This is a genomic window from Dyella sp. C11, assembly GCF_003121485.1.
Lineage (GTDB): Bacteria > Pseudomonadota > Gammaproteobacteria > Xanthomonadales > Rhodanobacteraceae > Dyella.
Genome location: NZ_QAVX01000011.1, coordinates 57,672 through 114,165 on the forward strand (window position 1 = coordinate 57,672; position 56,494 = coordinate 114,165).

Genomic DNA, 56,494 nt, shown 5'->3' on the forward strand with positions numbered 1-56,494 from the left:
GCCGCCACGCGTGGCGAAACAAGCCGCAGCCCGAAAGAAACAGACCCATGCCGATGCAGTAAGGCACCGTGCCGTCGTAGAACGTCGGATAGGGTTCGAACATGAAGACGGCAAACGCCACCTCCAGCAGGCCCGTGAACAGCGAGAGCCGCCAGCCCCGAAAACGCACCACCACCGCGGCACAGATGCGAAAGATGCCATCGACGAGAAACGCCACGCCAAAGGCCATCGCCAATATCACGCTGGCCGCGTGATGCGGATCGATGATCAGCAGGCCCAGGATCAGGAACCCAATGCCACGCGCCTTGCGCAACGCGGAAGGCGTGCCGGATCGAGGCGAGGACACGGCCAATGTCACCACGGCTTCGACCAATAGCAGGTAACCGAAGACGTGAACGGGGAAATAAAGCACGTCGTCCAGCGCATCGATGAAGATCGCCACGCCCAGGCCTGCCCACACGATGCCGCCCAGCGCGAGGATCGGCCATCGCCGCCGAATGAAATCACTGCCCAGCAGAAGCAAACCCAGTTGACCCACGTGACGACTCCATGCATCGATCCACGGGGGAAAACAACCCGCACTAGCGCGTCAGGTCTGGCTACGCGACTTCGCGAGGAAACCGGCAAACACGGCACAACCCAAGGCAATCACGCCCGGCAAACCAAACAACGCATTCGCGCCCATGGCAACGCCCGCCAGCGCGGGTCCGACCAGCGCACCCACGCCCCAGGCCAACCCCATGACGGCATACACGCCGACCAGGTCGTTGCCCTGGAAGCGACTGCCGACCATGGCCAGCATCACGGTGTAAATGCCCACAAACAGCCCGCCCCAGACGAACACGACGGAAAATGCCAGCCACGTCTCGCGCAGCGCGAATGGCCAGAACAGCGCGGTCACCGCCGAAATGGAAGCCAATGCCAGCACCAGCCGTCGCTTGTCCATCTTGTCCGCCAGCCAGCCGATGGGCAGCTGCAACACGATGGCGCCAAACATCAGCACGGAGATCAACTGCATCGCCCGCGCCTCGGTCCAACCCAGCTGCGTGGCATACAGCGAGATGAAGGACAGCCCCGCCGTCTCGACGCCGGCGTTGAGCACCGTGGTCGCGATGGCGATCGGCGCAAGCCGCATGTAACGCAGGGGTTGCGCCTTTTCGGGCTCCGTCCGCGCCGGAGCAACCACCCAGGGTGGAAGCACCAGGACAACGGCACCCAGTGCGATGACCGCGCCGGCAAGATAAGCGCCTGCGTTCACGCCAAGCACCGAAAGCAACGCCGGTCCAATGACCATGCCCAGCGACAGTGCAGCCGTATAGACGGCCATCGTCCGGCCACGCGCCTGCTCCGTACTCAGCACATTGGTCCAGGTCTCGGAGATCACGAACAAGGTTTCGGCCGCCATGCCAAGCACGATGCGCAGTGGAAACCACCAGGTTTCGTCCCGCACCAGGGTGAAAGCGGCCAGGATCACCGCCGTAACCACCAATGCCGCTGCCGCCAGCGAGCGCGCACCAAAACGCGCCGCGAGCGCCGGCATCACCGGTGCAATCAGCAATACGCCCAGCGCATGCATGGCCGCATTGATGCCGATGTACGTCCCGGAATGCCCGCGATCCGACAGGCTCATCGCAATGAGTGGCGCGGACAGACTGTAGCTGAGCCCGAAGATGGTCGCCGCCGCGATGACAGCCGCCGTGGACCACAGCCGTGAACGCCGCCCCAGAGTCAGCACGGCGGGCGCAGCCATGTCGCGCGGCGCGCTCATGCAGCCCCGCCGACGGACGGAATCGATCGCTGGATGTGCCCTACGTCCCGCTTGCGCATGCCGTTGGCTCTCCGGGCGAGGATGACCCGCCGGGTCGAGCTTAAGGCGGCGCCAGCCGGATTGCCAACGACGCGCCGGCGTCAGTCCAGATGACCCAGCGCCTGGGCCAGTGCCCGCACTTCGGCCTCGTCCGTGCGGATTTCGCCAGCGGCCATGTCCGGCAACGCAGGGTTCGTCCAATGCATGCCCGAAGGCAACACAGACTTCGCCGACGCGTGGAATTCCAATGCACCTGTCGCCGTAGCGAGTTGCGTCACATTTGCCGCATTTATGCCCGCGCCGGACATGACGACAATGCGGCCAGCCGCCTGGCGAAGCAGCTGCCGGATGGTGTCAGCGCCCTGCAGAACACTGGGCGCAGCGCCCGAGGTGAGCACGCGCTCCGCGCCCAGGGCGATCACATCTTCAAGCGCCTGCCCGGCATCACGCGCCATGTCGAAGGCGCGATGGAACGTCACGCCCATGCCGCCGGCTGCGTCCAGCAGCGGGCGGCAGCGCGCCACGTCGACGGCGCCCTCGGCATCCAGTACGCCGAACACCACACCATCGCAGCCCAGCGTCAGACAGGCTTCGATGTCGCGCTGCATCGTTTCCAGTTCGTCGTCGCTGTAGAGGAAATCGCCGGCGCGCGGGCGAATGAGTACATACAGCGGGATATCCAGATGCTCGCGTGCGCGGCCCACTTGCGCCATCGACGGCGTCAAACCACCCAGCTCGAGGCCCGTGCACAACTCGATGCGATCCGCACCGCCCGCCTGCGCGGCCCGTGCGGATGCCACCGAATTGGCGGCCACCTCGAGCAGGCGTCGGGTCATCCGTAGCCGCTCTTCGAGGGCACCAGGCCATCCTGCTTCTGCGCATCGCATACGGCATAAGAGAAGCCGGATTGGATGGCGAACGCGCCCACTTCACCGTGACGATTCATGGCGAGGAAGCCGACCTGCAGATCCTTCGATGCCGCGGGCCGACGCTTGACGATGCGCATCACGGCTTCCTGGCAGGCTTCCTGCGGGGAGTGTCCGTGACGCATCAACTCCACCACGAGAAAGCTGCCGACGTTGCGGATCACTTCTTCGCCCACACCCGTGGACGTGGCCGCCCCCACCTCGCCGTCGACATACAGGCCTGCACCAATGATCGGGCTGTCACCCACGCGACCGCGCATCTTCCACGCCATGCCGCTGGTGGTGCATGCGCCCGCAAGCCGGCCATTGGCATCGATGGCCAGCATGCCGATGGTGTCGTGATTGTCTTTGCCACCCGGCATGCCCGTCTTGCCGTAGTCGCGCACTTCGCTGTTGGCGGACGGCTGGTAGTGGGCGGTCTTCAACCACTCTTTCCAGGCCGCGTCGGATTCGGGGGTCAACAATTCTTCTTTCGGAAAGCCCTGCTCAAGGGCGAATTGCAGTGCACCATCACCCACCAGCAGCACGTGCGGCGTGCGCTCCATGACGCGGCGCGCCACCTGGATCGGGTGGGCGATGTGCTCCAGCGCGGCCACGGCACCGCAGCTGCCGTCGGCGTCCATGATGCTGGCATCCAGCGACACGTGACCGTCGCGATCGGGGTAACCGGCGCGGCCCACGCTGTGATTCTTGAGGTCGGCTTCGGGGATCATCACCCCGGCTTCCACCGCATCCAGCGAGCGACCACCTTGCGACAGCACGGCCCAGGCGCCCTGGTTGGCGGCCACGCCGAAGTCCCAGGTCGACACCACGCGTGGCGTGACCACCGCTTTCTTCGCGCCGGCCGCGGCGCCCGCCAAGGCATGCGAGCCACCGGCCAATGCCACCGCCGAGGCGCCCAGCAAGGACGCCTTCAAAAAATCCCTACGATCCGCCATCTTTCCCTCCCCACAAAAAAGAAACCCCGCGCCTTGCGACGCGGGGCTTCCTTATTACATCGATGACCGGCGCAAGCGCCGGTTCGCCGAAATCAACCAGCGATCTCGACGCCCGAAGCCTGGGCGCCCTTCGGCCCCGTGGTGACTTCGAACTTCACGCGCTGACCTTCCTGCAGGCTACGAAAGCCCTTAGCGTTGATCGCCGAAAAGTGGACGAACACGTCCTCCCCACCGTCCTCGGGCGCGATGAAGCCGAAACCCTTGGCATCGTTGAACCACTTGACCGTCCCGAAACGCATTGCGTGAACCTCTGAATCATGGACTGGATGCACCACGGATAGCGCTGAACCACCTTGACCCCTTGGTCCGCCGCCCCTGGCACAGCGGAAGTATCAACATGTTTTATGGCAAAGCGCAATATGGTCGTTGCTTTGACACGATCAAAACCGTACCGGCTGCTCAGCTTTTGAGCAGTGCACCAAGGATGCGAGGCACTTCCGCCGTGGCTGCCGCCAGGTGGGCGAAGATTTCTTCGATGCTGATCTCTGCCTCGTCGCCACAGCCTGCGGCAAAGTTGGCTACCAGCGCAAGGCACGCGTATTCCAGATCCAGCTCGCGGGCCAGTACGGCCTCGGGCATGCCGGTCATGCCGACCAGGTCGCAACCATCACGCTTCATGCGGGCGATCTCCGCGCGCGTCTCCAGGCGCGGGCCCTGTGTTGCACCGTAGCAACCGCCATCAATGACAGCGATGTCAGCCTTGGATGCCGCAGCGATCAGCGCACGGCGCAGCGACTCGGTGTACGGCTCGCTGAAATCGATATGGCGAACTTCGGCGCCTTCGACGTCGCAAAAACTCGTGTAACGATCGTAGGTGTAGTCGATGACCTGATCGGGCACCACGATGACGCGCGGCCCCATGTCCGCACGAATGCCACCCACCGCATTGACGCCAATCACCCGGCGCGCGCCCAGTGAGTGCAACGCCCACAGGTTGGCGCGGTAGTTCACCCGGTGCGGCGGCAAGGTGTGGCTCTCGCCGTGGCGGGCAAGGAAGGCCAGCTTGCGACCGGCGAAGTCACCCATCACCACGTCGCCCGAGGCGGGCCCGAAGGGCGTATCGACGGTGTGTCGCGAGGCGTTCTCGAGACCGGGGAAGTTGTACAAGCCGCTGCCGCCGATGACGGCCAGGTCGATGCTCACGGTGTGTTCCTGTCTGCGTTCAAAAGTCTTCCTGCGATGAAGCGCGACAGCCCGAGGCCGCGCGCAGCAGGACCTTGCTTATTTCAGTGCGTAGATGCCAGGCAGGTTGCGTCCCTGCTCGTGGTAATCCATGCCGAAGCCGAACACGTAACGGTCCGGCAGTTCCACGCCGTTGAAGTCGGCCTGGATACCTTCCACGAGGCGATCGTGCTGCTTGGTGCAAAGGCTGGCCACCAGCACGCGGCGCGCGCCACGGCGCATGCAGTCGTCGCGCACGGCCTTCAACGTGTGGCCCTCGTCGAGAATGTCATCCACCAGCAACACGGTGCGTCCGGCCAGGTCCACCGCCGGCTCGCGCAGCCAATGCAACTCACTGCCCGACGTGGCGCCGCGATAGCGCGTGGCGTGCACGTAATCGAACTCGACGTCGGTGCGAATGGCGAGCGCCAGGTGGCCGGCAAAAATCAGCGCACCATTCATGACGGTGAGGAAGACCGCACGCTCACCGTCCAGTGCGGCGTCGATGTCGCGCCCCATGGTGGCGATGACCGATTCGAGCGTCGCGCGATCGAACAGCAGATCGGCCTGGGCGAGCGCAGTGGCCAAAGAGGGAGTAGATGAAGTCATGCCGGTGTTTGTCCTTCCACGGCGTTGAGCGCCGTGACGCGCGCGATGAAACGACCGCGCTGTGGGTTGTCGTTGAGGCTGTCCCAGGTAGAGGCCACCGCGCCACGCAGGGCACTGATGCGCTCCGGTGATGTCGCCGCCCTTCCCTGCACGGCGGCAATGGCTTCGTCCACCACGTCGGGAAAACAGGCGAGCACCAGATCGCAACCCGCGTCGAGGTGTGCACCGACACGTGCCGCTGCACCACCCGCAGCGCCAGCCGCCGCCATGCTGATGTCGTCGCTGATGACAGCGCCGTTGAAGCCGAGCTCGCTGCGCAGAATGTCCTTGATCCAGCGCGAGGAGAACCCGGCGGGTTGGGCGTCGACCTCGGGATAGATCACATGCGCCACCATCACGGCTTCGGCATGTGCCGACATGCCTTCGACGAAAGGCACCAGATCATCCCGTCGAATGACATCCAGCGGACGCGGATCGATGGCCGTGGCCTTGTGCGTATCCACCGCAACCGAACCATGACCTGGAAAATGCTTGAGCACCGCCGCCATGCCGCCCAGATGCATGCCTCGCACATAGGCTTGCGCCAGCTCGGCGGCAATCGCCGGATCGGCATGGAACGCGCGCGTGCCAATGGCCGCGTTGCCGCGCGCCAGATCGACCACCGGCGCAAAACTGAAGTCCACGTCGCAGGCGCGCAGTTCGCTGGACATCACCCAGGCGTGCTCTTCCGCCAGGCGAATCGCATCTTCGGGATCGCGGTCGTACACCGCACCCACGGCCGACAGCGGCGGAAGGCGCGTGAAGCCGTCACGGAAACGCTGGACGGGGCCGCCTTCCTGATCCACCGCGATCAACATGTCGTCGCCGCCCACGTCACGGATGGCATCCACCAGCGCCATCAGCTGATCGCGCGAACTGAAGTTGCGGGCGAACAACACCACGCCCGACACGCCAGGCGCCTTGAGCCATGCGTGCTCGGACGTCGCCAATGTCGTACCCGCCAGCCCGATCATCAGCATGGCTGCGATTCTCCTGCGGCCTGTCGCTCATCCTGCGTCCACTGCGCATAGGGATGAGCAATGAGATTGACGTTGTAGTAGCGCGGCAAATGACTGACTTCGCGCCCCAGCCAGCTTGGCCTGGGGAAAGCGGCGTCCTGCGACGGCAGCTCAACCTCCGCCACGACGAGGCCGGCATTGGCGCCGAAGAATTCGTCGATTTCGAACAGTGTGCCGTCGACGATCACGTGATGGCGGATTTTTTCCACCACGCCATCGCACAGCTCGGCCAGCATCTGCTCGGCATCGGCGATGGATACGGGGTATTCGAATTCCGCGCGCTCGATGCCCAGCTGCGCCGACTTGATGTTGAGCCATGCGCGCTCACCCGTGCGACGTATGCGCACCGACGCTCGCGCCGTGCCGTCGTGCAAGGCCTGCGCACTGACCAGGTAACCCTGCGCAATGCGCTCGCTCTCGGACACGGCATCACGCCAGCCGTCGCCGCTCAAAAGGAATTTGCGTTCGATTTCGATGCCCATGCTGCGACCGATGATTGGGGGGATATGTGACGGTGCGGTGAAGGCCCAAGGGCCTGCGATGGATCAGCGCTCGAACAGTGCAATCGACTCCACGTGCGCGGTATGCGGGAACATATCCATCACGCCCGCCGCGCTCAAGCGGAACCCGTGCTTCTGCACGAGAATGCCGGCATCGCGCGCCAGCGAGCCGGGATGGCACGACACGTACACGATGCGGCTCGTTTCCTTGTGCGGCAGATATTCCAGCACCTTGTCCGCGCCGGCGCGCGGCGGATCGAGCAACAACTTGTCCCATGGCTGGCGAGCCCAATGGGCGTGACGCTGGTCCTCGAAAAGATTGGCCACTTCAAAACGCGCGTTCGTAATGCCGTTGCGCGCTGCGTTCTCGGCCGCACGCTCGACCAGGTCGTGCTCGCCTTCCACACCGACCACTTCGGCCACGCGACGCCCGATGGGCAAGGTGAAATTGCCCAGCCCGCAGAACAGGTCGAGCACGCGATCCGTCGGTTGCGGATCGAGCAACTCCATAGCGCGCGCCATCATGCGGCGATTCATGCCCGCGTTGACCTGCACGAAATCGAGCGGACGAAATTCCAGCTCCACATCCTCGATTGCCGCGTTGTCGCTGGGAATGCGGAACGCCAGCCGCGGCGCTTCCGGCCACAGCGGATGCACGCTGGTCACGCCGCCCGGCTGCAGATAGATGGCAAAACCGTGCTGCTTGCCGAACTCGACCAGCAGCGCCTGATCGCGCCCGGTGAGCGGCACCATGTGGCGAAACACCAGCGCGACCACATCATCGCCGGCAGCAAATTCAATCTGCGGAATGTCGGACGCGGCATCCATGCTGCTCACAAGCTCGGCGAGCAAGCCGATCTTGGGACCCAGGGCCGGATGCACCACTTCACATTGGGTGATGTCGGCGACAAAACGCGGGTTGCTCTCTTCACGGAAGCCCACGAGGACGCGCCCCTTCTTCGCCACCGAGCGCACCGACAGGCGACCCTTGCGTCGATAGCCCCACGGCTCATCGGTAAGCGGCGGCAGCCAGATGTCCGGCGCCACCTTGCCGATGCGCTCGAAGTTGTCCTTGAGCACGCGCTGCTTCACCTCGATCTGCGAGGCCGCATCCAAGTGCTGCAGGGAACAACCACCGCACTGGCCGAAATGACGGCAACGCGGCTCGACGCGGTGCGGCGAGCGCGTCAGCAACTCCACCACTTCGGCCTCGTCGTAATGACGGTGGCGCTTGCGAAGGCGCAGCTTGACGTCTTCGCCCAGCAACGCGCCGCTGACAAACACGGCCTTGCCGTCGATGCGGGTGACGCCTTTGCCTTCGTGGCTAAGGTCGGTAATGGTGGCTTCGAATTCGTTCATCGTGAAAAGCTTCTTCCAGAAACGCGCGCGCCCGGATCAGGGACCCGGGCGCAGAGATCGGGCTGAAGCCGATCTCCAGGCCCGCATGATGGCGGGACAAGAGACGGGCGGCAGGCGGGCGAGTGGGTACTTCTGCTTCCAGGCGCCCGAGGAGTCCTGATAATACCAGCCCTGTCGCGCCCGCTCGATCCAGCCCTTGGCGAACGTGGAGCGGATCTGCGCCTCCCACTCCGGATGGTTGTTGGCATTGGCCACCTCGCGGTACAGCGCGTTGCGGTCCCGATTTTCATCGGCGACGGCAGCGTTCACGCCGGCGCGCTGATCCAGCGGAACCTTGCCGGCGTCACGCACCGCCACCAGGCCATCCTGGGTGAAACCCACCACGCCGCTGTCGAACAGCGGCGTGAGCGTGTCGCGGAAACGGGCCTGCATGCGGCCATGAATGGCCTCGGTGGTCGCCGTCTGGATACGCAGGTTCGGCGTGTCGGCGGCATAGGCAGCCGGAATCAGCAGATCGAGCAGCATGGCGGACGGCTGGCTGCTTTTCTTCACTGGCTGCGCCGGCTGGTCGTCTTTCGGCGTGGTCGCTGGCGTGGTGTTGTCCAGCACGGTACCAATGAACTGATCGGCAGCCTTCTGTGCCGCCGCCTCGGGGAAGTACACGTTGATGGTGACGCACCCCACCATCGCCACCAACAGCGTGGTCAGCAATCCATAGACAAGCTTGCGCATGATCGACTCCTTCGGGGATGGGGATGGTGCCGAGCGTCCGCACGATCAGGCGGGATCGCTCTAGTGGACTTCCGGTCCGTTGCCTTCAATGGCGGACTTCAGGCGGCGAACGAGCGTCGGCCAGTCGACCTGTGCCTGGTGACCGATGACTTGCAGGCGAGGCAACCCGCTGCCTTCGACAATAGTGTAGCCGTCGGCATCGCTGTCGAGCCCGCCCATATGGCATACCGACGCCTGCAACGTGCAATTGAGACCAATACGCTTGTAACCAAACGTCTTGAAAAGCTTGAGCACGGCACCCTGCAAACCCGCCGCCATACCGCCACCACCCACCGCAGTGAGATTGTTCACGGCGCGCTGGCTGATACGACCGCCGCTGCCGGCCAACAGGCTGGCCTTGAATGCCACCGGGTTCCAGTTGACCAGGCGCAATTCATTGACGGAGCCGTCCATACGGCCAGTGATGTTGCCGAAGTCGAACACGCTGGTGATCGCCGCCAGATCGAGCTGCCGCAGCTGCACATCGCCGGTCAGCACGGGGCTGGGGCCAAACGGACCTTGCAGGCTCAGCCGCGTGATGTCGACGAAACCATCGAACACATTGACGGACAGGCCACCTTCGAGCTCGAAGCGGTCATCCACCCAGCGCAGCGCCGGAATGGCGCCGCCGAGTGTTCCCGGGAATTCGGGCCAGCCCATGGCACGCGAGAACGCCGCCATGTCGATGCCCGCGAATGCCAGCGACGTTTCCAGTCGACGCCCCTTGGCCGCGGCCGGACGCCATTCCAGGTCACCGACATGCACGCGGCCATTGAGCAAGGGCACATCCACGGCGTGTTGCAGGCTCAGCGCACCGCCGCGGCTCTGCCACCGCATCTGCGTGGCGCCGTTGGGCATGCGGTAGACCTGCAAGGCCTGCCAGCTCAGCGCGGTCGCGGGTCGATCGGCGCTGGCATTCCAATCCAGGCCGCCACGCAGGCCCTTTACAGCAAGGCGGCCCTCGGCGTCGGCAAAGTCCAGGCCGTCCGTGTCGAAGGCAAAGCTGCGAAGGCCATCCGCGCCCAGGTCGAGATTCCCGCTGAGCTGCCCATCCACGCGGACATCACGCAAGCCGAGCGTGGCCAGCCACGCCTGTCCATAGCGCTGGTAGGCCGCCGGGAAACGCGACTGCAGGCGGTCAAGTTTCAGTTGCTGCAATTCACCCTTGGCATTGAATGCCATGGCGCCATCGAGCTGCAGCGCATCGGCATCCGCCACGCGCAGGCGGCTGAAGTCGACCGCACCGTTGCGCGTGGCCGCCGACAGGCTCAGCTGGACGGAATGATCGGGCAGGTGCGCGAAGATCGGCCCCAGCAGCAATTCCCCGCCACGCAAGCTGGCGTCCAGATCGATGCGCGACGGGCCACTGGTGGTGTCGAGATTGAGCCGGCCATTGCCGTTCACCGCCTGCCCGGCCAGCGCGCCACCGGGCGTATCGAACCCGCCACCACTCAGCGCAAACTGCCCCGATGCCTGGAGCCCCTTGTCCTGCAGGTCGAGCGCCATGTCGGCATCGAGCTTGCCGCCCGTAACGCGCCCGGACCACACGGTGCTCAACAGACCCTGCAGCCATGCCAGCGGCACGCTCTTCAGGCTGATCTGCGCATGAGTGGGCTGATCCAGCGGCAAGGCCGTGCTGCCTTGAATAGCGCCCTGGGTGATATCGATTTCCAGCGTGTTGGCTGCCTCGTCGATCACCATGGATACCTTGGCGTTGCCGAGCGCACCACCCGGCGCGCCCGCCAACTGCGCCGTGCCATCAAACAGCCATCGCAAGTGCGTGTCCCGCTGCAGGACACCGTCCAGCTGCACGCCGATGCGCTTCCAGCCCATCGCCGGAACGTCCGCCTTGGCCGCCTTCAGGCTGAGCTTCAGGCCGCCCTGGCCGTCCTCGCCGATCTGCGACTGCACACCCTGCATTTTCAGCCCGGGCACGCTCCCCGCCTTCGCAGCCAATGCCACATCGGCGCGCGCCGACGAGGACAGGCCCGCCCAAAGCAGGAGGCAAAAACCGAGCAGCAGGTGGCTTGATGTGACACGCATGACGCGCCATTCTGCCAAATTCAGATGAACGACACGGACAAGTCATGCAACACACGCTTTCCAGCGACGTTTCGCAGGCTCGGGGAGCGCCCACCGCCATTCGCGCCCTGGTGGCGGATGACGACCCGAGCAGCCGCTTTTTTCTCGTGGAGGCGTTGCGCAGCCTCGGCCTGGAAGCCGACGCCTGCCATGACGGCCCTTCCGCCATCACCATGGCGCCCCAGCAAGCGTTTGACCTGCTGCTGCTGGACTGTCGCATGCCTGGCGCCGGTGCCGTCGAGGTGCTGGCCAGACTCCGCGGTGACGCCACGGCGCATTCCACGGATTGCACCGCCGTAGCCACGAGCGCCGAAATGGACGTCGCCGAACGAGAGCGCTTGCTGGCCGCCGAATTCAGCGAGGTACTGCAGAAACCCTGCAACGTGGCGGACCTGCGGCGCATCCTCTCGCTGGTTCAGGCGGGTGTGTCTGCGCTGCCTTGGCTTGATGATGCACAGGCCCTCGCCACCATGGGCGATGCCGACGTGGTGAAGGCCATGCGCACGCTTTTGCGCGTGGAGCTGGCCTGCTTCTACCAGGACCTGGATGCGCTGCGGAGTGACACGGCGGCGTTCGCCGACCGCCTGCATCGACTTCGCTCTTCGTGTGGCTTCTGCGGCGCCGCCGCGCTTGGCGTACAGGCCACCCTTCTGCAACGTCATCTCAAACTCGGCCACGCCGGCTCACTGGCACCGCTGTCGCGCTTTCGTCGCTCGCTGCTGGCCACCATCGACGCCCTCGGTGCCGAAGGCAACGACTGACGCCATCGCATGCTCAGCGACGTGACATCGCCGCACCGAGCACATGCCACGCTCGCAACTCACCGCCGCCAAGATGAAAGCGAATCACCTCGCGCATCATCACGCGCAAGGCGGACAGTCCGGCTGTGTCGGGCATGGTGTCATCCATCAAGGCCAGCAGATCCGAACCCCGCAACGCGTGCGGCGTACCCGGCCGACACGGTGACGGCCCCTGCTCCACCACGTAGCGATAGCCCTGGTCGGGATCGACCGGCTCGCCCGACTCGGCCTCGAAAGCCAGCTGCAAACCGTAGCCTGCCGCCTCCAGCAGATCGCGCTCGAAGCGCCGCAGGCTCCATGCCAAGGGCTCGCCGCCTGCAAGTCGGGGCAGCGTGCGTGCATAGGCATCGAAAAGATCCGGAAGCGGATCTTGCCTGGCGGTGAGCCGCACGATCAGCTCGTTGAGATAGAGCCCGGCAAGACCGGCGTCGCCAATGAGGCGCAACGGCATGCCCGCCCCCTCGGCCGATTGCAGCGTGGCCAGTTCGCCACGTTGCAACAGGTTCAACGACAGCAACTTAAACGGCTCCAGCTGCGCACGCTGCAGGCGCGCCCGCTCGCGCCTGACACCTCGGGCGACCACGCCGAGACGCCCGTGATCCCTGGTCAGGCATTCGAGCAACAGCGATGTTTCGCGATAAGGTCGCGAATGGAGTACGTAAGCCGGTTGCTGCTCGATGCGCATGACGGAAGCTTCGAGCTAAGCCATGCGGGCTGGCAAGAGAGCCACTGGCGCGTCATTCCGCGGGCGGGCCATGCGCAAGTGTCCCGCGCCAGGCACGACAAGGCTCAATCGGTGTAGCCGAACTTCTTCAGCATGGTTTCGTCGTCCACCCAGCCTTCGCGCACCTTCACCCACAGGCGCAGGAACACCTTGCGCTCGAAAGCGCGTTCCATATGGCGGCGTGCCGACGTGCCGATGGCCTTGAGCTGGGCGCCGCCGTTGCCGATCACGATGGCCTTCTGCCCGTCGCGTTCCACCCAGATCACCGCGTGGATTTCGGCCACGCCGTCTTCGCGATCCTTGAACTGCTCGATCTCCACCGTGGTGGCGTAGGGCAGCTCCTGATCCAGGCGCAGCATCAGCTGTTCGCGCACCATTTCGGCAGCAAGGAAACGCTCGCTGCGATCGGTGATTTCGTCTTCGCCGAACACTGGCGGCTGTACCGGAAGGCGCTTGAGAATGCCCGCCTCCAGATCCTTCAGGCCCTTTTCCTTGAGCGCGCTGACGTAATAGACATCGTCAAAGCTGTGTCGCGTCATCAGCTCCGCCACGAAGGGGAGCATGGTCGACTTTTCCTTGGTCAGGTCGACCTTGTTGATCACCAGCAGGCGCGGCACCTTCTGCTCGACCAGCGCGTCGTACAACGCCTCGTCTTCATCGGTCCAGCGCCCGGCTTCGATCACCTGCACCACCAGGTCCACTTCGCTGATGGCCGAGCGCGCCGCGCGGTTCAGGCTGCGGTTCATGGCGCGCTTGGCGCCGCGATGCAGGCCTGGCGTGTCGACGTACATGATCTGTCCGGCTTCACTGGTGGCGATGCCCAGAATGCGGTGACGCGTCGTCTGCGGGCGCGGGCTCACGATGGACAGGCGGAACCCGATCAGCGCATTCAGCAGCGTGGACTTGCCCACATTGGGACGTCCGGCCAGCGCCACCGTGCCGCAGCGGAAGTCGGCGTGGGGAAGCTCGGCGGGCGCACCGAGGTCGAGTTCGAATTCGTCGTTGTCGTTCATGAGTTCAGTTCCTGCAATCGACGCAGCACGGTTTCGGCGGCGTCCTGTTCGGCGGCGCGGCGGCTGGAGCCCCGACCTTCGGCGCGAATCGGCGCCGGCTCGTTGATTTCGCACGAGACGTCGAAGGTCTTGGCGTGGTCTTCGCCGTGGCTGTCGATCAGATCGTTCTGCGGCAAGGACCAGCCGCGCGCCTGCAGAAGCTCCTGCAGGCGGGTCTTGGCGTCCTTGGACGACCGCGGGATGGCCGCGATCAGGGGTTCAAAAATCGCCCGGACCACACCACGACAGGCCTCGAAGCCCGCGTCCAGGTACACGGCCGCCACCAGTGCCTCGAAAGCATCGGCGAGGATGGATTCGCGGCGAAAACCGCCGCTCTTGAGTTCGCCCGATCCCAGCTTGAGCTCGTCGCCCAGTTCCAGGTCACGCGCAAGCACCGCCAGGGCCTGTCCGTTGACCAGTTGCGCGCGCAGCCTGGAAAGCTCGCCCTCACTGGCATTGGGATGAGCCTCGTACAGCAGTTCGGCCACCATGACGCCCAGCAGGGCGTCGCCGAGGAACTCCATCCGCTCATTGTTGGGCTTGCCGGCGCTGCGATGAGTCAGCGCCAGCTGAGCGAATGAGGGATCACGAAAACGGTAGTCGAGCTTGGTCAAATCATGGGCCTGCGATCAACCACTGGCGCCTTGCATGGTCACGCTCTTTTCGAAGTGCACCAGGAAGTCGATGTTGTACAAGAAGGGAATGCGCTTGTCGTAACTCACATTGACCAGGGTGGCGTTGCCGCTGCGCGAAATGTTGATGTCCTGCGGCGTGATGGTGTCATCGCTCACGTACTGGAAATCGAACTTCTTCATGAGATCGTTGCGGATCTCCTGCGGGCTCTTGCTTCCGCTTTCGGAGGTGAGCTGGTTCATGGCCTTGGTGACACCCATGTACTCGGTGTAGGCCGGGAACAGCTTCATCACCATGAAGGCGAAAAAACCCAACACGAGCAGCATGATGAGAAAGCCGATCAGTGTGACGCCCGTCTGTCTTGTTTTCATAGTCCCCTCGCTATGTCGCCTTGCGGCGTAATGCCGGCCTGATGGCCAAGCGCCACCGGCGCGCCCGGTTGGCGGCGTCGGCGCGCTCATTGTCGCCGCAAGCCGCCAGGGACGTCACCCGGTCACACGACCATGCCCGTCACGCTTTTAGTGAATGATCGTGCCCATGCGATGGAACGCGATGCCAGACCCCGTCCAGCTCAGCCAGATCAGGAATGCCTTGCCGGCCAGGTTCTGCTCCGGCAGGCAGCCCCACCAGCGGCTGTCCGTACTGTTGTAGCGGTTGTCGCCCATGGCCAGGTAGCAGCCCTGCGGCACCACCAGCGGCACGTGCGGATTGGGCAGCGGCGGCGGGACCGTGTAATTGGGCATGCGGGCCGTGAGATGGTTCACCACGCCACCCTCGCCGTTCGGCAGGTGCTCGTTCCACACCGTGGCGCCCATTTCCAGCATCAGGCGCGACTCGGCGCGCTTGGGGTCGCCTTCATAGGGACCGACCAGGTCGGCCGCCACCGGCTCGCCGTTCACGATCAGCTGGTCGCCGTGCATCTCGACGCGGTCGCCCGGCATGCCGATGACACGCTTGATCCAGTTCTGGTTGGGCACCGGTGCATGCGGGTCGGAGCAGCTCTGGTCGCCGCTGCGCACCAGCTTGCCGCCGTCTTCGCAGAGGTAGCCCGGGAAGCGGAATACCACCACGTCGCCGCGCTTGGGCTCGCCCAGGCTCACGAACTTGTTGTTGAAGGCCGGCAGGCGCAGGCCGTAGGAGAACTTGTTGACCAGGATGAAATCGCCCACATCCAACGTCGGCATCATCGAGCCCGACGGAATGCGGAACGGCTCGGCCACGAAAGAGCGGAGCACCAGCACGACCAGCACCACCGGAAACAGCGAACGCGACCAGTCGACCAGCACCGGCTCGCGCACTTCCTGCCCGGCCGAGTCGGCCTTGGCCTTGCGTGCCTTGTAGAAGAACAGGCGGTCCAATGCCCACACCACGCCGAACAGCACAGTCAGGCCAAGCAGAATCGCCGAAAAATCAAAATCCATTGACAGCTCCTCAGGAGCGGGGGACGGGGGTGTTACGCGGAAAACTCAGGGACCAGGACGTCACCGGACAACCTGGCACCCTTTCCTTCCACTCCAGCTTTACTTATCCACCTTCAGTACGGCAAGGAACGCTTCCTGCGGGATCTCCACACGACCGACCTGCTTCATGCGCTTCTTGCCTTCCTTCTGCTTCTCCAGAAGCTTCTTCTTTCGGCTCACGTCGCCGCCGTAGCACTTCGCCAGCACGTTCTTGCGCAGGGCTTTCACAGTGGAGCGGGCAACGATCTGCGCGCCAATGGCTGCCTGAATGGCCACGTCGAACTGCTGGCGCGGGATCAGGTCCTTCATGCGTTCCACCAGGTCGCGACCGCGGCGCTCGGCGTGGATACGGTGCACGATCAGGCTCAGCGCATCCACGCGGTCGCCATTGATCAGCACGTCCACGCGCACGAACGGGCCCACTTCGAAACGATCGAAGTGGTAGTCCATCGAGGCATAACCACGCGACACGGACTTCAGGCGGTCGAAGAAATCGAGCACCACTTCAGCCAGCGGCATTTCGTACGTGATCTGGACCTGCGTGGCCAGGTACTGGATGGAACGCTGCACACCGCGCTTTTCTTCGCACAGCGTGATGATGTTGCCGATGTAATCCGGCGGCGTGAGGATATTCGCGACAATGATCGGCTCGCGAATTTCCTCCATCAGATGCGCAGGCGGCAGCTTGGCCGGGTTGTCCAGCATTAGGATGGAGCCGTCGCTCTTCAACACTTCATAGACCACGGTCGGCGCGGTCGTGATGAGGTCGAGGTCGTACTCGCGCTCCAGGCGCTCCTGCACGATTTCCATGTGCAGCATGCCGAGGAAGCCGCAGCGGAAGCCGAAGCCCATCGCTTCCGAACTCTCCGGCTCGAAGAACAGCGCGGCATCGTTCAGGCGCAGCTTGTCGAGTGCTTCGCGCAGCGCCGGGTAGTCGTCGGCGGACACCGGGAACAGGCCGGCGAACACGCGCGGCTGCATGGTCTGGAAGCCGGACAGCGGCTTGTCGGCAGGCTTGGCAGCGAGCGTCAGCGTGTCGCCGACCGGCGCGCCGTGCACGTCCTTGATGGACGCCGTGATCCAGCCCACTTCGCCCGGCGACAGCTTGTCGAGCTTCTTGCGCTTGGGCGTGAACACGCCCACTTCGCTCACTTCGTGCGCACGACCGGTGGACATCACCAGCAGCTTGTCGCCCGGCTTGATCTCGCCCTGCACCACGCGCACCAGCGACACCACGCCAAGGTAGTTGTCGAACCACGAGTCGATGATCAGCGCCTGCAGGCGATCGGTGTCACCCACCTTCGGCGGCGGAATGCGAGCCACGATGGCTTCGAGCACTTCCACCACGTTCTGGCCGGTCTTGGCGCTGACCGCCACGGCGTCGTCGGCATCGATGCCGATCACCGCCTCGATTTCACCCTTCACCTTTTCAGGGTCTGCGGTGGGCAGGTCGATCTTGTTGAGCACGGGGACCACTTCCAGCCCCATTTCCACCGCCGTGTAGCAGTTGGCGACGGACTGGGCTTCCACGCCCTGCGCAGCATCGACGACGAGCAGCGCGCCCTCGCACGCCGCAAGCGAACGGCTGACTTCGTAGGAGAAGTCGACGTGACCCGGCGTGTCGATGAAGTTGAGCTGATAGGTCTTGCCGTCGCGCGCCTTGTACGGCAGCGACACGGACTGCGCCTTGATGGTGATGCCGCGCTCGCGCTCGATGGGATTGTTGTCGAGCACTTGCGCTTCCATCTCGCGCTCGGTCAGTCCACCGCAGATCTGGATGATGCGGTCAGCCAGCGTGGATTTGCCGTGATCGATATGGGCGATGATGGAGAAGTTTCGGATCAGTTCCATGGAGCACGCTAGCGGCGTTACTGCTTTGCGCGGCGCGCAGGCAGCGCATGACCGGGCTGGTCATACGAACCCGGCATTATCGCACGGAATGAGAGGGCTTCGGGCATCCAGCGCAGGGGCTGGCGAGATCGGAACGCCCCGTTGCGAGGCGTCACGCGATCCCTCCTGCCCCGGAGAGCGGTGGCCCAAGCGCCCACCCTCCGGTCAACCTGGCTGTCTGACAGCCGGGTTACAACGAAACCAGGCGACGCGGCTCTGCCATTCGCCGCGCAGCCTGGCCTCAGTCGTCCTTGCCGCCGGGCACGGTCAGCCCGACAAAACCGCTTTGGTCGCCATGTCTGACCAGCAAAAGCACGGTATCGCCAGGCTTGGCATCCTTGGTGGCGTCGTGGAAGGCAGCGACACTGCCCACCTTCTTCTGGTTGACCATCAGGATCACGTCACCAGGTTGCAAGCCGGCACGTGCGGCAACCGATCCGGTGACATTGTTGATGCCCACGCCCTCGCCCGTCTTCAGGCCCAGTTGCTCGCGATCACTGCCGTCCAGATCCTGAACGGACAGGCCGAGTGCGCTGGCGCCCGTCTTCACTGCGGGCTGGTCGTTGCCGGCGGAAGCCAGTGCTGCGTTCTTGTCGCGCGGCATTTCAGAAACCGTGACGGGCACGCTCTCCTTCTTGCCGTCACGAAGGATCTCGATCGTGGCCTTCGTGCCGGGCGCCGTCTGACCTACCAGTGGCGGCAGATCCGCACTCTGATTAATGGCCTGCCCGTTGTAAGAAAGGATGACATCACCAGGGCGAATGCCCGCCTTGTCGGCCGCACTGCCCTTGCTCACCTGAGTCACGGCGGCGCCATTGGCGGTGTCGAGCTTCAAGGCCTTCACCATGTCATCGGTGACCTGCTGGACCATCACGCCAAGCTGCCCACGCGACACGTAACCCTTTTCCTTGATCTGCTTGACCACGTTCATGGCCACGTCGATCGGAATGGAGAACGCCACGCCCTGGTAGCCACCGGTGTTGGAATAGATCTGCGAATTCACGCCCACCACGCGGCCCTGCAGGTCGAACAGGGGGCCGCCCGAGTTGCCGCGATTGATCGGCACGTCGGTCTGGATGAACGAGGTATAGGGCTGGTCCTGGCTGCCCAGGTTTCGGCCTACGGCACTCACGATGCCTTGCGTCACCGTGTAGTCGAAACCGAACGGTGAGCCGATGGCCAGCACCCACTGGCCTGCCTTCAGGGCGCGCGAATCACCGATGGTGACGGCGGGCAGACCGCCCTTGGCGTCCACCTTGAGCAAGGCGATGTCGTATTGCGGATCGCTTCCGACCACCTTGGCAGTCAGCACGCGGCGATCCTGCAGGCGAACCGTGACCGTGTCCGCGCCATCAACCACATGGTTGTTGGTCAGCACGTAGCCGTCGGCAGAGATGATGAAACCCGAACCCAGCGAGGTGCGCGCCTGATCTTCCGGCGACGGCATGGCCGGCATGCCGAAGAAGCGGCGGAACATGTCTGCCGACGGATCATCGTCGTCGTCCGGCGGCATGCCGGGCATGCCACGCGAACCCTGCCGCGAAGCCGACTGCTTCTTGCTCTTGCCGCTGTACTTGGCCTCGACGTGCACGACCGCAGGCGCGTTCTTCTGCACGATGCCCGTGAAATCGGGCAAGCCCGACATCGCAGGAGCCGCGTTTTGGGCCTGCACACCGCCCACCAACGCCAAACTCATGACGACGGCACACGACAGCGTACGTAGAGCAAGTCGATTCATGCACTTCTCCTTCGGGTTTCAGGCACACCACACCGATCCGCCTTTCGGGCGGGTATGGCAAGTAAGCGGGGAATGCGAGCCGCGCGCGACTGGCGCGGCCCTGGGTTATTGCGGACCGGCAGCCTGGCTGGCTTGCTGCTGGTCGGGATGAATCAGCAGCAGGTAGCTGCCTTCACCATTCCGGACCGCGGGATAACGCGCCACGCGGTAAGGATTGAGGCTGTTCGAGTACAGCGGCGTGCCCGTATCACCATCCAGCGTGGCCGAAGCCTGCTGGCTCATTTTGTACGGTGCATCGGAGTACACGTTCAACCAGGGAGGCGCCACGGCCGGCGCATCCGAACGTGTTGCCTGTGCCGTGGTGTTTTCCATCGCAGCGGAAGGAGCAGAAGCCACCTGCGGCGAAAGGCGATCACCGCCCTGTCCGGCAGGCTGGGCCACCATCAGCGCGGCGACTGCCACGCCCGCGGCAATGGCGCCACCAGCGGACCAGTGCAGCCAGTGACGGCGCTTGCCCTGTTGGGAGGCACCGTCGCGCTCGACGACCAGCATGACGCGGGAGGCGAAGTCTTCCGAGGCGAGCGGGGAAAGCTCGCGACGCAAACCGTCGCGGGCCACGTGGTAACGCGACCAGGCCTGCTGGAGCGACGCATCATGGTCGAGCCGACGCAGGAGGAAGCGCAGCTCCTCCTTCGACAGCTCGCCGTCCATGCCGGCAGAAAGGTTTTCGCGTTGATTGTCAGTCATGGGTTTTTGCCCTCGCGGTCTGACAGCAGTGGCCGCAATTTTTCATCGATAGCTTCACGTGCCCGAAAAATTCGTGAACGCACCGTGCCAATCGGACAGCCCATCGCCTCGGCGATTTCTTCGTAGCTCAGGCCATCCACTTCACGCAGGGTAATTGCCGTCCGCAATTCCTCAGGCAAGGCTTGGACAGTGGAAAACACGGTTTGTTCAATTTCTTGCCGCATGAGTTCGCGCTCGGGCGTGGCGCTCTCGTGCATGCGGTCCGCGCCGGGCACGAAAGCGGCGTCATCGATGGCGATATCGTCGGCTGGCGGACGGCGCCCCATAGCCACCAGATGGTTCTTGGCGGTATTCACGGCAATCTTGTACAGCCAAGTATAGAAAGCACTGTCGCCGCGGAATGAGCCGATGGCGCGCCAGGCGCGAATGAACGCTTCCTGCGCCACGTCTTCACATTCGGCGTGGTTCTTCACATAACGGGAAATCAGGCCGACGACCTTGTGCTGGTACTTGCGCACCAGGAGATCGAAGGCCCGTTTGTCCCCCTGTTGGACGCGCTCGACCAGCGCACTGTCCAGTTCATTTTCGCCCATCCGGGCCCTCTCCTTCGTCGATGCTGCCACGCGCCCTTGGGGTGTCTTGAGGATGGAAGCGGACTGATCAGACAAGAACTCGGCGTTCTAGTTCAGACAACCACCACCTCGAAACGACAGGTACGCCATCGGCGTCCCTGGCATGGAAACGCATGGCGGCGCCAGCGGCGCACTGCCACGACCAACAATCCACCCTCGCCCCAGGTGCGCGGCCCATGGGCATATCCCGGGCCTGCATGAGAAGTATGGGGGCCTTTGCGGCCCGCGCAAGTCAGGCGGCGGTTTCGCCCACGCCCTCAAGGAGGCGCTGGCGCTCCAGGAGCAGCTTTTCGAAGGCCGGCTGCGGCAACGGGCGGCAGAACAGGAAGCCCTGCAGCTCGTCGCAATGATTGGCGCGCAGGAACTCCATGTGCTGCTCGGTTTCCACGCCCTCGGCCACCACGCCGCGCTTGAGGCGGTGCGCCATCTCGATGGTGGCTCGCACGATGGCCTCGTCGTCCGGATCGACGCCGATGTTCCTGACGAAACTCTGGTCGACCTTGATGCGGTCGGCCGGCAGCTTGCGCAGGTAATCCAGCGACGCGGCGCCCGTGCCGAAATCGTCGATGGCGATGCGCACGCCCAGCCGATGCAGGCCCTGAAGGTTCTCCACCAGGTTGGGGGCCGCCTTGATGCTGATGCTTTCGGTGATCTCCATTTCCAGCAGGTTCGCCTCCAGGCCGCTTTCGTCGAGCGCCGCGGCAACCACTTCCAGCAGGTTGGGCTGCATCAACTGCACGGCCGAAAGATTCACGCCCAGGCGCAACCCCAGTCCGAAGCGACGCTCCCATTCCTGAGCATGCCGGCAGGCGGTGCGCAGCACCCACTCACCGATGGAAACGATCAGCCCGGTTTCTTCCGCCAACGGGATGAAGAAGCCGGGTCCGATGAAGCCCAGTTCGGGATGCTCCCAGCGCACCAGCGCTTCCATGCCGACAATGTCTTCGGTGACGGCATCGACTTGCGGCTGATAGAACACGCGCAACTCGCCCTTGTGTTCGGCGTGGCGCAAGCCCGATTTCAGGGCGAGATTCTGCTGCTGCGACTGCTCGGCGCTGCCTTCGAAAATCTGATAGTTGTTGCGGCCCAGGCTCTTGGCTGCATACATCGCCTCGTCGGCGTGCTTGAGCAGGATGTCCGCGTCCGGCGCATCGTCCGGAAAGAAGCTTACGCCGATGGAGGCCGTGACCTGCAGCTCGGTGCCGTCATCGATGCGCAGCGGCGCACCCATCACCTGCACGATTTTCTCGGCAATGCGCAACACGTCTTCGTTCTTGACGATGTGGCGCAGGATCACCACGAATTCATCACCGGCGTAACGCGCCACGGTATCGGATGCGCGTACGCTGCCGCGCAACCGCTGCGTGGTGGTGAGCAGTACCTGGTCACCGACCGCGTGGCCAAGCGTGTCGTTGATGGTCTTGAAACGATCGAGGTCGACGAACAGCAACGCGAAGCACTCGCCGGTGCGGTTGGCTTCGCGAATGACGGTGTCGAGACGATCGTTGAACAGCAGCCGGTTCGGCAGCCCTGTCAGTGCATCGAGCAGACCTTCGGCGCGACCCTGCTCACGCGTGTGACGCAGCTCGAGTGCGTGCGCAAAACGCGATGCCGCGCAGCGCAGCACCGGCTGCACGATCGCCAGTGAAGGGAGCGGTTGCCGCGTGCCGATAAGCAGGGCGCCCAGCACCGTGCGCCGCTCGTCCTGCAAGGGCCACCCGGCAAATCCGGCCAGACCCAGCTGGGCCAGCAGCGGGTCCATGGGCGCCAGTCGCGCAGCGTCGGCCTGGTGCAGCATGGCCTGGCCGGACAACACGAGACGCAACGAGCTTTGCAAATGCGGCCCTGGCCACAGCTGCTCGTCGCCACGCCAGTACTGCACGAGCTGCACGGGCGCACCGCCTTCATCAGGGCGGGCCGACCACACCGCGACGTAATCCAGTCCCATGTCCTCGAACAGCAGCCGCGCCGCCTCGGCGATACCCTCGTCACCGCTGCCCGATGCAAACATGCGCGTCAGCAAGGCCAACGCTATTTCCGCGCGCACACTTGCGCGGTCACTGCGAAACAGCAAGGCCACGGCATCACGACCACCATGCCGAACCGCCCGGGCACTCACCTCGCCCGTGTCGGCTCCACGCGACGAACGGCGTCGTCCTGCGTGCCATTGACGGGAGCCTTCGGCGATCACCTGCTCGACGGTCGTTTCCTTGCAGACGAGCACGTCCTTGATCGGGCGCCCGCGCAATTCGTGATCACCCAGGCCACTGTGACGTACCAGCGCCGGGCTGTAGTCGATCAAATGCCCGCGCGCCGGGTCGACCACCAGCCACTCGTCGTCGACCTCGTCGAAGGCAAAGCGGTAATCGCCATCGCCACCGGTGGCTACAGCGCTTCCATTGACGTCCTGGCGGGCACCCATGCGGTGCAGGCGCTGCCAGCGCGACAGCAGCTCGTGCTCGATCTGGGACGCGTAGAGCCAATCGGCAATGCCTGCCGGCAAGACATTCGGCTTGAGTACGGCGTTGTCGTCCAGCACCGCCAGGATGGGCGCACCCGCGCAGGCAGGCACGCCGCTCAACACTTCGATACCCGCCATGCCCTCGCGGCCGTCGCCCTCGAACACGATGACAATCAACGCAAGGGGCGCACGCCCTTCCAGCAGGATGCCCGCGTGCGTGGCATCACGCGCGGAATGCACGATGAAGTGGCCGTCACCATCAAAGGTGTCGAACAGGGCCCGACGGAGTTCGCGTTGCGCCGCAACGACCAGAATGCCTGTTGAACTCGTCATGTCAGAGCATCCACCGGCCATCGCGCAGGCGCGGCCGCTGCGCAGGCTTGGCCTGGCAGCTCAGGCGCACCATGACGTCACTGAAGCTCGACGCCAGCGATTCGGGTGGATCGAGAATGACCACGCGCCGCACGTGTCCGGTCGTGGCGCGCGCCAGCTGGCGCAGCAGCGTGGCATCGGCCATGGGCAGCGGCAGCGGCAGGCGCTGAAGCAGGTAGATGCCGAAGTGATTGCTCTGAAGCATGTAACGCAAGGCAATGTTGAGGCGCTGCGAGCCCGGCAACCCCACATGTTCCTCGCGCAGGTTGCCCAGCCCGAGCTCGGGATTCCACAGGTACACCGCCTGGCCGCTACGCCGCACCAGCGGCCGCAGCTGCGATACCACGCCCACCTCCTCGCCGCCATCGAGCGCGATCAGGTTGCCCCGAGCCGCCAGGATGCGCTCGAGAATCTCTGCGCCGGCCTGGGCGGTGTTACTGGCAGGGGTGGCAATGGACGTATTCATTCCGACCTAAATTACGTGTTCCGGGGCGCTTCGCCTAGGGAGGAGGCAAGCCTCGCCGGAAACGATGGCGCGTTTCATGCGGCAGCGCACAGCTCGCGTTTTTACAGGATGTTCATCCCGCCCGGAACGGCCTGGGGCCGTCTCGCAATCCTCGCTACGGGAGGGTATGGTGCAAGGCTTCGTGGCCACCCTGCATACCCCCATGTTCGAAGGATTGCGCTTCAATCATTGGAAGACGAGCCTGGATGACAGCGGCATTGTCACCCTGTCGCTTGACCGCGCTGGCAGCAACGTCAACGCCATCTCCCGCGAGGTGCTGGACGAACTGGGCCAGATCGTCGAGCGACTGGCGATCGAAAAGCCCACGGGTGTGCTCATCCATTCCGCCAAGCCGTTCGGTTTTGCCGTCGGCGCAGACATCAAGGAATTCGTCACCTATGCCCAACAGGGCACGGTGCTGGAGAACATCGAGAACGGCCAGCGTGTTTACGAGTCGCTGGCACGCCTGCCCTGCCCCACGGTCGCGGCCATCCACGGTGCCTGCATGGGCGGCGGCACGGAGCTGATCCTCGCCTGCCGCCAGCGCATTGCCGCGGACGACGAAAAGACCCGCATCGGCCTCCCTGAAGTCATGCTCGGCATTCACCCGGGCTGGGGCGGCACGGCACGCCTGCCACGGTTGATCGGTGCCCCGGAAGCACTGCCCGTCATGCTCACCGGCAAGGCGTTGTCGGCCAAGCGCGCCCTGTCGCTTGGCGTGGTGGATCGACTGGCGCCGCCGGCTGAACTGCTCGCCGAGGCCCGCGCCCTGCTGCGCCGCCCGCATGCGCGCCCGTTCGCGCAACGCGCCAAGGCATGGGCCACCAACACGTGGCTGGCGCGGCAGGTCATCGCGCCCATGGTCATCAAGCAGACCGCAGCCAAGGTACGCAAGGAACACTACCCGGCGCCGTTTGCCCTGATCGATGTGTGGAAGCGCGGCGGCCCCAGCATCCAGCAGCGGCTGAAGCTCGAGGCGCGCTCGGTAGCCAAGCTGGCAGAGACGTCGACCGCGCAAAACCTTATTCGCATCTTCTTCCTGCAGGAACGCCTGAAGAGCCAGGGCAGCGGCATCGATCACGGCATCAAGCACGTGCATGTCGTGGGTGCCGGCGTCATGGGTGGCGACATTGCCGCCTGGGCCGCGTTCAAGGGCTTCGAGGTCACGCTGCAGGATCGCGAGTTGAAGTTCATCCAGCCGGCGCTGGATCGCGCGCGTCAGCTCTACGAAAAGAAGCTCAAGAGCGCGGACAAGGTGGAAGCCACCGTTCGCCGCCTGCGCGCCGACGTCGAGGGCAAGGGCGTCGCCACGGCAGATCTCGCCATCGAGGCGATCTTCGAAAACGCCGAAGCCAAGAAGGCGCTGTACGCGACCATCGAGCCGCAGTTCCAGTCCAACGAATTGCTGGCCACCAACACGTCGAGCATTCCGCTGGACGAATTGCGCGTTGGCCTGAAGGCACCGCAGCGATTCCTTGGCCTGCACTTCTTCAATCCGGTGGCGCAGATGCCGCTGGTGGAAGTGGTTCGCCACGACCAGCTCGATGCGGACGCCGAAAAGCGTGCGCTCGCCTTCTGCAAGGCCATCGGCAAGCTGCCGGTGGCGGTGAAGGGAACGCCGGGCTTCCTGGTCAATCGCATTCTGATGCCGTACCTGCTCGAGGCCATGCGCCTGTACAGCGAAGGCGTGCCCGGCCCCGTGCTCGACAAGGAGGCGAAGAAATTCGGCATGCCGATGGGGCCGATCGAACTGGCCGATACCGTGGGCCTGGACGTGTGCGCCTCGGTTGGCAAGGAACTCGCGCCTTTCCTTGGCCTGGAATTGCCGCCAGGGCTGGAAGACAAGCTCGCTGCCGGCAAGCGCGGCAAGAAAGACGGCCAAGGCATTTATGTGTGGCAGGACGGCAAGCCGCAGAAGCCGGAAGTGGACCCCGACTACACCGTGCCGCCGGACCTGCAGGACCGCATGATCCTTCCCATGGTCAACGAAGCCGTGGCATGTCTCGCCGATGGCGTGGTGGACGATGCGGAGCTGCTCGATGCCGGCGTGATCTTCGGCACCGGTTTTGCGCCGTTCCGTGGCGGTCCGATCCAGTACGTGCGGAGTGAAGGCGCCGCCGTGGTCAAGGGCAAGCTGGAACGCCTCGCACAACGCTACGGCGAACGCTTTGCGCCGAAAAACGGCTGGGATCTGCCCACGCTGGCGAAGACGGGTTTCGAACTGCCCACGGGTGGCGATCAGGATGCCGGTTCTGCCGAGATCTGATTCGACCCGCAACAAAAAAACGCCCGGACCAGCCGGGCGTTTTTTTGTGTCTGCACTAAACGATACTGATCACCACATCAGGTCGTCGGGCACGCCATCTTCGCCCACACTGCCCGTGCTGCCCGGCTCGACCAGCAACGCAATCTGGTGGGCATCGATGGCCTTCACCTGCTCGGCGAGCTCGCGCGTCACCACCAGATAGCGACCTTGCTGCTGCACCACGCCCAGCTCGCCTTCATTGATGGCCTTGAGCTGATCGGCATCCACGTGCACGCGTCGAATCTTGCCGCCGTACTCGAAGTGGCGAACGTGCTCGACATCGGCCTTGTTCAAGGTCTTGCCATCCAGCAGCTGCTGGATTTTCTGCTTGCGTTCGCGACGAACGCGCGCCTCTTCAGCGGCAGCCTGCTCGGCACGCTTGCGCTCGTTCGCTTCGGTCTGCGCACGAATGGCATAAGCCTTGGCCAGGTCGATTTCTTCCTGGCTCCTGCCCGCCGAAGGCTTGCCTTGCGGCTTGCCCTGAGCATGATGAGCGGGCTTGCCGCCCTTGAACGGCGCACCACCCTTCTTCTGGGGAAAGGACTTGCCACCTTGAGGCGTCGACGGACGCTTCTCTTCACGGACCTGTTTGACGATGCCGCTCTTGAGCAGCTGATCGCGCAGGGAATCGGCCATGGCTGGAACTCGCTTGCGTAATACGGTTGCGGAGGAACTGATATCAGTAGTGCGGCGGCGGTGGCTCGCTGTGCGGATCGTGCCCCTGCGAGGAACGCAACGAGGACAACTCGCTGCGCAACCCGCGGATCACGTCCTCCAGCATCGCCAGGCGCACCGACAGCTCGGCATCGGCGGAAGCCAGCGCGTTCACCGTGTCATCGACAAAGGTGAGCCGCACTTCGAGTTCCGTCAATCGCTGCTGCAGGGTTTCGTCCGACATGTTTACTGCCTCAGGCTGCGGCCGCGCCCGATGCCGTAATACGCCAGGCCCGCTTCCTCGACCGCCGCGGGATCGTACAGATTGCGGCCATCGAAAACGGCTGGCTCGGCCAACATGCTGCGGATACGCGCGAAGTCCGGGCTGCGGAACGCTTTCCATTCGGTGACGATGGCCAATACATCGGCGCCTTCCAGCGCATGGTAGGCGCCGTCGCACAGTGCCAGGTCGTCACGATCGCCATAGATGCGATGCGTTTCATGGCTTGCCTCGGGATCGAACGCGCGCACCTTGGCGCCCGCCTTCCACAAGGCTTCCATCAGATGACGGCTCGACGCCTCTCGCATGTCGTCGGTGTTGGGCTTGAACGCCAAACCCCACAGCGCAATCGTCTTGCCAGCCAGGTCGCCGCCAAAGTGACGCGAGATCAGCTCGAACAGCTTGGTCTTCTGGTCGTGGTTCACCGACTCCACGGCACCAAGCAGGCGTGCCTCGTAGCCCACGCCGCGCGCCGTGCGCTCCAGCGCCTGCACGTCCTTCGGGAAGCACGAACCACCGTAACCGGCGCCCGGATAGATGAAGTGATAGCCGATACGCGGATCGGAACCGATGCCCTGGCGCACCAACTCGACGTCGGCGCCTACGCGCTCCGCGATGTTGGCGATTTCATTCATGAAACTGATCTTGGTCGCGAGCATGGCGTTCGCGGCGTACTTGGTCAGCTCGGCCGAACGCTCGTCCATCACCACGGTGCGATCGTGGTTGCGATTGAACGGCGCGTACAGCTTGCGCAGCACGCCAATCGCACGCTCGCTGGAGCTGCCGATGATGATGCGGTCGGGACGCAGGCAGTCTTCCACTGCATCGCCTTCCTTCAGGAATTCGGGGTTGGACACCACGTCGAATTCCACCGACACGCCACGCGCAGACAATTCGCCGGCAATGGCGTCGCGGACACGGTCAGCGGTACCTACCGGCACGGTCGACTTGTTCACCACGACCGTATAGCGGTCCATGTGCTGGCCAATGGTCCGTGCCACGCCCAGCACGTACTTGAGATCGGCACTGCCATCCTCGTCGGGCGGCGTGCCGACCGCGATGAACACCACCTGCCCGTGCGCAATGCCCGGCGCCGGATCAGTGGTGAAGTCGAGCTGGCCACTGGCATGGTTGCGCTTGACGATGGGCTCCAGGCCCGGCTCGTAAATGGGGATGTCGCCGTTTTTCAGGCGCTCGACCTTGCCCGCGTCGATATCGACGCAGACCACGGTGTTGCCCATTTCAGCCAGGCAGGCGCCGGTGACAAGACCTACATAACCGGTGCCGAAAATGGTGACCTTCATTGTCGCGGAAACTCCTGGAAGCAGACCCGGGATTCTAGCAGGCCCGGCGCGTCACGACTCGAAGTGAGACCTGCGTCGCACTCCAAAAAGATACGGGGCGCGAATTGCTTCGCGCCCCGTGGATGCTCGAAAGAGCAGCTTCGAACGATTACTTCGCGCCGCCAGCCTGATCGCCCGCCGGCGTCGGGCCGGTCTTGACCAGGGTCACGTCGAAGATGATCGTCGCGTTCGGCGGGAAGCCGTTCTGCGGCTGGGCACCGTAAGCGATGTTCGACGGGATGAAGAGCTTGTAGTGACCGCCGACCTGCATCAGCTGCATGCCTTCGCGGAAGCCCGGGATCACGCCAGCAACCGGGATCGAGGCGGGGCCTGCCGGGTCATGCTTGGACGAATCGTCGAACACTTCGCCATTGACGAACGAACCGACGTAGTTGACCTGCACGGTGTCGTTCGGACCCGGACGAGCGCCCGTACCCTGGCTGATCACCTGGTACTGCAGGCCCGAAGCCGTGGTCTTCACGCCCGGAGCCGTCTTGTTCTTGGCAAGGAAAGCGTCGCCTTCAGCCTTGTTCTTGCCGGCAACCTGGGTGTACTCGGCCTTGGCCTTGGCCTGCAGATTGGCCACGAATGCGTCACGAACCTGCTTGGCTTCGGCTTCGCTCATGGTCGGCTTCTGGCCCGACAGCGCGGACTGCAGCGCACGAGCAACAGTGGCCGGATCCACTTCCGAGCGGACGAGCGGCGGCAGCGAGCTGGCCAGATCCCAACCAACGACGTAGCTGGCCTTGGTCTTGTCGACCGCAGCCGGAGCGGCCGTAGCCGGGGCGGCGGCGGGCTTCGCAGCCTGTGCGTGCACGCCAACGGTCATGCCCAGAGCAACAGCGAGCGCGGCCGCCGTCAGCGTGGGACGCAGAAAATGCTTCATGTAGAACTCCCTCGTATTGGATATGCCGGCGCTACCGGACTACGCCCCCCCGATGGAGGCAGGCCCCGCATTGTGCGGTGCTTGTTGAGTCTTGGCAACGATAGTGGGCGTGTGACCGTCAGTCGTGATTAAAAGTTCACAAACCGGCCTGAATCCGCGGGTTTTTACGAATCCTGCACAACACGCCCGCCAGCCCCGCCCTGCAGTGATCAGCCATGCCCGTCATCGGAGCGTCCCGGCTTGTCCAGCGTGTCGCGCAGCGCCGCCTGTGCCCGGGCATGGACCTGCACCAATCCGCGCCAAAGCAGCCACGCCAGCACCAGCAGCACGAGCACCAGAACAATGGCCACCTCGCGCGGCGGCAGGATGGTGGAGGCGAGCGCCGCCACCAGCAATCCAAGCATCCACATGGTGAAGAGCGGAATGCATCGTGCGAGCACGCTGCGGATACGCATGTTGTAGGCGCCACCAATACGTTCCGGAATGCTCAGCTCCGCCAGCAACATGCCGAGCGCCGATGCCTTGCGATAAGCCGCCACGATCATCGGCAGCGAGATCAAGGCAGCGATCGACCACGCCAGGCTGCGCTTCACTTGTGGACTGTCCGCCAGGAAGTCCCAATGGAAGAAGCCTAGGCGATACAGGTAGGACATGATCAGGAACGCCGCAACGACCAGCATCATGTTGATGATGACGTGCCACACGAGGCGCCGGATCATCTTTGCCACCATCGCACCCTGCCCGCTCAAGCTCAGGTTACCCATCCAGTCGGTGTACGCGCCCAGCAGGCCGGTCAACCCGGACGGCAATCGGCGCGACAACGTCGAGGCCAACGGATCGGAAGCACGAATGAGATACGGCGTGAGGAAGGTGGTGATGGCCGACACTGCCACCGCGACCGGATAAAGGAAGCCGCTGGTCACCTTCAAGGTGAGGCCCAGCGAGGCGATCACGAACGAGAACTCGCCGATCTGCGCCAGACCCATGCCTACACGTAGCGATGTCCTGCCATCGTTGCCCGCCACAAAGGTGCCGAAGCTGCAGGTAATGACCTTGCCCAGCACCACCACGATGGTGACCACCAGAATCGGCAGCCAGTACTGCTTCAGCATCGCCGGGTCGATCAGCATGCCGATCGCGACAAAGAAGATCGCACTGAACATGTCGCGCACAGGACCAATGATGCGCTCGATACGTACCACGCTCTCCGATTCGCCCACGATCGCACCGATCATGAAGGCGCCTAGCGCAATGCTGTAACCCATCTCCGTCACGAGCAGGCAGAAACCGAAGCACAGGCCCAGCACGGCGACGAGCAGCACATCATCCCGGCTGACGCGCGCGATGTAGTCGACGACGCGCGGCACCAGCAGCAACCCCACCACCAGCGACACCGCCATGAAGAGTGTCAGGCGCCCCACGGCCGCCATGGCTTCGCTGGCTTCGAGACCGCCGGTACTCGCGATGCCGGTGAGCAAGGCCATCAGCACGATGGCGATCACGTCTTCAATGATCAGGATGCCGAACATCAGCTGCGCGAAGCGTTCGCGCTTCAATCCCAGATCGTCCAGCGCCTTCATGATGATGGTGGTCGAGGACATGGAAAGCATGGCGCCGAGGAACAGCGCATCCATGGAACTCCAACCGAAGAAACGGCCGATCTCGTAGCCCAGCCACAACATCAGCACGATTTCGCAGACTGCCGCCACCAGCGCCGCGCCACCCACCTCACGAAGCTTTTTAAGGCTGAATTCCAGGCCCAACGCGAACAACAGCAGGATCATGCCCAGTTCGGAAAGCGTGCGGATGGTCTGCTCGTCGTGGATGAAAACCACGGGAAACGTATAAGGACCAACCAGCACGCCCGCGATGATGTATCCAAGTACGACCGGCTGACGCAGCCGCTGGAAGATCACCGTTGTCAGACCCGCGATCAACATCACCGTCGCGAGGTCTTGGATAAAGTGCAGATCGTGCATCAATGAAATCCGTAGGGACGTGTCCCAAGACTAGCAATCGTTCTTGCGATGCACAGCCCTGCACGAACACGTTGATCATTCGCTGAGCAAAAAAGTGATTTTCTGGCGCGCCCGTTCCTCGGCACGCATCACCTAACTGCTTGTTGTCATTCGTTCGTGAAAAAAAGTTGAAAAAAATTCACATCGAACGCTTGACGAAATCGCGATCCCTATCTATTCTTTCGGGCTTCCAGAGGCACTTCGGGGCCATAGCTCAGCTGGGAGAGCGCCTGCATGGCATGCAGGAGGTCGGCGGTTCGATCCCGCCTGGCTCCACCAAATTTAGATACGTCCCCATCGTCTAGAGGCCTAGGACATCACCCTTTCACGGTGGCGACCGGGGTTCGAATCCCCGTGGGGACGCCACTCTAACGGCAAAACCGGTTTCGGTGTAGCAGTAAGAGTGGTCAAGGATGAAGTCTAAATGTGTGGTTCTGGTTGCAGTAAGAATGTGGAGCGGTAGTTCAGTCGGTTAGAATGCTGGCCTGTCACGCCGGAGGTCGCGGGTTCGAGTCCCGTCCGCTCCGCCACTTACGAAGAACCCGCCAGCTGGCGGGTTTTTTGTTGCCTGAAATTCCACTCAAGCCTGAAGCTGAATCAGTCCTTCAGGCTGCCAGGCTCCTCAAAGGGCCTCGTCCGGCGAGCGATGGTCTTCCAGACGCTCCAGCGTTCCCTTCGAATGCCCCTGCTCCGCCAGGTATTCCAGCCAGCGCGACAGGAAGCCATTCATGCGCAACCGATGCTGCAGCACGGTGTGTGCCGGCGGAAACGGGCCGAGGACCTGCCAAAGATGCCGGCCCGGGTGGCAATGCAGCGCCTCGGCCACGTGGGCATCGGTATAGACCCGCAGCTGCGCCGATGGCGAAGGCTGGCCGGTGTGCGCATCGACGAAGTTGTAGGTGAGCTCCAGCTCCAGCGTGTAGGGATGCTTTTCCTGCACCTGCAGGCGCACATCCAGGCCGTCATCCACGCTGGACAGGTAGAACCCCGGCGCCAGGTCCTGCGGCGAAAACAGCCTTACCAGCCGGTGATAGTTCTCGGCATAAAGCCCCATCAGGAAGCCAAAGCGTCCCGGCAACAAGGCTTGGCGACTGTCCAGTACGGCACTCATGGGCGGTAACGACTCCGTTAGAACATGGTCCGCTCGATACCGAAGCGGTCGAAGATCTTGCTCGCAATCTCCTCGATGGAGACATGCGTGGTATTCAGATTGGGAATGTTTTCCCGGCGCATCAGCTTTTCGGCCTGCGACAGCTCCCAGCGACATTGCTCCAGCGTGGCGTAGCGACTGCCTGCGCGTCGCTGCTCGCGAATCTGCGCCAGCCGTTGCGGTTCGATGGTGAGACCGAACAGCCGATCCTTGTAGGGGCGCAGTCGCGCCGGCAGTTCCAGCTTGTCCAGGTCGTCGTCGGTCAAGGGGTAATTGGCGGCGCTCACCCCGTAATGCAAGGCCATGTAAAGGCAGGTTGGCGTCTTGCCCGAGCGGGACACACCCACCAGGATCAGGTCGGCCTGCGCGTAATCCACATCGATGCCATCGTCATGGGACAGCGCGTAGTTGGTCGCGTTGATGCGCGCTTCGTATTTGTCGAAATCCACCAGACCGTGGGATCGGTTCACCGCACCGGAACGCTTGGCACCCAACTCCTCTTCCAGCGGCCCGATGAAGGGCGCAAACACATCCAGCATCAAACCGCCGCTCTCCGCCACGATTTCGCACAGTTCGCGCGAGGCCATGGTGTTGACCACGATGGGACGCTCGCCCGTTTGCGCATATCGGGTCTTGATGCGCAGCGCCGCCGCCTCGGCCTTCTGGGCATCATCGATGAAGGGCAACCGGTGCTTGTCGAACTGCACGCCCTCAAATTGCGCGAGGATGCTGTTGCCGATTGTCTCGGCGGTAATACCAGTGGAATCGGAGATGTAGAAAACGGTTCGCTGCATGGCTGATCCAAAGTCACTGGTGGTTTCTGCCCCACACCTTAGCGCAAGGTGAAAAGCCTGTCTTTGCTTGACTCACAGCTGACTGGTATTGAGTTGGCGCTTGTTTTGGCCCGAATGGTCTTCTTGTGCTCCGCACCATCGGCAGCGGACAATACCAGTTCTTTGTAACCCGATTTCTGCAAGAACTCGGAACAAGCCCACTTCTGAAACCTAAGAGCTCTGAGGAGACTCCCTTGAACGATCTGGTGCTTTGGCTCGACACGCTGCGCATGACCGACCTGGGCAAGGTCGGCGGCAAGAATGCGTCGCTCGGCGAGATGATCGGCAATCTCGCCAAACTCGGCGTGTCCGTGCCCGGTGGTTTCGCCACCACCGCTGACGCGTTCCAGGAATACCTCGACAAGAGCGGCGTCGCCAAGCGCATCCAGGAGCGTCTCGCTTCCCTGGACGTCGATGACGTGATGGCGCTGACGGCCGCCGGCAAGGAAATCCGCGAGTGGGTCACCGAGACGCCACTGCCGGCTGATCTGGACAAGGCGATCCGCGATGCCTACGCCAAGCTCTGCAAGGACGCCGGCGCCGACAACATCGCCGTAGCCGTGCGCTCCTCCGCCACCGCGGAAGACCTGCCCGACGCATCGTTCGCCGGCCAGCAGGAAACCTTCCTCAACGTGGTGGGCATCGAGGACGTGCTGCACAAGGTGAAGGAAGTCTTCGCCTCGCTCTACAACGACCGCGCCATTGCCTACCGCGTTCACCAGGGTTTCAAGCACGAAGACGTGTTCCTCTCCGCTGGCGTGCAGCTGATGGTGCGCTCGGACGTGGGCGCCTCGGGCGTGCTGTTCACGCTGGACACCGAATCGGGCTTCCGCGACGTGGTGTTCGTCACCGGCTCGTACGGTCTCGGCGAAATGGTTGTGCAGGGTGCGGTGAACCCCGATGAGTTCTACGTGTTCAAGCCCACGCTGAAGGCGGGCAAGCCGGCCGTGCTCCGTCGCAGCCTCGGCGCCAAGCAGCAGCGCATGGTCTATTCGGACAAGCCCGGCGAGCGCGTGCGCATCGAGGAAACGCCGGCTGATCTCCGCAACAAGTTCTGCATCACCGACGAGGACGTGCAGGAACTGGCCAAGCAGGCGCTGGTCATCGAGAAGCATTACGACCGCCCGATGGACATCGAGTGGGCGAAGGACGGCAATACCGGCAAGCTCTACATCGTGCAGGCCCGCCCGGAGACGGTGAAGTCGCGTGCCCACGCCACGCAACTGGAGCGCTTCCACCTCAACGAGAAGGGCAAGGTACTCGCCGAAGGCCGCGCCATCGGCCAGAAGATCGGCTCGGGCAAGGCGCGCGTCATTCGCTCGCTCGCCGACATGAACAAGGTGCAGGCCGGCGACGTGCTGATCGCCGACATGACCGATCCCGATTGGGAACCCGTGATGAAGCGCGCGGCGGCCATCGTCACCAACCGTGGCGGCCGCACCTGTCACGCCGCCATCATCGCGCGCGAGCTGGGCGTGCCTGCCGTCGTGGGTACGGGCAATGCGCTGGACCTGATCCCGGACGGCGCGGAAGTCACCGTGTCGTGCGCCGAGGGTGACACCGGCATGATCTATGAAGGTCAACTCAAGTTCGATCGCGTGACGGCCGACCTGGGCGACATGCCCGAAGCCCCGCTCAAGATCATGATGAACGTGGCCAACCCGGAGCGTGCTTTCGACTTCGGCATGCTGCCGAACGCCGGCATCGGCCTGGCGCGCCTGGAAATGATCATCGCCAGCCACATCGGCGTGCATCCCAAGGCACTGCTGGAATACGGCAAGCAGGATGCCGAGACCAAGAAGAAGATCGACGAACGCATGGCCGGCTACGCCGATCCGGTGTCGTTCTACGTCGATCGCCTTGCCGAAGGCATCGCGACCATCGCGGCGTCGGTGTATCCGAAGCCGGTGATCGTGCGCCTGTCGGACTTCAAGTCGAACGAGTACGCCGGTCTTATCGGTGGTTCGCGCTACGAGCCGCACGAAGAGAACCCGATGATCGGCTACCGCGGCGCCAGCCGTTACGTCGACCCGGGCTTCGCCGAGTCGTTCGGCCTGGAGTGCAAGGCCGTCAAGCGCGTGCGCGAAGTGATGGGCCTGGACAATGTGTGGGTGATGATTCCGTTCGTGCGCACGCTGGGCGAAGGCCGCAAGGTCATCGAGGTGCTGGCCAAGAACGGCCTCAAGCAGCGCGAGAACGACCTCAAGGTCATCATGATGTGCGAAGTGCCGTCCAACGCGCTGCTCGCCGATGAGTTCCTGGAGATCTTCGATGGCTTCTCCATCGGCTCCAACGACCTCACGCAGCTCACGCTGGGCCTTGACCGCGATTCCAGCATCGTCGCCAACCTGTTCGACGAGCGCGACCCGGCGGTGAAGAAGCTGCTCGCCCTTGCCATCAAGACGGCACGCGAGAAGGGCAAGTACGTGGGCATCTGCGGCCAGGGTCCGTCGGACCACCCGGATCTCGCCGAATGGCTGATGGATCAGGGCATCGAATCGGTGTCGCTCAATCCGGATACCGTGGTCGATACCTGGCTGCGCCTGGCCAAGCGCAAGGCAGCCTGAGCGTTGCCGTAGCAGTAGCGAAAAGGGCGGTGGCGACACCGCCCTTTTTATTTGCGCGCGCGAAGCGTGACACCGCGTATATGAACCATCAGGGCGAACACGGTCGACCAGCCGTATCGAACGTGCTCTCGTCCAACCGGATCAAACCCTGTCGCACGATGACCCATGTGGTTATCGGCAACGCCATGGCCGAAATGCCCTGCCCGCTTCTCGCCACGAAACGAACAGTGACACGATCGTCCTGGACGACGATGTCCTCGATGTCGTCGTGAATATCGGGATAGGCCTCAAACAATGCACGGTACGTTCGGAGCACATCGGCACGCCCGGTTCGAGGACTGCAGAAATCCGAGGACAGAAGCCGCGCGTCATCCGCGTAGAGCGTTGCCATGGCCTCCGCATCATGGCGGTTGAAGGCATCGAACATGGCACGCACGACGGACTCGGCGGGAGGCTCCGCGGGTGCCACCCATCCCCACGCAAAGGCAATGACGATCACGGGACTCATGCGTGTCTCCTCGAACGGTGTGGCTCGCAGCTTCGCCTTCAGGGTCCGCTCGCGCGTTTCACGGCTTGCTGTGTTTTCGGCACGGAACCTTCAGCGACGAACCGTGGTCATCCCTTGGGACCGGGGAATGGAGAACGACCATGCGCCAACTCGCCAAGCTGGTGATCGAGAACAAAGGCTTCCTCACCTTCATGCTTTGCATGTTCATGTTCCGCAGCGCTGTCGCGGACTGGAACGTGGTGCCAACCGGCTCCATGCAACCGACCATCGAGATCGGCGACCGCATCGTGGTGGACAAGGCCGCTTACGATCTGCGCATTCCGTTCACCCATGTATCCCTGGTCCATCGCGCCGATCCGCAACGCGGCGACATCGTGGTGCTGGACTCCGATGCCGCCGGCGAGCGGCTGGTAAAACGAGTCATCGGCGTGCCGGGCGACCAGGTGGCACTCGTGCAAAACCACCTCTACGTGAACGGCAAGGCTGCCGGCTATCGGGCCACCACGGTGAGCGGCATCCGCGATGACCGGGAAGATCCCGCCCTCTACGCATTCGAAGACACCGGCTCGACCAGCCACGTCGTCCGCTGGTCCATGGCCGCGCAAGGACACACCACCGATTTCGGCCCGGTGACCGTGCCGTCAGGCCACTACCTGCTGCTCGGCGACAATCGTGACAACAGCGCCGATTCCCGCTATTTCGGCTTCTTCCCGCGAAAGGAGATCGTGGGACGGGCCACCCGCGTGGCGATGTCGCTGGACCCCGCCAACCACTACCGGCCCAGGGCAGATCGCTGGGGCGCTTCACTGCAGTGAAGCAAAGAAATTTGCACCAACCCCATTGCCAGCATCGCCATCACCACGTAAGATTACCGGCTCGCGTGGACCACACGCACCATCTTTGGAGAGGTGGCAGAGTGGTCGAATGTACCTGACTCGAAATCAGGCGTACGTGTAAGCGTACCGTGGGTTCGAATCCCACCCTCTCCGCCAGAAATGCAAAACGCCCCCTAGTGGGGCGTTTTGCATTTCTGGCTGCGACGGCTGGATAAGAACCCACCCGGGTTCGACAAAATTGCCTGGAGCAATTTTGGACAGCCGAAGGCTGGCCCCGTAGCGCGCCAGCGCGAAGGGGTCGGGTCCAAGGATGGACCCGACAATCCCACCCTGCACGCAGCGAGCTTTTTGCTTTCAAACTCCGCCCACCATTCCACAACCTTCTTTACGCATTCATCCCCTATCCGTCATGCTCGCATCGCGTCGCCACACCAGGCATCCCATGATCGAGTTCGGACACGGAACGCACGTCGGCTTGCGCCGCGCGCGAAATGAAGACACCTACTACGCCGATGCCTCGCTCGGGCTTTTTCTCGTGGCCGATGGCATGGGTGGACACCAGCATGGCGAGGTGGCTTCGGCATTGGTCCGTGATGCCATTGCCGACCTGGTGACGCGCGGCCACAGCCTGGTCGAAGCCGTTCGCGCGGCAGACGAGCGCCTGATCCAGCACAGTCGTGGATTTCGCGACGCGCGCCCCATGGGCACCACCATCGCCGCCTTGCGCCTGCATGCAGACAGCTACGAAGTGGTGTGGGTAGGCGACAGCCGCGTGTACGTGTGGCAGAAGACGTTGCGTCAGGTGAGCCACGATCACTCGCTGGTGCAGGAGCTTGTGGCCGCTGGCACGCTGGATGCCGCGCAAGCCGCGCGACACCCTCAACGGAACGTCATTACCCAGGCATTAGGCATTACGGCCGCGGAGCAATTGCATATCGGCATGGCACGCGGAAAGCTCGAGCACGGCATGTGCTTCCTGCTCTGCAGCGACGGGCTCACCGAAGAAGTGACCGATACCGTGATTGCCGGCATCGTGTCGCGCCAGGATCTTTCTGCCCAGGAAAGCACCGAACATTTGCTGCTCGCCGCGCTGGAAGGTGGCGGCAGCGACAACGTAACGGCCATACTCGCCCGCATCAACTGACGCGGGCGCACGCATCAATGGACGGCAGGCGCTTCTTCGCGGCGCCAGACCGACGTACCACCGGCACTCTTGTCCAGCGAATCAAGCCGCTTTTCGTGAGCGGCGGTTTCATCGGCACTCGCATGCAACACACGAGGACGTCGATCGAGCACGATGGGCGCCATCGTCACGGCCGCGCCTTGCTCCTGCGCTCCTTCGAAACCCAGATCCAGCACAACCTGACCTGAAGTCATGGCCAGATAGACATCCGCCAGCAGCTGCGCGTCGATCAGGCCGCCGTGCAGGTCGCGCGCGGAATTGTCCACACCCAGGCGCTTGCACAGCGCGTCCAGGCTGTTGCGCTGTCCGGGATAGCGCTCGCGCGCCATCATCAGCGTATCAAGCACGCTGCAGCGATCTTCCAGACGGCCAAACGATTCACCCAGCCGTGCAAGTTCGCCGTTGATGAAGCCGACGTCGAACGTTGCGTTATGGATGATCAGTTCGGAGTCACCGATGAAGGCAAGGAATTCCTCGACCACATCCGCGAAGCGCGGCTTGTCGAGCAGGAACTCGTCCTCGATGCCCGTGACCTGTCGTGCGCCTTCGTCGATGGCGCGATCGGGGTTCAGGTAGGTCTGATAGTAACGCCCCGTGGGACGGCGCTCGATCATCTCCACACAAGCGATTTCAATCAGGCGATGACCCTGACGGACTTCGAGACCGGTGGTCTCGGTATCCAGCACGATTTGCCTCATGCGTTGCTCCTGTAATGCTCTGCCTGCTCACGAGCGGCGACATCCACGCGCTCGTTTTCCACATGGCCGTTGTGGCCCTTCACCCATTGCCAGCGCACCTGATGGGTCTGTGTCGCCGTGGACAGGCGTTCCCACAGATCCTGGTTTTTCACAGGCTTCTTGTCCGCGGTTTTCCAGCCATTGGCGCGCCACTTGGGCACCCATTCCTCGATGCCCTGCATGACGTAGCGCGAGTCGGTGGTCAACGCCACCTTGCATGGTCGCGTCAACGCCTCAAGCGCGCCGATGGCCGCCATCAGTTCCATCCGATTATTGGTGGTGGCTGGCTCACCACCCGAGACCATGCGCTCGGTTCCCTTCGCGCGCAGCAGTGCGGCCCATCCACCCGGCCCGGGATTGCCCAGGCAGGCGCCGTCGGTAAAAGCTTCCACTTCGGTCATTGTCACCATCGATAAGGTAAGAAAAAAATCAGGGCGCCGCATTACGGCGCGCGCCAGGTGCGAGACCGACGTTCACGGTGGCAGGCAATGTCTTGGGTTTCAGTCGTATGGGTGTAGCGACGCGACGGCGCTTGCGCGCAATCAGCATGTAGCCTCCACCGAAAGGATGGGCATGGTCCATCGCAACGCGACTACCCGGCCACGCTCGCCCCACGCGCTCGATCCGTTCGATATCGAGCTCGCTGCGGCGAACCCAGCGCTCGAGCAGAATCGGCGAGTGCATGGTGGGAGCCGATCCACGCGTGCGCCACATCATCCAGGGAAGCCAGGCACTGAAGGGATGCAACCCGGTAAGCGCAAGCACGCCACCGGGTGCGAGCACGCGCGCGGATTCTTCCAGCATGTCCTGCGGCGAACCGGAAACTTCGAGCGCATGGCGCAGCAGGACCAGATCGAAAACCTCGTCCAGGAACGGCAGCGATTCGTCGACCCTGGCCTGCAGGTCGCCTTCGTAGCGTTGCGTAGCCACGCTGAGGCGCGTCCAGTTGCCCAGCAGGGGCAGCACGGGCGGCGTGTCGCCAGCCGCCGCACTGACCATCAGGGCGCGACTGCCGCTGCATCGCTGCAATCCGGGCGCCAACACCGCCGTCTCGTCCGCCAGCAGATTGCGCAACGGGGCACTGCTGTAAATGTCTTGATCACGCTGAGACATGGAGGGCCGGCCAGTCGTATCGATAGGCACAGTTTACTTGCGGCCGGCGCCAACGTGTCCTGGTTGACAGTGCAACCGCCGATGACACCGCAAGTCTGAACTTCCCCGCCGATGATTAACGTCTCACTAACGAGTGAGCGGGAGAGGGGCTTTATAGTCAGCCACTTCGCGCAAGCCATGGACGGGCCTGCGTCAGTCGATACGAAACCCTGGAGGACGACTCCTTGCACGTCGTACCGTTACCGGCGCTTGCCGATAATTACATCTGGTTGCTGCATGACGATGATGGCCGCGCCATTGTCGTGGACCCGGGCGACGCCGCTCCGGTCGAAGCCGCGCTTCAACAACGTCATCTGACGTTGTGCGCCATTCTGCTTACACACCACCATCACGATCATGTCGGCGGTGTCGAGGCACTGCTTACGCGTCACCGCGTGCCCGTCTATGCGCCGCACGACGAGCGCATCGCGCACGCAACGCATCGCGTCGACGACGGCGACCTTGTTCAACTGGACATACCCGCCTCGCGCTTCGACGTGATCGCCGTGCCGGGCCATACCACCACGCATATCGCGTATGCCGGTGAAGGCGTACTGCTTTGCGGCGACACGCTCTTCAGCATGGGCTGCGGTCGACTGTTCGAAGGCACGCCAGCGCAGATGTTGGCATCGCTCGATCGGTTGTCCTCCCTACCCGGCAATACGCTGGTGTGCTGTGCTCATGAATACACCGCGGCCAATGGACGCTTTGCACACACCGTCGAACCGGCCAACGCAGCCCTTGCCGCACGGCAGGTCGAAGTAGCGCAACTGCGCGCAAACGATCGCCCCAGTCTTCCCGTTCCATTGGCCACCGAGCAGGCGACAAATCCGTTCCTGCGCGTAGACAGCGACGCTGTCGTTGCCTGGGCGAGCGAGCGAGGCGTCACGGGTGATCGCGTCGCCCGCTTCGCCGCGCTGCGGGCCAACAAGGACGTATTCGCCGGATGAAAACGATACGACGCCTGCGTCCCCTGCCCCTCGCCACGTCAGTCTTTCTCGCTGCGTGCGCTTCGGGCCCAGCCCAAAAACCCGCACAGCCGCCAGCGTCTGCGCCCACGCCACAAGCGCAGGCGCCGCACGCCAACATCCATGCCACGACGACACCGGCCGCTGTCAGCGCAGCGGACGACGGCAACATCTGGCAGAACCTGCGCAACAGCTTTGCGATGGCCGATTGCGACGCAGACCCGGGCATCACCCTGTGGGCGCGCCGCTACACCAGCAACCCGCAGCGCTTTGAAGACCAGATCGCCGCGGCAGCCCCCAGGCTCGCCTACGTGCAGCAGATCGCCGCGCGTCACAACGTGGCGGGCGAATTCGCGCTCATACCCTGGGTGGAAAGCCAGTATCGCCCTGTCTCCGGTGGCAAGGGCATGCCGGCCGGCATGTGGCAGATCATGCCGTCGACGGCCAACGCCATGGGCATTCGCGTCGACAAGAATTTCGACGGCCGACTGGACGTCCCCGCAGCCACCGACGCCATCATGACGTTGCTGAGCCGTTACCACGACGATCTGGGTGACTGGCGCCTGGTCGACTACGCATTCAACGCCGGTGAGTTCGGCATCAAGCGCACGGTGAGCCAACACGGCACGCCGCCCGACGAACCGGTGATTCCGAAGATGCCGGTGAAACCGGTGACGCGGGAACACCTGGTCAAATTGCTTGCCATCGCGTGCGTCATCCGTGAGCCGGATCGTTTCAACGTCAGCCTGCCGACGCTGCCATCCGAGCAACGCCTGGTCGCCGTCAGCATCGACAACTCGATGCCCATGGCCAGCGCCGCCAGTCATGCCGGCATGTCGACGGATGAGCTGAAGGACAACAATGCGGGCTCTCGCAATGGTGTGATCGATGCGAGTGCATCACCGTACGTCTTGCTGCCGAGTGGCAAGGCGCAGCAGTTCCGAAGCTCGCTGCTCGCCGAAGGCAATACCGGCGCTCAGAACGTGCCAGGTACCGCCACACTGCCACCATTGAGCGCAGCGCTCAGCGCGGCAACCAGCAACGATGACGATGCAGCCGACTCGAAAGCGAGCCGTCGCACGCACACGGTGAAGTCGGGTGAGAGCCTCTGGTCCATCGCCAAGCGCTACTCAGTGGACATCAAGCAGTTGGAGCAGTGGAACCATCTGGCAGGTCCAGGCGTGAAGCCGGGTCAGGTCCTGAAAGTCAGCGCGCCGGGCTGACCCTTCGCGCGACCATCCCACTCACTGTTCTTGACGTTCAACTGATTGGCAACAAAAAAAGGCGGCCTTGCGGGCCGCCTTTTTTTCATTCTGTTCGATCGCGCTTACATGCGGTCGGCAGCAATCTTGATTTCAGTCTTGGCCTTGAGCGTATCGAGATAGCCCTGCGTGGCAAGAATGCCGTACGCCTGCGCCATCTGATCACGCAACGTGTTCCGCTGGTCCGGCGTGACCTTGCTCAGGTCGCCATCCTGCACCTTGTCGACGCCCACCAGCGCGTAGTTGCCATCCTGCAGCGACACGCGGGCAAATTCCGGCTTGCCGGCCGCCGGATGCGGCAGCAGGAAGGCCTGAGTCAGCACTTCCGGCGCCACGCCCTGCTGCATGCGAACGGCATTGGTCACCACTTGTGCGGTGCCGCCTGCGGACGCAGCCACAGCCTGCATGTCCTCGCCCTTCTGCAGGCGGGCCAACAAGGCATCGGCGCGCTTCTGTTCTTCGGCGGCGATGCGCTCGTCCAGGATCTTCTGGCGCACCTGATCGCGAACCTCGGCCAGCGGACGCACCGCCGCCGGCACGTGCTTGTCCACGCGCACCACGATGGCGTGATCCGAGCCCAGGTCGATCAGGCCGGAGTTGTTGCCCTGCACGAGTACGTCGTCCGAGAACGCAGCTTGCACCGTCTTGGGATCGGCAGTAATACCTTCACCGCCCTTGCGAGCGAACAGGGCCGTCGTCTTGATCGGCAGGTTGAGTGCCTGCGCAGCCTGGTCGAGCGTCGAGGGGTTCTGGTAGGTCTGGTCGGTCAGCTTGCCGGCCAGTTCGTTGTACTGGCGATCGCGCTCGGTCGACAGGTAATCCTTGGCGATCTGGTCGCGCACTTCAGCGAACGGCTTGGCGTCGCCGCTGCGCACGTCGCGCAGCCACAGCACGTGATAACCCTCGTCTGACAGCACGGGCTTGGAAACCTGGCCCTTCTGCAGCGAGAACAGGGCCGAGTCGAAAGCGGCGTTGGTCACGCCCTTCTCCAGCCAACCCAGGTCACCACCCGAACGCTTGGAGCCCAAGTCGTCCGAATCCTGCTCGGCGAGCTTGGCAAAATTCTCCGGGGTTGCCTCACCGGCAATTTTTTCGGCCTTGGCCAGCGCAGCCTTCTGCTGATCCGGCGTGGCGTTCTTGGGCACGTTCACCAGGATATGGGACACCAGGCGCTGTTCGGGCTGCACGAAACGCTGCTTCTGATCTTCGTAGCGCTTCTTGAGCTCGTCTTCGCTCGGCTGTGCATCGATCTTCAGATCGGCGCCATTGACTTCGATGTACTTGAGCGACACCTGCTCCGGGTTCATGAAGTCCGCCTGATGCTCCTTGTAGTAGGCATCGAGCTGCGCGTCCGTCACTTCGGTATCGGTCAGCGTCGGTCGCGGCACGGCGAACCAGCGAAGGTCGCGACGCTGGTACAGCAGGCCCAGGTAGCGGTCCATGTCGGCATCGGTAATCACCGAGCTCGCGATGATCGCGCGCGGCAGCAAGCCCGGCTCAAGCGAGGCGCGCTGGCTGCTCTCGAACGTCGCGGGCGTCATGTTCTGCGCGGCCAGGATGGCGCGGTACGTGGCCGGATCGAACTGGCCGTTGACCTGGAAAGCCTGCTGGCTCGCAATGCGGTCGCGCAGCTCGGTGCTGGAAACCTTGAGGCCAAGATCGTCGTTTGCCTGGCGCAGCAGCTGCTCGTTGACCAGCTGGTCGAGAATCTGGCGCTTGGTTTCAGGCTTTTCGAACTCGGCGGCATCGAACTGCTCGCCCATGCGCGCCATGGCGTCACGGCGTGCCTCGTTCATGCGGTCCTGAAAATCGCGCTGGCTGATTTCGTGCTTGCCAACCATCGCGACATACGTTTCGGTGTGCGAGGCGAAATACGACTCGATGCCGAAAAACGAGATAGCGAAGACGCAAATGCCCAGAATGACGATGGACGGCCATCCGTGAAGCTTGGTACGCAGTGCCTGCAGCATGGAAGTGTTCCCGGGCTCTCGTTGTTCGGTGCACCAAAGTGCGGGGTACTCAAATGGCAAGGGCGCCACACGGGCGCCCTTGCGAACTGTGGCGGAGCGGACGGGACTCGAACCCGCGACCTCCGGCGTGACAGGCCAGCATTCTAACCGACTGAACTACCGCTCCACGTATTTCTGGTGGGTGCTGTAGGGATCGAACCTACGACCCTCGCCTTGTAAGGGCGACGCTCTACCGCTGAGCTAAGCACCCGAAACCAAGCAAGTAGCCGCTTAGTTTAGGGCATCCTTCAGGGTCTTGCCAGCCTTGAATGCCGGAACCTTCGAGGCCTTGATCTTGATCGTCTCGTTGGTGCGCGGATTGCGGCCGGTGCGGGCAGCGCGCTTGCGCACGGTGAACGTACCAAAGCCGACCACCGACACGTCCTCACCCTTCTTCAGCGCCTTCTGCACGGTCTCGAAGAAAGCTTCGAGAGCACGGCCGGCGTCAGCCTTGGTGAGTTCGGCCTTCTCGGCAATGGCATTGATCAGATCGGTTTTATTCATTGAGACACTCCCTTAAACGGTTATGCAGCCCGCGTGGTCATTCTGGGACCAGGCGACGTCACCTTGTGACTAGCACGGGACATCACCAAGCAACCCCGCATCACTGCGCACCTTGCTTGGCGTCAGGCTGCGGTGTCGCCTTTATACCAGCGGCCACCAAGAGTCCGCAATGACAAGCAATACCAAGGGTTCGCGCGGTTCAGCATGCTTCGTAAACGCTTGCAAAGTGTGTGCTGAAACGCTATGCAGCCATGACATTTTTTAGTGTGATCCAGACACGAAAACGGGCGGTTGCCCGCCCGTTTTCGGTGACGCCTGTCACGGGTCAGTGAGGCCGCGTGTACGACTCCTTGGATTCGTCCTGCGACTCCTCGCGCGGGGCATCCGCCTTGGGCTTGTCTCCGTCGCCAGCCTGACGCGGCTGCAGTGCGCGCTCCAGCGCAATGTCCAGCACCTCATCGATCCAGCGCACCGGATGGATATCCAGCGACGCGGTGATGTTGTCCGGAATGTCCGCCAGGTCCTTCTTGTTTTCGTCCGGAATGATCACGGTGGTGATGCCGCCGCGATGGGCTGCCAGCAGCTTCTCCTTGAGACCACCGATGGGCAGCACGCGGCCGCGCAAGGTGATCTCACCCGTCATCGCGACCTCGGAGCGCACTGGTACCTTGGTAAGCGCAGAGACCAGCGCCGTGCACATGGCAATACCCGCGCTCGGACCATCCTTCGGCGTCGCGCCTTCCGGCACGTGGATATGGATGTCGTACTTCTCGTGGAAGTCCGCCTCGATTCCCAGGCGTTCGGCGCGAGCACGCACCACCGACAACGCCGCCTGGATCGATTCCTTCATCACGTCGCCCAGCTGGCCGGTGTGCACCAACCGTCCCTTGCCGGGGACAATGGACGCTTCGATGCTGAGCAGATCGCCGCCCACCTGGGTCCAGGCCAGGCCGGTGACCAGGCCGACTTCGTTCTGCAATTCCTTGCGACCGAAATCGAAGCGACGCACACCCAGGTAGTGCTCCAGGTTCTCCGAATTCACCTTGACGCGACCCGGAGCGGCGCTCTTCGTTTTGGACGTCTTTACGGCCGCAACCGACTTCTTCGACGCCGCCTTGGCGGCCTTCTTGACCTCGCCCAGCGCAAGCTCCTTCACCACCTTGCGGCAGATCTTGGAGATCTCACGCTCAAGGTTGCGAACGCCCGATTCGCGCGTGTAGTAACGCACGATATCCCGCACCGCCTCCTCGTCAACGCTGAGCTCCTCGGGCTTGAGGCCATTGGCCTTCAGCTGCTTGGGCAACAGGTAACGCTGGGCAATGCCAAGCTTCTCATCCTCGGTGTAACCCGGAATGCGGATGACTTCCATGCGATCCAGCAGCGGACCCGGGATATTCAGCGAGTTCGCGGTGGCGATCCACATCACCTCGGACAGGTCGAGATCGACTTCGAGGTAGTGATCGTTGAACGTGTGGTTCTGCTCGGGATCGAGCACTTCGAGCAGTGCCGATGACGGGTCGCCACGGAAGTCCATCGACATCTTGTCGATTTCGTCGAGGACGAACAGCGGGTTCTTCGTGCCCACCTTGTTGAGGTTTTGCACGATGCGACCCGGCATCGAACCGATGTAGGTACGGCGATGGCCGCGGATCTCGGCTTCGTCACGCACGCCGCCCAGGCTCATGCGGACGAACTTGCGGTTCGTCGCCTTGGCAATGGACTGGCCCAGCGAGGTCTTGCCCACGCCCGGCGGACCCACGAGGCACAGGATCGGGCCGCGCATCGTGTTCACACGCTGCTGCACGGCGAGGTATTCAAGGATGCGCTCCTTGACCTTCTCCAAGCCAAAGTGATCGGCGTCGAGTACTTCCTGTGCAAGCTGGAGGTCCTTGCGGACCTTGCTCTTCTTCTTCCAGGGCACGCCCACAAGCCAATCGAGATAGTTGCGCACCACGGTGGCTTCGGCCGACATGGGCGACATCTGCCGCAGCTTGCCGAACTCCTGGCGAGCCTTCGCCAGCACCGGCTTGGGCATGCCGGCGTTTTCGATTTTCTTCTGCAGCTCTTCGATTTCGTTCGGGCCATCCTCGCTCTCACCGAGCTCCTTCTGGATGGCCTTCATCTGTTCGTTGAGGTAGTACTCGCGCTGGCTCTTCTCCATCTGCGACTTCACGCGGCCGCGGATGCGCTTCTCCACCTGCTGCAGATCCATCTCGCCATCGACCAGGCCGATGAGCAGCTCAAGGCGCTGCCCGACGTCCGAGGTTTCAAGCACTTTCTGCTTGTCCGCCATGCGCACCGAAAGATGTGCCGCAATCGAATCCGCCACGCGAGAGGGGTCGTCGATGCCTGACAAGGTGGCCAGGACTTCCGGCGGCAGCTTGCGGCTTTGCTTCACCAGCTGCTCGAACAGCGACACAAGCGTGCGCGACACGACGTCGAGCTCACGCTCCTTGTTGCTGTACACGGGCTCGATGACGCGCGACGTGGCCGTCAGCATGCCGCCGTCTTCGTCGTAGTTCTCGATCTGTACGCGCGACTGCCCTTCCACCAGCACCTTCACGGTGCCGTCAGGCAGCTTCAACAATTGCAGCACGCCAGCAAGCGTGCCGATGTCATGAAGATCGCTGATCTTCGGATCGTCGATGTCCGGGCTTTTCTGTGCGACCAGCAGAATCTGGCGCTCGCCCTCCATGGCACGCTCCAGCGCGCGCATGGACTTGTCGCGTCCGACGAACAGCGGAATGACCATATGGGGATAAACCACCACGTCGCGCAGCGGCAACACTGGCAGTGCATCCAGCGTGGCTCCGGCGACCTGAGGGTTGGGGGCGGTCTTTGCCATCGAAGAGAATCTCTCGTGATGAAATACGTCTTTGCACCGACACTGCGCCGGGTGCATCTGTACGTCAAGTGGTGGCGAACGCCCTTGCACACAAGTGCATGAGCCGCCACGCAAACAAAATGGCCCCGGCATTTCTGCCGGGGCCATTCACGTTACGTTTCGCGCTTAAAATGATCAGGCGGCGTCGCCGCCCTCACCCGCTGCGCGCGGCTGCTTGAGGTTGCCGCGATAGATCAGGTAGGGCTCAGCCTGACCTTCGATGACGGCATCATCGACCACGACCTTGCTGACGTGCTCAAGCGACGGCAGTTCGTACATGGTATCCAACAGCACCTGTTCGAGAATGGTGCGCAGACCACGAGCACCCGTCTTGCGCTTCAGCGCCTTGCGGGCAATCGCCTGGAGGGCTTCCGGTCGGAACTCCAACTCCACGCCTTCCATTTCGAACAGTTTCTTGAACTGCTTGGTGACGGCATTCTTCGGCTCGGTGAGGATCTTCACCAGCGCGGGCTCGTCGAGTTCATCCAGCGTGGCAACCACTGGCAAACGGCCAACGAACTCGGGAATCAGGCCGTAACGCACCAGATCCGACGGTTCCACATCGGCGAGCAGCTTGCCGAGGTTTTCCTTGCGTTCCTTGCTGCGCACTTCGGCCGAGAAGCCGATGCCCACGGTTTCGGAGCGCTGCTGGATCACCTTCTCCAGGCCGGCGAATGCACCGCCACAGATGAAGAGGATGTTCTTGGTGTCCACCTGCAGGAATTCCTGCTGCGGATGCTTGCGACCGCCCTGCGGCGGCACCGAGGCCAGCGTGCCTTCGATGAGCTTCAGCAGCGCCTGCTGCACGCCTTCGCCGGACACGTCGCGCGTGATCGACGGGTTTTCGCTCTTGCGCGAAATCTTGTCGATTTCGTCGATGTAGACGATGCCCGACTGCGCCTTGTCGACGTCGTAGTCGCACTTCTGCAGCAGCTTCTGAATGATGTTTTCCACATCCTCGCCCACGTAGCCCGCTTCGGTCAGCGTGGTGGCGTCGGCGATGGTGAACGGCACGTTGAGCAGGCGCGCCAGCGTTTCGGCCAGCAGCGTCTTGCCCGAGCCGGTCGGGCCGATCAGGAGGATGTTGGACTTGCCCAGTTCGACTTCGTCGCTCTTCTGACGCGACTCCATGCGCTTGTAGTGGTTGTACACGGCCACGGCGAGCGCCTTCTTGGCGCGCGTCTGACCGACCACGTACTGGTCAAGGGTTTCCATGATTTCGCGGGGCTTGGGCAGCTGGCTGCGCCCGGAGGCGGCCTTTTCCTCAAGCTCTTCGCGGATGATGTCGTTGCACAGCTCTACGCACTCATCGCAGATGAACACGGAGGGACCCGCGATCAGCTTGCGCACTTCATGCTGGCTCTTGCCGCAGAAGGAGCAGTAGAGAATCTTGCCGCTGTCGTTTGAACGGCCCTGACGGTCGTCGCTCATGCCTGGATCCTGCTCTTGAATCGATTGCGGTTTGAGAATAGCACAGCGTTCCGCGTCTGCAGCGAGACGCGGAACAGCCTGCAAACCTGATACCAGGTGCCTGAAATCAGGCGGATTTCACCGATTCGACGGCACGACGGTCGAGCACCTGGTCGATCAGGCCGTATTCCTGGGCGGCCTCGGCGCTCATGAAGCGGTCGCGCTCCATGTCCCGCTCGATCTTGTCCAGCGGCTGACCCGTATGCTGAACGTAGATATCGTTCAGGCGGCGGCGCAGGTACAGGATTTCCTGGGCCTGGATCTCGATGTCGGTCGCCTGGCCGCGGGCACCGCCCGACGGCTGGTGAATCATCACGCGCGAGTTCGGCAGCGAGTAACGCTTGCCCTTGGCGCCGGCCATGAGCAGCAGCGACGCGGCGCTGCAGGCCTGGCCGATGCACATGGTGCTGACATCGGGCTTGATGAACTGCATGGTGTCGTAGATCGCCAACCCGGCGGTGACGGCACCGCCCGGGCTGTTGATGTAAAGATGGATGTCCTTGTCCGGGTTTTCCGACTCAAGGAAAAGCATCTGCGCGACCAGCAGGTTAGCCACCTGATCGTTCACTTCGCCGACGAGGAAGATCACGCGCTCCTTGAGGAGGCGCGAATAGATGTCGTACGAACGTTCGCCGCGAGCGGTCTGCTCGACGACCATCGGTACCAGGTTGAGGTTTTGGATCGGGTCCATAGCCATGCTTGTCGCTCTCCGGTTGATTCGCCTGAAGAATGCCTCAGGCGTTGACCGGGCGCATCACCTCGTCGAAGCCCAGGTTCTGCACGGTGGTCGCCGCGTGATCGGCAACCCACTCTGCCACCTGATCTTCCATGACGCGATTCTGCAGCCCGGACATCAATTGGGGGTCGCGGTTGTAAAGTTCAACAACCTTCTCCGGCTCCTCGTAGGTCGAGGCGATGGCAGCCAGCTGCTCGGCCACGCGGCTGCGGTCGATGACCAGCTCCTGCTTGCGGGCAATCTCACCCATCAGCAGACCGGCGATGACGCGCTTGCGGGCCACCGGCGTGGCGGCCTCGATCAGCTGCGGCGGCACCTGCTGGCCACGCGGGATGCTGTTCTGGGCCAGCGCATGGGCCTCGGACTGCACCATCACGTTCGGCACGTCGATATCCGGGTGCGCATCGGCCAGCTTCTCGGCCACTTCGGACTTCAGGCGGGCCATCAGCGTCGCCTTCAGTTCACGCTCGAGGTTGGCGCGCACTTCCTTGCGGAACTTCTCCAGGTCACCGTCGGTGATACCGAACAGCTGGGCGAAGTCGGCATCGACTTCCGGCAGCTTCGGTTCCTGCACCTTGATGATCTTGAAGTGGCACTGGGCCGTCTTGCCAGCCAGGCCTTCGTTGCGGAAATCGGCCGGGAACTCGACGTCGGCGTCGAATTCTTCGTCAGCCTTGCGGCCGGTCAGCACTTCGTCCAGCGCCTTGAACAGGGTGCCCGAACCCAGCACGCTGCCAGCGCGCTCCAGACCTTCGGTCGGGAAGCGGTAGTCGCCGGCCTGTGCCGAGTATTCGAACATCACGAAATCGCCCTCGGTCGAGGCACGCTCAACCGGGTCGAAGCTGCGACGCTGCAGGCGCAGGGTCTCGATCATCTTTTCGATGTCGGCGTCGGTGACTTCCGCAACCGGGCGGCTGACTTCGATCTTGGCAACGTCGATTTCCGGGAATTCCGGCATCACTTCGAAGGTCGCGGTGTAGGCGATCTCGCCGTTTTCCGGACGACCGGTGGTATCGATGGCCGGGTTGGCGATCGGACGAAGGTTTTCCTGGTTGACGGCTTCGCGCAGCGTGCTGCCGATGAGGTCGGACAACACTTCGCCGCGAACCTGGTCGCCGAAGCGCTGCTGGATCACCGCGGTCGGCACCTTGCCCGGACGGAAGCCCTTGAGGCGCACGGTGCGACCCATTTCGGCGATGCGGGCGCTCACCTGCGATTCGAAGCGCTCTGCGGGAAACTTCACCGTGAGCTTGCGCTCGAGCTTGCCGACGTTTTCAACCGAAACCTGCATGACGTCTCCTGGTGTACCGGTAAGGGCGCCCGTCAAAGGCGCCTGGCGGCTCGGGGCCGCCTGCAAATAAAGAAAACCCAAGGGATGGTGCGAAAGGAGGGACTCGAACCCTCACGGGGTTACCCGCTGGAACCTAAATCCAGTGCGTCTACCAATTCCGCCACTTTCGCATCAGAACAACCAAGAGGAAGTGTCCGTAAGCCACGGATTTCCAACGGAATCACTAGGTCAAAAAACCTTGAACCCCGCCCCGCAAGCTTCCGGGCACACCGCCCTAAGTCGATGATTCCCTTACACGAAAGCAGGACATTTTACGGTTCGTGACGGCCGCAGCACAAGCGGGTCACAACAGGGCAAACCGAAGCGTCTCGACATATTTGCGACCTGTCAGGAAACCACTACAGCTCGCGCAAAACGCGAAAGCCCACGCGACCACTGCGTACGCTGGCATCCACACCCTGGCGGTAGGCCGAACGTACCTGTTCCGGTGAGCTGCCCCACGAACCGCCACGGACCACCCGAGACCCGCAACCCGGGTTGACCCAGGCCGAACCATCGCGGGGCGCGCGAAGGTAGCTGTCGTGCCAGCAGTCCTGCACCCACTCCGATACGTTGCCGTCGATGTCATACAACCCGAACGCATTCGGCGCGAAATTCCCGGCCGGGGCCGGCCCCCAGTAACCGTCGCGGTAGCCCTGGAACGCATTGCTCCATCGACGACCGCTCGGCGAGCGATCTCCAGCACCGGTGAGATTCTCCACCTTGCTCGCCGGCGTGCCATCACCCCACCAGTAACGTGTCGTGGTGCCACCGCGCAGCGCGTATTCGAATTCCGCCTCGCTCGGCAGGCGATACGTCTTGCCGGTGCGCTGGCTGAGCCAGTCCACGTAAGCCTTGGCGTCGGCCCAGGACACGTTGACGACAGGGAGCCGGCCATCCGCATTCTTGCCGGCGTAGTCGTCCTGCCAGCTTGCGCTGGTGTCGTCGCGCATGGCGCCCGTGGCCTCGTCGTACACGCTGGCGCCGCCCATCTTGACCGAGTCGGGCTGATAGCCACTGGCGCGGACGAATTCGCGGAACTGCGCCACGGTGATGGCGGTGCGCGAGAGCGCGAAACCCTTGCCGATGGTTACCTCGTGCTGCGGCGTTTCGGCGTCTTCACGCCCCGCCTCGCCGTCAGGCGCGCCCATCTGGAACGTGCCCGTGGGAATGACGACCATCGAGGGTGTCTGTCCCGGAATGTCCGCGAATCGATCCGTGAAGACCTGCCCCGGCTTGTAGTTCGCATAGAGGCGCGCATTGACGAGGCGCTCACTGAAGTCATTGAGACCCGCCAGGTCCGGCGTGATCACCTTGGCCTGCTCCGCCAGCTGCTGTGCCATCGGAAGATTGCCGGCATCCAACGCCGAGCGCGCCTGCGCCAGGAGGCCGGTGGAACGCGCCTGCCGCATGCTGTCGACACGGGTGTGCACGTCGCGAAGCGCCGGCGAGTCGGGCGCCACCTGCGCGGCTTCGGCCAGGGCCTGATCGGCGGCCTTGAAGTCATTCTGCGCGACCGCGGCCAGCGCGCGATCAAGCACGGCACGTTGCACCTGCAACGTGCCCTGGGCCGCAACGGCATTGTCCGGGTCCAGCTGCTGCACCTGGCGATAAAGTTCCAGCGCGTTGTTGCCGGCCGGCTGGTCGGCGTTGCCCTGCTGCAACAGCGCCGCGGCCTTGGCGAGCAACGGGCGCACCTGGGCCAGCGTCTTCATTTTGATTTGCAGCTGATTGACGTCGTCGCCGGCGTCGGGAATGGCCTTGAGCGCGTCGAGCAACTCGCCTGCGGAATCGGCGTCACCCACGGCAACGTCCTGGTTGATTTCCGCCACCAACCGCACACGGACCTCGAACAAACCCTGTGCCGCGCGACGGCTGTCGGGCTTCAACTTCAACGCCTGCTCGTACAGCGACGCCGCGCTGTTCTGGTCGCCTGCCAGCTGCCCTGCCTTCAATGCCTTGTCGGCACGCGTGATCAGCGCCTCCACTTCAGGTGTGTCCGCGCTCAGCTGTTCGGGAAGATTGGTGTTCTTCTTGCTCAAACGGGCCACCACGACATCGGTGGGCGCAAGCGTCAAGGGCGGCCCGGCATCCACTTCCGACGGCTCGGGCAGGCGCGCGGGTGCGCCCGGCACGACGGCCTGCGCCGGCCCCAGGTTCATGGCCCGGCGTGACGACGTCGCCGATGGCTCGACATGGAACACGCGCGGAAAGAAGTGGTAGACGAGTGCCAGCGCCAACACGACGACACCCAAGGCTCCGCCGAGGGCTCGCTGTCGTCGTACGGTTTCCTTGCTCGGCATGTTGGGCGTCCCTGAGGCGGCCTGCTATGGTGGGCGATCTAAACCATAGGCACAAACCGATGTCAGGACAATGCGCAGATGCGTGTCCTGTGTCGACGGGAAGACGCATGCAAGAAGAAACCACCCTCGCGCCCCACGCTGCCTGGATCCAGCACCGTGACGACCTGCACGCCTGGCTTGCCACGCTGCCGGGCGATGCCGCGCTGGGTTTCGATACGGAATTCATGCGCCGGAACACGTTCTATCCCCAGCTTGCGCTGGTCCAGCTGGGCTGGAACGGACAGTACGCCTTGGTCGACCCCGTCGCCTTCGACATCGGCGACGCGCTGCAGCCGCTGATCGGGCAAGGCGATGCGGTCACGGTGATGCACAGCGCCAGCGAAGTCCTCGAAGCGCTCTCGCCGTTTTTGCCGCATGGCCCCCGCACGTTGTTTGATACCCAGATTGCCGCCGCTTTCGTCGGCATGGGCCTGGGCATCAGCTATCGCGCACTGGTGGCCGAATTGGCTGGCGCGGAACTCGACAAGGGCGAAACGCGATCGGATTGGCTGCAGCGCCCGTTGACCGAGTCGCAACGTGCATACGCCACGCTGGATGTGGTGTACCTCAAGACCGTGCACGAGCAACTGGCGGAGCGACTCGCGCAGCGCGACCGCGCCGCCTGGCATGCCGAAGATTGCGAACGACTCAAGCAGCGTGCGTGCTATCGCGGGGGCGATGCGCAACCGCAACGCACGTTCCGCAGTGCGTCCGATTGGCGTCCCGAACAGCGCGCCCTGCTCCGTCGCGTGCTGTTGTGGCGCGACCAGTCGGCGCGCACGCTCGATCGCCCTCGCCCGTGGCTGCTGGAAGATGCGGCCGTCATGAGTCTGGTGCAGCAGCCTCCGCGCTCTGCCGGCGAACTCGACGCCCGCACGCGTGGCCAGCGCGCGCTGCGTTCCCCGCAACGCGTTGAATTGCTCGACGTTCTGCAGCGCGCGGTGGATGCCGACGAAATCGCCGGCACCGATACCATTCCCGAAGCACCACAAGGCGAAGCAAAACGCGCCCTGGCCGCCATGAAGGATTGCGTCGACAAGCAGGCCACCGAGCTCGACCTTCCGCCCGGCCTGCTGTGCCCTCGCAAAGTGCTGGAAGAATACGTGGTGACGGCCCAGTGGCCGGAATTCCTGGAAGGCTGGCGTCGCGCCATCCTCGCGGAACCCTTGAGCAAGCTGCTGCCCTGAAGACCGGCGGGGGCTTGGCGAACGCGGGAAGTCGCTGGTAACATCGTTGGCTCGTGTGGGGCCATAGCTCAGCTGGGAGAGCGCGTCGTTCGCAATGACGAGGTCGGGAGTTCGCTCCTCCCTGGCTCCACCAAAGTTCTTGAAACAAGACAGCGCTCATGCCCCGGCATCGAGCGCTGTTTTGTTTTTGGGCTTTCGCCGATCAGTTGGCCAGTGGCGGCTCGACCACGGAAGGTCGCTGCACGCTCAAGGCCGTTCCGGCCGCCGCCACGATGATGGCCACGATGGCCAGCCATTGAAGCGTGGTCAGCTGCTCGCTCAAGAGCACCACGCCCGCCACGGCGGCAATGGCCGGCTCCAGGCTGAGCAGCGTGCTGAAGGTGCGTGCCGGCAAGCGCGTGAGCGCGATCATCTCCAGCGAATACGGCAACGCGGAACTCAGCAGCGCCACGCCCAGTGCATAGGGCAACAGAGACGTGGACAGCAATGCACTGCCTGCATGGGCGACGCCGAAAGGAATCACCAGCAAGGCGCCCATCGACGTGCCCCATGTCACGGCATCGGCGCCATGCGCATCGCCGGCCTTCTTGCCGAACACGATGTACAGCGCCCAACCCAGGCCTGCGGCAAGCGCGTACATCACACCGACCGGGTCGAGCGAATGCACTTCGCCATGCAAGGGCAGCAGCAGTGCCAGTCCGACCACGACCAGGGCGATCCACAGGAAATCCAGCAGGCGCCGTGAACCGAACAGCGCCAGCGCCAGCGGCCCGGTGAACTCGAGCGCTACGGCGATGCCCAGCGGAATGGTGCGCAACGACATGTAGAACACCAGGTTCATCGCACCCATCGACAAGCCGTAGGCCCACAGCGCGCGCCAGTTGGGTTGTTGCCCCAGTCGACGCCAGGGGCGACGCCACAGCAGCAGAATCAGCGCACTCAAACCCAGTCGGTACGCTGTTGCACCCTGCGCGCCCACGGCGGGAAACAGGTGCTTGGCGAGGGATGCGCCGCACTGGTAGGACACCATGCTGATCAGCAGCACGCCGATCGCCAGCGTGACCG

The 56,494-nt window shown here is 63.4% G+C and carries 50 protein-coding genes and 8 tRNA genes (2 of these 58 only partly in view); 13 read left to right on the plus strand and 45 right to left on the minus strand.

From position 1 onward, the window contains the following. The 12 genes from DK366_RS11990 to DK366_RS12045 form a co-directional block, all read right to left on the minus strand. Positions 1-538, minus strand: partial view of a DUF308 domain-containing protein gene (locus DK366_RS11990; RefSeq protein WP_109125787.1) — the 5' portion only. Its footprint begins 821 nt before the window's first position; 538 of the gene's 1,359 nt are visible here — the first part of the coding sequence; it begins with the start codon at positions 536-538; its stop codon lies beyond the left edge, outside the window. A 51-nt stretch (positions 539-589) separates the two neighbouring features. Further along, a complete protein-coding gene (locus DK366_RS11995) occupies positions 590-1,768 on the minus strand; it encodes an MFS transporter (RefSeq protein ID WP_198651528.1) in 1,179 nt (392 codons plus the stop codon). Between the two features lie 140 nt (positions 1,769-1,908). Continuing rightward, on the minus strand, positions 1,909-2,643 hold the full coding sequence (locus DK366_RS12000) for a copper homeostasis protein CutC (RefSeq protein ID WP_109125788.1): 735 nt from the start codon (positions 2,641-2,643) through the stop codon (positions 1,909-1,911). Then, positions 2,640-3,671, minus strand: a complete 1,032-nt coding sequence (locus DK366_RS12005; RefSeq protein ID WP_109125789.1) for a N(4)-(beta-N-acetylglucosaminyl)-L-asparaginase — start codon at positions 3,669-3,671, stop codon at positions 2,640-2,642. Before DK366_RS12005 ends, DK366_RS12000 begins: the two co-directional genes overlap by 4 nt. 92 nt (positions 3,672-3,763) lie before the next feature. Next, on the minus strand, positions 3,764-3,970 hold the full coding sequence (locus tag DK366_RS12010) for a cold-shock protein (RefSeq protein ID WP_019465945.1): 207 nt from the start codon (positions 3,968-3,970) through the stop codon (positions 3,764-3,766). A gap of 160 nt (positions 3,971-4,130) precedes the next feature. Next, entirely contained in the window at positions 4,131-4,874 is a 744-nt protein-coding gene (locus DK366_RS12015; RefSeq protein ID WP_109125790.1) for an S-methyl-5'-thioinosine phosphorylase, read from the minus strand. A gap of 78 nt (positions 4,875-4,952) precedes the next feature. Then, a complete protein-coding gene (locus DK366_RS12020; RefSeq protein WP_109125791.1) occupies positions 4,953-5,501 on the minus strand; it encodes a hypoxanthine-guanine phosphoribosyltransferase in 549 nt (182 codons plus the stop codon). Then, positions 5,498-6,520: a beta-N-acetylhexosaminidase gene (gene nagZ / locus DK366_RS12025; RefSeq protein WP_109125792.1), complete on the minus strand. Its 1,023-nt coding sequence runs from the start codon at positions 6,518-6,520 to the stop codon at positions 5,498-5,500. The genes DK366_RS12020 and nagZ overlap by 4 nt, the downstream gene beginning before the upstream one ends. Next, complete coding sequence (locus DK366_RS12030) at positions 6,514-7,041, minus strand: CYTH domain-containing protein (RefSeq protein WP_109125793.1); 528 nt, start codon at positions 7,039-7,041, stop codon at positions 6,514-6,516. Before DK366_RS12030 ends, nagZ begins: the two co-directional genes overlap by 7 nt. A 63-nt stretch (positions 7,042-7,104) precedes the next feature. Next, positions 7,105-8,418: a 23S rRNA (uracil(1939)-C(5))-methyltransferase RlmD gene (gene rlmD, locus DK366_RS12035; protein ID WP_109125794.1), complete on the minus strand. Its 1,314-nt coding sequence runs from the start codon at positions 8,416-8,418 to the stop codon at positions 7,105-7,107. A gap of 36 nt (positions 8,419-8,454) precedes the next feature. Continuing rightward, positions 8,455-9,150 (minus strand): YdbL family protein, encoded by a 696-nt coding sequence (locus DK366_RS12040; protein WP_109125795.1) that lies wholly within the window; start codon positions 9,148-9,150, stop codon positions 8,455-8,457. Between the two features lie 60 nt (positions 9,151-9,210). Further along, a complete protein-coding gene (locus tag DK366_RS12045) occupies positions 9,211-11,232 on the minus strand; it encodes a DUF748 domain-containing protein (protein ID WP_109125796.1) in 2,022 nt (673 codons plus the stop codon). A gap of 44 nt (positions 11,233-11,276) precedes the next feature. On the opposite strand from DK366_RS12045, the gene DK366_RS12050 reads away from it, so the two are divergent. Further along, on the plus strand, positions 11,277-12,032 hold the full coding sequence (locus tag DK366_RS12050; RefSeq protein ID WP_109125797.1) for a response regulator: 756 nt from the start codon (positions 11,277-11,279) through the stop codon (positions 12,030-12,032). A gap of 13 nt (positions 12,033-12,045) precedes the next feature. Here DK366_RS12050 and recO read toward each other — a convergent pair whose 3' ends face one another. The 11 genes from recO to DK366_RS12110 all read right to left on the minus strand — a co-directional run bounded on the left by recO (position 12,046) and on the right by DK366_RS12110 (position 24,246). Then, on the minus strand, positions 12,046-12,756 hold the full coding sequence (gene recO, locus DK366_RS12055; RefSeq protein WP_109125798.1) for a DNA repair protein RecO: 711 nt from the start codon (positions 12,754-12,756) through the stop codon (positions 12,046-12,048). 104 nt (positions 12,757-12,860) lie between these two features. After that, complete coding sequence (gene era / locus DK366_RS12060) at positions 12,861-13,808, minus strand: GTPase Era (protein WP_109125799.1); 948 nt, start codon at positions 13,806-13,808, stop codon at positions 12,861-12,863. Then, positions 13,805-14,461, minus strand: a complete 657-nt coding sequence (gene rnc, locus DK366_RS12065; RefSeq protein ID WP_109125800.1) for a ribonuclease III — start codon at positions 14,459-14,461, stop codon at positions 13,805-13,807. Before rnc ends, era begins: the two co-directional genes overlap by 4 nt. A gap of 15 nt (positions 14,462-14,476) precedes the next feature. After that, positions 14,477-14,851, minus strand: coding sequence for a DUF4845 domain-containing protein (locus tag DK366_RS12070; RefSeq protein ID WP_109125801.1), 375 nt, complete (start codon positions 14,849-14,851; stop codon positions 14,477-14,479). Positions 14,852-14,998: 147 nt separating this feature from the next. Beyond that, positions 14,999-15,901: a signal peptidase I gene (gene lepB / locus DK366_RS12075; RefSeq protein ID WP_109125802.1), complete on the minus strand. Its 903-nt coding sequence runs from the start codon at positions 15,899-15,901 to the stop codon at positions 14,999-15,001. A gap of 99 nt (positions 15,902-16,000) precedes the next feature. Beyond that, complete coding sequence (lepA, locus tag DK366_RS12080; protein ID WP_109125803.1) at positions 16,001-17,791, minus strand: translation elongation factor 4; 1,791 nt, start codon at positions 17,789-17,791, stop codon at positions 16,001-16,003. A 280-nt stretch (positions 17,792-18,071) separates the two neighbouring features. Further along, on the minus strand, positions 18,072-19,568 hold the full coding sequence (locus DK366_RS12090; protein ID WP_109125804.1) for a Do family serine endopeptidase: 1,497 nt from the start codon (positions 19,566-19,568) through the stop codon (positions 18,072-18,074). 105 nt (positions 19,569-19,673) lie between these two features. Next, positions 19,674-20,315: a sigma-E factor negative regulatory protein gene (locus DK366_RS12095; protein ID WP_109125805.1), complete on the minus strand. Its 642-nt coding sequence runs from the start codon at positions 20,313-20,315 to the stop codon at positions 19,674-19,676. Continuing rightward, positions 20,312-20,908: an RNA polymerase sigma factor RpoE gene (gene rpoE, locus DK366_RS12100; RefSeq protein WP_109125806.1), complete on the minus strand. Its 597-nt coding sequence runs from the start codon at positions 20,906-20,908 to the stop codon at positions 20,312-20,314. Before rpoE ends, DK366_RS12095 begins: the two co-directional genes overlap by 4 nt. Positions 20,909-21,179: 271 nt before the next feature. Then, complete coding sequence (locus DK366_RS12105; protein ID WP_109125807.1) at positions 21,180-23,741, minus strand: bifunctional diguanylate cyclase/phosphodiesterase; 2,562 nt, start codon at positions 23,739-23,741, stop codon at positions 21,180-21,182. A gap of 1 nt (position 23,742) precedes the next feature. Continuing rightward, positions 23,743-24,246 carry a hypothetical protein gene (locus DK366_RS12110; RefSeq protein ID WP_109125808.1) on the minus strand — a complete coding sequence of 168 codons (504 nt, stop codon included), beginning with the start codon at positions 24,244-24,246 and terminating at the stop codon, positions 23,743-23,745. A gap of 202 nt (positions 24,247-24,448) precedes the next feature. Here DK366_RS12110 and DK366_RS12115 point away from each other — a divergent pair, with 202 nt between their 5' ends. Next, complete coding sequence (locus DK366_RS12115) at positions 24,449-26,551, plus strand: 3-hydroxyacyl-CoA dehydrogenase NAD-binding domain-containing protein (RefSeq protein ID WP_109125864.1); 2,103 nt, start codon at positions 24,449-24,451, stop codon at positions 26,549-26,551. A 69-nt stretch (positions 26,552-26,620) separates the two neighbouring features. On the opposite strand, the gene DK366_RS12120 is transcribed toward DK366_RS12115, so the two are convergent. The 5 genes from DK366_RS12120 to DK366_RS12140 form a co-directional block, all read right to left on the minus strand. Beyond that, positions 26,621-27,226 carry a DUF2058 family protein gene (locus DK366_RS12120; protein WP_109125809.1) on the minus strand — a complete coding sequence of 202 codons (606 nt, stop codon included), beginning with the start codon at positions 27,224-27,226 and terminating at the stop codon, positions 26,621-26,623. A gap of 43 nt (positions 27,227-27,269) precedes the next feature. Next, positions 27,270-27,488, minus strand: a complete 219-nt coding sequence (locus DK366_RS12125) for a SlyX family protein (protein WP_109125810.1) — start codon at positions 27,486-27,488, stop codon at positions 27,270-27,272. Positions 27,489-27,490: 2 nt separating this feature from the next. After that, positions 27,491-28,828: a UDP-glucose/GDP-mannose dehydrogenase family protein gene (locus DK366_RS12130; RefSeq protein ID WP_109125811.1), complete on the minus strand. Its 1,338-nt coding sequence runs from the start codon at positions 28,826-28,828 to the stop codon at positions 27,491-27,493. A gap of 148 nt (positions 28,829-28,976) precedes the next feature. Next, positions 28,977-29,753, minus strand: coding sequence for an FKBP-type peptidyl-prolyl cis-trans isomerase (locus DK366_RS12135; RefSeq protein WP_109125812.1), 777 nt, complete (start codon positions 29,751-29,753; stop codon positions 28,977-28,979). A gap of 209 nt (positions 29,754-29,962) precedes the next feature. Beyond that, on the minus strand, positions 29,963-31,732 hold the full coding sequence (locus tag DK366_RS12140; RefSeq protein WP_109125813.1) for a cation:proton antiporter: 1,770 nt from the start codon (positions 31,730-31,732) through the stop codon (positions 29,963-29,965). A gap of 242 nt (positions 31,733-31,974) precedes the next feature. On the opposite strand from DK366_RS12140, the gene DK366_RS12145 reads away from it, so the two are divergent. From DK366_RS12145 to DK366_RS12155, 3 genes are all read left to right on the plus strand, one after another. After that, positions 31,975-32,050, plus strand: a tRNA-Ala gene (locus tag DK366_RS12145). Between the two features lie 11 nt (positions 32,051-32,061). Continuing rightward, positions 32,062-32,137 (plus strand) — tRNA-Glu (locus DK366_RS12150). 87 nt (positions 32,138-32,224) lie between these two features. Further along, positions 32,225-32,301: transfer RNA gene (locus tag DK366_RS12155), tRNA-Asp, on the plus strand. 92 nt (positions 32,302-32,393) lie between these two features. On the opposite strand, the gene DK366_RS12160 is transcribed toward DK366_RS12155, so the two are convergent. Both DK366_RS12160 and DK366_RS12165 read right to left on the minus strand, forming a co-directional pair. Continuing rightward, a complete protein-coding gene (locus DK366_RS12160; RefSeq protein ID WP_109125814.1) occupies positions 32,394-32,882 on the minus strand; it encodes a DUF1249 domain-containing protein in 489 nt (162 codons plus the stop codon). 17 nt (positions 32,883-32,899) lie between these two features. Continuing rightward, positions 32,900-33,715 carry a pyruvate, water dikinase regulatory protein gene (locus tag DK366_RS12165; protein ID WP_109125815.1) on the minus strand — a complete coding sequence of 272 codons (816 nt, stop codon included), beginning with the start codon at positions 33,713-33,715 and terminating at the stop codon, positions 32,900-32,902. 233 nt (positions 33,716-33,948) lie between these two features. On the opposite strand from DK366_RS12165, the gene ppsA reads away from it, so the two are divergent. Then, complete coding sequence (gene ppsA / locus DK366_RS12170; protein ID WP_109125816.1) at positions 33,949-36,321, plus strand: phosphoenolpyruvate synthase; 2,373 nt, start codon at positions 33,949-33,951, stop codon at positions 36,319-36,321. A gap of 88 nt (positions 36,322-36,409) precedes the next feature. On the opposite strand, the gene DK366_RS12175 is transcribed toward ppsA, so the two are convergent. Beyond that, on the minus strand, positions 36,410-36,829 hold the full coding sequence (locus DK366_RS12175; RefSeq protein ID WP_109125817.1) for a nuclear transport factor 2 family protein: 420 nt from the start codon (positions 36,827-36,829) through the stop codon (positions 36,410-36,412). A gap of 140 nt (positions 36,830-36,969) precedes the next feature. Between DK366_RS12175 and lepB (DK366_RS12180) the strand changes: the two genes are divergently transcribed. From lepB (DK366_RS12180) to DK366_RS12190, 3 genes are all read left to right on the plus strand, one after another. Further along, positions 36,970-37,644 carry a signal peptidase I gene (gene lepB, locus DK366_RS12180; protein ID WP_109125818.1) on the plus strand — a complete coding sequence of 225 codons (675 nt, stop codon included), beginning with the start codon at positions 36,970-36,972 and terminating at the stop codon, positions 37,642-37,644. Positions 37,645-37,731: 87 nt separating this feature from the next. Continuing rightward, positions 37,732-37,821: transfer RNA gene (locus DK366_RS12185), tRNA-Ser, on the plus strand. Positions 37,822-38,107: 286 nt separating this feature from the next. Next, positions 38,108-38,809 (plus strand): protein phosphatase 2C domain-containing protein, encoded by a 702-nt coding sequence (locus DK366_RS12190; protein WP_109125819.1) that lies wholly within the window; start codon positions 38,108-38,110, stop codon positions 38,807-38,809. 14 nt (positions 38,810-38,823) lie between these two features. Here the strand turns inward: DK366_RS12190 and dnaQ are convergent, their stop codons facing one another. From dnaQ to DK366_RS12205, 3 genes are read right to left on the minus strand one after another with little or no spacing between them, the layout of a single operon-like run. Continuing rightward, positions 38,824-39,546 carry a DNA polymerase III subunit epsilon gene (dnaQ, locus tag DK366_RS12195; RefSeq protein WP_109125820.1) on the minus strand — a complete coding sequence of 241 codons (723 nt, stop codon included), beginning with the start codon at positions 39,544-39,546 and terminating at the stop codon, positions 38,824-38,826. Further along, positions 39,543-39,986 (minus strand): ribonuclease HI, encoded by a 444-nt coding sequence (gene rnhA / locus DK366_RS12200; RefSeq protein ID WP_109125821.1) that lies wholly within the window; start codon positions 39,984-39,986, stop codon positions 39,543-39,545. Before rnhA ends, dnaQ begins: the two co-directional genes overlap by 4 nt. A gap of 28 nt (positions 39,987-40,014) precedes the next feature. Beyond that, entirely contained in the window at positions 40,015-40,698 is a 684-nt protein-coding gene (locus DK366_RS12205) for a methyltransferase domain-containing protein (protein WP_109125822.1), read from the minus strand. 224 nt (positions 40,699-40,922) lie between these two features. Here DK366_RS12205 and gloB point away from each other — a divergent pair, with 224 nt between their 5' ends. Both gloB and DK366_RS12215 read left to right on the plus strand, forming a co-directional pair. Continuing rightward, positions 40,923-41,687, plus strand: a complete 765-nt coding sequence (gene gloB, locus DK366_RS12210) for a hydroxyacylglutathione hydrolase (RefSeq protein ID WP_109125823.1) — start codon at positions 40,923-40,925, stop codon at positions 41,685-41,687. Beyond that, positions 41,684-42,928, plus strand: a complete 1,245-nt coding sequence (locus tag DK366_RS12215) for a LysM peptidoglycan-binding domain-containing protein (RefSeq protein WP_343125624.1) — start codon at positions 41,684-41,686, stop codon at positions 42,926-42,928. The genes gloB and DK366_RS12215 overlap by 4 nt, the downstream gene beginning before the upstream one ends. Before the next feature lie 104 nt (positions 42,929-43,032). Here DK366_RS12215 and DK366_RS12220 read toward each other — a convergent pair whose 3' ends face one another. The 10 genes from DK366_RS12220 to DK366_RS12265 all read right to left on the minus strand — a co-directional run bounded on the left by DK366_RS12220 (position 43,033) and on the right by DK366_RS12265 (position 54,203). Continuing rightward, positions 43,033-44,937 (minus strand): SurA N-terminal domain-containing protein, encoded by a 1,905-nt coding sequence (locus tag DK366_RS12220; protein ID WP_109125824.1) that lies wholly within the window; start codon positions 44,935-44,937, stop codon positions 43,033-43,035. 89 nt (positions 44,938-45,026) lie between these two features. Next, a tRNA-Asp gene (locus tag DK366_RS12225) sits at positions 45,027-45,103 on the minus strand. Positions 45,104-45,112: 9 nt separating this feature from the next. Continuing rightward, positions 45,113-45,187, minus strand: a tRNA-Val gene (locus DK366_RS12230). Between the two features lie 20 nt (positions 45,188-45,207). Continuing rightward, positions 45,208-45,480 carry an HU family DNA-binding protein gene (locus tag DK366_RS12235; RefSeq protein WP_102302650.1) on the minus strand — a complete coding sequence of 91 codons (273 nt, stop codon included), beginning with the start codon at positions 45,478-45,480 and terminating at the stop codon, positions 45,208-45,210. 325 nt (positions 45,481-45,805) lie between these two features. Next, positions 45,806-48,325 carry an endopeptidase La gene (gene lon, locus DK366_RS12240; RefSeq protein WP_109125825.1) on the minus strand — a complete coding sequence of 840 codons (2,520 nt, stop codon included), beginning with the start codon at positions 48,323-48,325 and terminating at the stop codon, positions 45,806-45,808. A gap of 174 nt (positions 48,326-48,499) precedes the next feature. Next, positions 48,500-49,795, minus strand: a complete 1,296-nt coding sequence (gene clpX, locus DK366_RS12245; RefSeq protein WP_109125826.1) for an ATP-dependent Clp protease ATP-binding subunit ClpX — start codon at positions 49,793-49,795, stop codon at positions 48,500-48,502. Between the two features lie 106 nt (positions 49,796-49,901). Continuing rightward, on the minus strand, positions 49,902-50,531 hold the full coding sequence (gene clpP / locus DK366_RS12250; protein ID WP_109125827.1) for an ATP-dependent Clp endopeptidase proteolytic subunit ClpP: 630 nt from the start codon (positions 50,529-50,531) through the stop codon (positions 49,902-49,904). A 37-nt stretch (positions 50,532-50,568) separates the two neighbouring features. Further along, positions 50,569-51,861: a trigger factor gene (gene tig / locus DK366_RS12255; RefSeq protein WP_109125828.1), complete on the minus strand. Its 1,293-nt coding sequence runs from the start codon at positions 51,859-51,861 to the stop codon at positions 50,569-50,571. An 85-nt stretch (positions 51,862-51,946) separates the two neighbouring features. After that, a tRNA-Leu gene (locus DK366_RS12260) sits at positions 51,947-52,031 on the minus strand. A 228-nt stretch (positions 52,032-52,259) separates the two neighbouring features. Then, a complete protein-coding gene (locus DK366_RS12265; RefSeq protein ID WP_109125829.1) occupies positions 52,260-54,203 on the minus strand; it encodes a formylglycine-generating enzyme family protein in 1,944 nt (647 codons plus the stop codon). A gap of 107 nt (positions 54,204-54,310) precedes the next feature. Here DK366_RS12265 and rnd point away from each other — a divergent pair, with 107 nt between their 5' ends. Then, positions 54,311-55,429 (plus strand): ribonuclease D, encoded by a 1,119-nt coding sequence (rnd, locus tag DK366_RS12270; protein WP_109125830.1) that lies wholly within the window; start codon positions 54,311-54,313, stop codon positions 55,427-55,429. Between the two features lie 57 nt (positions 55,430-55,486). Then, positions 55,487-55,562, plus strand: a tRNA-Ala gene (locus DK366_RS12275). Positions 55,563-55,631: 69 nt separating this feature from the next. Here the strand turns inward: DK366_RS12275 and rhtA are convergent. Beyond that, positions 55,632-56,494 carry the 3' portion of a threonine/homoserine exporter RhtA gene (rhtA, locus tag DK366_RS12280; RefSeq protein ID WP_109125831.1) on the minus strand. Its footprint extends 25 nt past the window's final position, so 863 of the gene's 888 nt are visible here — the last part of the coding sequence; its start codon lies beyond the right edge, outside the window; its stop codon occupies positions 55,632-55,634.

What these genes read in the sequence shown, in the direction of transcription:
- DK366_RS12220 (WP_109125824.1), bottom strand. Translation starts at nt 44,937, where the DNA reads ATGCTGCAGGCACTGCGTACCAAGCTTCACGGATGGCCGTCCATCGTC.
- DK366_RS12050 (WP_109125797.1), top strand. Translation starts at nt 11,277, where the DNA reads ATGCAACACACGCTTTCCAGCGACGTTTCGCAGGCTCGGGGAGCGCCC.
- DK366_RS12165 (WP_109125815.1), bottom strand. Translation starts at nt 33,715, where the DNA reads ATGCAGCGAACCGTTTTCTACATCTCCGATTCCACTGGTATTACCGCC.
- DK366_RS12190 (WP_109125819.1), top strand. Translation starts at nt 38,108, where the DNA reads ATGATCGAGTTCGGACACGGAACGCACGTCGGCTTGCGCCGCGCGCGA.
- DK366_RS12005 (WP_109125789.1), bottom strand. Translation starts at nt 3,671, where the DNA reads ATGGCGGATCGTAGGGATTTTTTGAAGGCGTCCTTGCTGGGCGCCTCG.
- DK366_RS12030 (WP_109125793.1), bottom strand. Translation starts at nt 7,041, where the DNA reads ATGGGCATCGAAATCGAACGCAAATTCCTTTTGAGCGGCGACGGCTGG.
- DK366_RS12040 (WP_109125795.1), bottom strand. Translation starts at nt 9,150, where the DNA reads ATGCGCAAGCTTGTCTATGGATTGCTGACCACGCTGTTGGTGGCGATG.
- DK366_RS12140 (WP_109125813.1), bottom strand. Translation starts at nt 31,732, where the DNA reads ATGCACGATCTGCACTTTATCCAAGACCTCGCGACGGTGATGTTGATC.
- DK366_RS12090 (WP_109125804.1), bottom strand. Translation starts at nt 19,568, where the DNA reads ATGAATCGACTTGCTCTACGTACGCTGTCGTGTGCCGTCGTCATGAGT.
- lon (WP_109125825.1), bottom strand. Translation starts at nt 48,325, where the DNA reads ATGGCAAAGACCGCCCCCAACCCTCAGGTCGCCGGAGCCACGCTGGAT.
- lepB (WP_109125802.1), bottom strand. Translation starts at nt 15,901, where the DNA reads ATGGATTTTGATTTTTCGGCGATTCTGCTTGGCCTGACTGTGCTGTTC.
- DK366_RS12110 (WP_109125808.1), bottom strand. Translation starts at nt 24,246, where the DNA reads ATGAATACGTCCATTGCCACCCCTGCCAGTAACACCGCCCAGGCCGGC.
- DK366_RS12125 (WP_109125810.1), bottom strand. Translation starts at nt 27,488, where the DNA reads ATGTCGGACGAAACCCTGCAGCAGCGATTGACGGAACTCGAAGTGCGG.
- tig (WP_109125828.1), bottom strand. Translation starts at nt 51,861, where the DNA reads ATGCAGGTTTCGGTTGAAAACGTCGGCAAGCTCGAGCGCAAGCTCACG.
- DK366_RS12000 (WP_109125788.1), bottom strand. Translation starts at nt 2,643, where the DNA reads ATGACCCGACGCCTGCTCGAGGTGGCCGCCAATTCGGTGGCATCCGCA.
- DK366_RS11995 (WP_198651528.1), bottom strand. Translation starts at nt 1,768, where the DNA reads ATGAGCGCGCCGCGCGACATGGCTGCGCCCGCCGTGCTGACTCTGGGG.
- dnaQ (WP_109125820.1), bottom strand. Translation starts at nt 39,546, where the DNA reads ATGAGGCAAATCGTGCTGGATACCGAGACCACCGGTCTCGAAGTCCGT.
- DK366_RS12045 (WP_109125796.1), bottom strand. Translation starts at nt 11,232, where the DNA reads ATGCGTGTCACATCAAGCCACCTGCTGCTCGGTTTTTGCCTCCTGCTT.
- DK366_RS12105 (WP_109125807.1), bottom strand. Translation starts at nt 23,741, where the DNA reads ATGACGAGTTCAACAGGCATTCTGGTCGTTGCGGCGCAACGCGAACTC.
- DK366_RS12095 (WP_109125805.1), bottom strand. Translation starts at nt 20,315, where the DNA reads ATGACTGACAATCAACGCGAAAACCTTTCTGCCGGCATGGACGGCGAG.
- nagZ (WP_109125792.1), bottom strand. Translation starts at nt 6,520, where the DNA reads ATGCTGATGATCGGGCTGGCGGGTACGACATTGGCGACGTCCGAGCAC.
- DK366_RS12160 (WP_109125814.1), bottom strand. Translation starts at nt 32,882, where the DNA reads ATGAGTGCCGTACTGGACAGTCGCCAAGCCTTGTTGCCGGGACGCTTT.
- DK366_RS12115 (WP_109125864.1), top strand. Translation starts at nt 24,449, where the DNA reads ATGTTCGAAGGATTGCGCTTCAATCATTGGAAGACGAGCCTGGATGAC.
- DK366_RS12235 (WP_102302650.1), bottom strand. Translation starts at nt 45,480, where the DNA reads ATGAATAAAACCGATCTGATCAATGCCATTGCCGAGAAGGCCGAACTC.
- rlmD (WP_109125794.1), bottom strand. Translation starts at nt 8,418, where the DNA reads ATGAACGAATTCGAAGCCACCATTACCGACCTTAGCCACGAAGGCAAA.
- DK366_RS12135 (WP_109125812.1), bottom strand. Translation starts at nt 29,753, where the DNA reads ATGAAGCATTTTCTGCGTCCCACGCTGACGGCGGCCGCGCTCGCTGTT.
- era (WP_109125799.1), bottom strand. Translation starts at nt 13,808, where the DNA reads ATGAACGACAACGACGAATTCGAACTCGACCTCGGTGCGCCCGCCGAG.
- DK366_RS12265 (WP_109125829.1), bottom strand. Translation starts at nt 54,203, where the DNA reads ATGCCGAGCAAGGAAACCGTACGACGACAGCGAGCCCTCGGCGGAGCC.
- DK366_RS12130 (WP_109125811.1), bottom strand. Translation starts at nt 28,828, where the DNA reads ATGAAGGTCACCATTTTCGGCACCGGTTATGTAGGTCTTGTCACCGGC.
- clpP (WP_109125827.1), bottom strand. Translation starts at nt 50,531, where the DNA reads ATGGCTATGGACCCGATCCAAAACCTCAACCTGGTACCGATGGTCGTC.
- DK366_RS12205 (WP_109125822.1), bottom strand. Translation starts at nt 40,698, where the DNA reads ATGTCTCAGCGTGATCAAGACATTTACAGCAGTGCCCCGTTGCGCAAT.
- rpoE (WP_109125806.1), bottom strand. Translation starts at nt 20,908, where the DNA reads ATGGGCGAAAATGAACTGGACAGTGCGCTGGTCGAGCGCGTCCAACAG.
- lepA (WP_109125803.1), bottom strand. Translation starts at nt 17,791, where the DNA reads ATGGAACTGATCCGAAACTTCTCCATCATCGCCCATATCGATCACGGC.
- DK366_RS12175 (WP_109125817.1), bottom strand. Translation starts at nt 36,829, where the DNA reads ATGAGTCCCGTGATCGTCATTGCCTTTGCGTGGGGATGGGTGGCACCC.
- DK366_RS12070 (WP_109125801.1), bottom strand. Translation starts at nt 14,851, where the DNA reads ATGAAAACAAGACAGACGGGCGTCACACTGATCGGCTTTCTCATCATG.
- DK366_RS12215 (WP_343125624.1), top strand. Translation starts at nt 41,684, where the DNA reads ATGAAAACGATACGACGCCTGCGTCCCCTGCCCCTCGCCACGTCAGTC.
- DK366_RS12010 (WP_019465945.1), bottom strand. Translation starts at nt 3,970, where the DNA reads ATGCGTTTCGGGACGGTCAAGTGGTTCAACGATGCCAAGGGTTTCGGC.
- clpX (WP_109125826.1), bottom strand. Translation starts at nt 49,795, where the DNA reads ATGAGCGACGACCGTCAGGGCCGTTCAAACGACAGCGGCAAGATTCTC.
- rnd (WP_109125830.1), top strand. Translation starts at nt 54,311, where the DNA reads ATGCAAGAAGAAACCACCCTCGCGCCCCACGCTGCCTGGATCCAGCAC.
- DK366_RS12020 (WP_109125791.1), bottom strand. Translation starts at nt 5,501, where the DNA reads ATGACTTCATCTACTCCCTCTTTGGCCACTGCGCTCGCCCAGGCCGAT.
- rnhA (WP_109125821.1), bottom strand. Translation starts at nt 39,986, where the DNA reads ATGACCGAAGTGGAAGCTTTTACCGACGGCGCCTGCCTGGGCAATCCC.
- lepB (WP_109125818.1), top strand. Translation starts at nt 36,970, where the DNA reads ATGCGCCAACTCGCCAAGCTGGTGATCGAGAACAAAGGCTTCCTCACC.
- DK366_RS12120 (WP_109125809.1), bottom strand. Translation starts at nt 27,226, where the DNA reads ATGGCCGATTCCCTGCGCGATCAGCTGCTCAAGAGCGGCATCGTCAAA.
- recO (WP_109125798.1), bottom strand. Translation starts at nt 12,756, where the DNA reads ATGCGCATCGAGCAGCAACCGGCTTACGTACTCCATTCGCGACCTTAT.